The following is a 57,671-nucleotide window of genomic DNA, read 5'->3' on the forward strand; positions in this document are numbered from 1 at the left end:
AGTGTGATCATTCCCAGGGAACCGATATGAAATATGATGGTCAGACACACTGGTTTTACTGCAGAGTATGCGGGAAAATTACAGAATACGGAAATCATAGCTTTTCCTCTTTGCTGATTAAGGAGCCCGACTGCATCACGAATGGAATCCACAGATATTCCTGCCGATGTGGATATGAGTATGATGCGCCGGATGTGGCAGCTCTGGGTCATGCATGGAAAAATGGTCTGGATTATAATGAGACGTATCATGTCCGTTTTTGCAGCAGATGTCGGGCTGAGAGAGAAAAGGCAGACCACAGCCTTTTGTGGCAGGAAAATGGTTCTCAGTGCTGGCAGGGATGCAGCGGCTGCGGATATACCCGGAACAGATATAACATTTCTCTTATGTACAATATTGGGGCAATGGCTGCATCGGACTGGTGGAGCCAGAGCAATCAGATTAAAGTGGAAAGCAGGAGTGTATCCATCCGGCCGGGTACAATGCTGCTGGTTTCAGTAGATTACAGGGTGGACAGCAGTCCGTTTCGGTTTAATGTTGATTTCTATCCCGATGAAGCCGGATGTGAAATTCATTTGTCGGGAGAAACTTACAGACAGCACATAAACTGGTGGACCGGAGCTATGCCCGGATATGCAACGCAGTTCAGATTATTTGATAACCTGAATACCTCCTGTAATCCTTCAAACAGGGCGATTTTGGAAAACTGCAGGATTTATAAAGTGAATACGGCAGCAGGAGTATGGATGCCGGCAAAGAAGGGACTGTATCGTATCCCGGAAGGGATGACAGCAACTCCGTCTCAGGCAGGAAAGAAAACGCCGTCTCAGGCCGGTAGAAAAACACCGTCTCAGGCAGCTAAAAAGACTCCTTCTCAAATCAAAAGAAAATCCCCGTCACAGCTTTGCCGCTTCTAACATTCACATTTTCAGCAAAAATCGATTCTTCTCATATTCAATGATCCCATCTCTCTGCATTTTAGAAAGCTCATTGCACATGGTACTGCGGTCCACACCCAGATAGTCTGCCAGCTGCTGGCGGTTATAGGGAATTATGAAGGAACTGCTTCCAAACTGTTTGGCACATTCTGAAAAATAGGACATCAGACGCCCGCGGATGGATTTTGAGGTAGTGTGCTTCATTCTTCGGGAAAGCTGAAGGCTTTTGTCAGCGCATACAGTCAGCAGGTTTCTGGCCAGCCTTGCATGAAAGGGGCAGGTATTGGAGCAGGAGGTCAAGACCCGCCCCACATTCATAAACAGCACGGTTGCGGGCTCGGCGGCAGATACAGTGATCAGCAGAGGTTGTCCCGGAATACAGGCATATACTTCGGCAAATACGCAGCCGGGTGCTGCATTGCCCAGAATACTTGTATTTCCCCAGATATCACCGTAGGAGATAAGGACCATACCGGAGAGTACAACACCGATATTTTCCGTGATCATTCCCTCGGAGAGAATGATTTCTCCCTTTTTATAACTGCGTGTCACAGTATTCAGACAGCTTAAAAGAGATGTGATTTCGTGTTCCTCCAGTCCACGGAACAGCTGTGTATTGGATAAGTTCATTTTTTCTCCTTTTGTTGTAATAACAACAGATTTTCATGTTTGATTATATCATAATAAGTACCGAAGAAGATGATTTAAAGCTGTTTTTTGATTAAATGCGTAATGGATACTGGAACTTTAGGATAAGAGCCGTCTTTTGCGGCTCTTTTGTGTTTGTGTGTCACGGGCGTGCCTTAACTGTAAGCAAATGTTGTGAAAAATTTGACAGTTATAATACATACTCCATCTGACAGTCATATGGCTCCTCTTCGACATGCTTCCGGCTGTATATCCTTGCATCCACACATCCAAGAGCGTCCTTCCAATTCCCATTCTCCGCATATCCTCCGATACAAATCTTTTTAAAGCATTCTGATAAAAAGCACCGCAGACAAAGCCATTGGAGCAGAGCAGGGATTTTAAATGGGAGATAATTTGCCGATAGTCATCTTCTGACCAGTCATCTGTAAAGGGATCATCCCGGATGATCCAGCTTCCATGCTCTCTGCGCCAGCATTTTACAACGGTCTGATGGCGGATGAAGTGATCAAAAAAGCTTCGGTTCATGTCCTTGGTGTGCAAAATTTTATAAGATATCATAGTTTTGTTCCTTGCTGAATGTTTGTTGCCAAGCTTGCTGCATGTATTCTCATGATACCGCATCCAGGTTTGTATTTCAAGTTTCAGAAACTCCGCCCGTTTTCCAGATTGTGGACAGTAGTTTTTATGACGCCTGTTGTTTTTGGAAAAAAGGAAGGTAGCTGCGGGGATAATTGCATTGTTTTTTGGGGAGAAGTACCGAATACCCTTCCGATTTTCGGAGGTACAATTACCATAGGGGGTGTGCTGCTGTATTCCTGTGTGGAGAAGAGGCGATGAAAAATAAGATTGAAGTTGTAATATAACAGTGCCGGATATTTCTTGCATACGAGAATAGTTTGTATTAGAATAGACTACATCAGTTATAAAACGGAGGAAGTATTTATGGTGCGTTCCCCATCGCTGGTGGATATGACCAGCGGCTCTATTATAAAAAAGGCTCTTATTTTTGCCATTCCTATTTGTGTGGGAAATATCTTGCAGCAGCTTTACAGTACAGTAGATACGCTGGTTATTGGGAATTACTGTGATGCAGCAGCTTTGGCGGCGGTGGCTACAAGTTCTCAGCCGTTGGAAATTCTGCTTTGCATCTTTCTGGGAATCGGATCGGGGATTTCGATTCTGGTTTCCCAGGCCATGGGAAGAAATGACGGAAAGCGGATGGGGAGGCTTACCTCCACGGCAGTATGGTTTTTGTATCTCTGTGCGGTTCCTCTTTCTGTGGTGGGGGTGCTGGCAGGTCCCTGGCTTTTAAAGCTGATGAAGGTGCCGGCAGACGCCATGGAGGGAGCGGTTGAGTATCTCAGGATCACTACGTTGGGCTGTCTGGGAAATATGGGATACAATTTAAACGCCGGGGTATTAAGAGGGCTTGGGAACAGCAGTGCAACCCTGCTTCTTTTGATGATTACCTGCCTGGTAAATATTGTGCTGGATCTGGTTTTTGTGGCTGTATTCGGAATGGGAGTGGCAGGGGCAGCTCTGGCGACAGCCATCGCAATGATAATGTCCTGGCTGTTCAGTATACTGTATATCAGGAAGCATTACAAAGAGCTGGCTATGACGTTTCTGCCCCATAGCTATGACAGGGCAATGGTCAGACAGATTCTGAGCGTGGGGCTTCCTCTCGGATTAAACTCAGCTTTATATTCGGTCGGCCATCTGGTGATGCAGACGTTGTTTAATACCCAGGGTTCTGCTTTTGTGGCAGGTTGTTCTGTTGCGGGAAAGGTGAATGCTATTGCTAATATTGCGATAACTTCCTTTTCCTCTGCGGCAACCATTTTTGCAGGTCAGAATCTTGGGGCAGAGGATTACAGAAGGCTTCGCAGAGGAGCTTTAATAATTCCGGTATTTTCAGGAGCTATTACCCTGGCTGCCGGTCTTTTGCTTACAGCCGGCTGCCGTCCGGTGCTCCGTTTTTTTACAAGGGATGAACAGGTTCTTGAGATGGCAGTTCACTATATTCGCGTGGTTCTGCCATTTACCTGGTGCTATGCGGTATTTAATGGGATTATCTGCTTTGTGAATGGAATTGGAGAGATCCGTTATCCTACCATTGTGAATCTGCTGATGCTGTGGGCAGTCCGGATTCCCGCAGCCTGTCTGATCGGATGGCTGGGATATGGAAGAAACGTAATGGCAGGAATCCCCATAAGCTTTGTAGCGGGTCTTCTGGCCATGCTTCTGTATTTCCGAACAGATAAATGGAAAGAATTGTGCAGGAAGGCAGAGAAGCAGGAAAAAAATAAAAGAAGGTAACAAAATACGCTCTGACAGAAGAGGAAATGTCTGTCGGGGCGTATTTTTATATAAAAGATTGAAAAATATTACTATATAGGTAACAAATAATAAAATATAATACGATATTCACAATAATTAGAAACTATTTACATATCATTATGAATAAAGTATGATGGATTCATCAAAAAAATCTCACAAATCGAAAAAAAGGAGAAGCGATTATGAAAACATTTAATGTATGTATTGTAGGCGGCGGAAGTACATATACATTGGGATTTTTAAAGTCCTTTGTACGCCTGAGAGAAGAATTTCCACTGAAAAAACTGGTATTGTTTGATATAGATGCGGAGCGTCAGGAGCCGATTGGTAAATATGGCGAAATTTTATTTAAAGAACGTTTTCCGGAACTGGAATTTTCCTATACCACAGATGTGAAGGAAGCATATGAAGGAATGGATTTTATCTTTATGCAGATGCGCGCTGGCGGCTTAAAGATGCGCGCCAAGGATGAGCATATTCCTCTCAGTATGGGACTCATTGGTCAGGAAACCTGCGGAGCCGGCGGAATGGCATATGGACTTCGTTCCTGTGTAGATATGATTAAAGCAGTTCACGATATCCGTACCTATGCGCCCAATGCATGGATTTTAAATTACTCCAATCCGGCAGCAATCGTTGCAGAGGCTCTTCGCAGAGAATTCCCCGATGACAAGAGAATTTTAAATATCTGTGACCAGCCGGAAAATGTAGTCCGTTCCGTAAGCCGCCTGTTAGGATGTAAATGGGAAGATCTGGATCCGGTATATTTTGGCCTGAATCATTATGGCTGGTTTACTCATGTATATGATGCACATACAGGCGAAGATCTTTTGCCAAAGGTTCGTGAAATGGTGAAGGAGAAAGGATTTTTGCCCCAGGATGCGGAGCAGAGAGATCAGTCCTGGCTGGATACCTATGGAATGGTTCAGACGATCATGGCAGATTTCCCGGAGTTTCTTCCAAATACATACGATCAGTATTACCTGTATCCCGATTATAAAGTAAGCCATCTGGATCCCAACTTTACCCGTGCAGATGAGGTTATGGCAGGAAGAGAAAAAAGGGTGTTTACCGAATGTGCAGAGGTAATTAAAGAAGGAAAATTGGGAGATAAATTCCATGCAATATCAGATGCTCATGCAGAGATGATGATAAAGGTGGCAGAGGCGATTGCGTACAATAAAAATGACCGCCATATCCTGATCGTGGAAAATAACGGCGCGATTGCAAATATGCAGGATGATGCAATGGTTGAGGTGGTCTGTGAGCTTGGTATTAACGGACCGAGACCTATGCGCGTGGGTAATATTCCGCAGTTTAATTTAGGACTTCTGGTTAATCAGGTTTCCTGCGAAAAGCTGATCGTAGATGCATATTTTGAAAATTCTTATCAGAAGGCACTGGAGGCATTTACTCTGAACCGTCTGATCAATGATGCAAAGAAAGCAAGAAAAGTTCTGGATGCGCTGATTGAAGCGAATAAGGGGATGTGGCCGGAATTGCGGTAATCATACATAATCAGAGAATATATGTAAAATCGGGGGTTTACAATGAATAAGAATAAAGTTATGGACTTTTTTTCAGCTCTTGGACGGAGCTTACTGATGCCGATTGCAGCTTTAGCTGCCTGCGGCATCGTCCTGGGACTGAGTTCTGCACTGATGAAAGCACAGGTTGTAGAGGCGCTGCCATTTTTACAGCTTCCGGTTCTTCAGTTTGTAATTTTAACTTTGAATAAGGTAGCAGGCGTTGTTTTTACCTTGATCCCGGTGCTGTTTTCTATTTCCATTGCCTTTGGTCTTGCAAAGGAAGAAAAGGAAATAGCGGCATTTGCAGGCTTTATTGGCTACTATACCTTTTTGGTGGCATCTTCCTGTATGATAGGATCCGGGTTCATGGATTTCAGCGCGTTGAAGATTTCCGCGATTCTTGGTGTGGAAACACTGGACATGGGAGCGGTAGCAGGTATTATTTCCGGTTTGGTTACTGCAAAGATTCATAACAAATATCATAAAGTACAGTTTCCCGTAGCAATTTCCTTTTATGGAGGAAAACGATTCGTAGCGATTGCCGTAATTATGGCAATGGCAGCAGCCGGTCTGATCGCTCCTCTGATATGGAAGCCGATTTCTGCAGCCATTGACGGGCTGGGCGGCCTTATTTCCGCAACCGGTCTGGCAGGCGTATTTACCTATGGTTTTTTGGAACGCCTTCTGATTCCGACAGGACTTCACCATGTGCTGAACGGTCTTTTCAGAACCACATCTCTTGGGGGTGTTTATGAGGGCGTAGAAGGCTGTCTGAATATTTTCCTGCAGTTTATTGATAAGGTTGATATCAATGAACTGGCTCCGTTTACGGTATTCCTTGGACAGGGTAAAATGCCGATGATGATGTTTGGACTTTCCGGCGCGGCTCTCGCCATTTACCGTACTTCTCCGGAAGAAAAGAAGGGAAAGGTAAAAGCCCTGATGATCGCAGGCGTGGCAGCCAGCGTTGTTTCCGGTATTACTGAGCCTCTGGAATTTTCATTTATGTTTATTGCACCTGCATTGTTTGTATTTCATGCTGTTATGGGCGGTCTTTCGTTCATGCTGATGGCAGCGCTTCATGTGATTATCGGAAATACTGGAGGCGGATTGATCGACTACCTGATCTGGGGTGTGTTCCAGCCCGGATCCAACTGGTACTGGGTACTTGTAGTAGGACCCGTATTCTTTGTTGTCTACTATCGGGTGTTTAAATGGTATCTGACAAAAAAGAAGCTTTCAATCGATGTGGCAGATGAAGAGGAAACAGACGGGGAGCAGGGTGTTTCCATGGATGAGCAGCAGAAAGCAAAAGCGGTAAAGATTATTGAAGGACTTGGCGGCTTTGGCAACATCGGTGTGGTAAATAACTGTCTGACAAGACTTCGTGTGGATATCAAGGATATGGCTCTTGTTGATGAGGATATTCTCAAGAAGACAGGGGCAATGGGATTTGTACGATCGAGTGATACGCATATTCAGGTTATTTACGGCCCGAAGGTAGAGCGGATCGCATCCGATGTGAGGGAAGTATTAAAATATTGATCAATAAAAAGAGAACTTCTGATTTGAAAACTTGGATCAGGAGTTCTCTTTTATTGTACCCTGTGCTGCCAGTTCAATAATCAGCTGGATCAGGGTGATGATGCCGAGACGGGAGTTGATATCTACATGATGACATTCTTCATTCTGATCATTGCTGCACATCCAGATGGTGCTTAAAGAAAGTAGAGGACTGTTTTTTTCACTGGTAAGGAGAATAGTGGTAATTCCTCTTTTTTTGGCACATTCAAAAATCGGAAGATAGCGCTGAGAATCTCCGTGGGCGGAAATCATAAATAAAACAGAATCCGAGGTGATCTCATGGATCAGTCCAGCCAGAAGGCGGTGCCATTCGATAAGAATCGATGGGTGATCCAATGTATTTAAAACGACCTGAAGATATTTTGCCGGGACAGAGCTTAAATTGGAACCATAGATATATACGGGATTGTCGCCGGTAAGATAGTCGGCAATGCGTTTTAATTTGTCTGCATCGACAGCTTCCATATTATCTCTAAACAGAGCCAGGGAATGGGAAATCAGATCATTAGGAGAAAAAACGGGTTCCTTCATCTGTTTTAACTCATGACGGAGCTGGTATTTAAATTCATTATATCCATTTAAGCCCAGTTTTTGACAAAAACGAACGATGGTAGCGTTTGAGGTATAAAGAGCAGAACTCAGGTCATTTAAATGAGTGTGGACAGAGAGGGGAAGGTTTTTTTCAAAATAATCCAGTATGCTCTTTTCTGTTTCCGTAAGCTGCATACGGTGCGCTTTTTCAAATAATGGAATCATGGGTATCTCCTAAACGTTTGTATTCCAGATAGCTGCGGATAATCATGTGTATCACATAAAAGACCGGAAGGCGGGATGTGAATTCCGCACCCTGGTTTTCACGTTGGTTTGTAAAAAAACGGAAATTGATGGTTCCCAGATCAGCAAGGGCATTGCTGGTATAGGGAGAAATGGTCAAAATAGGGATATGATTCATACTGCCTATTTTTCCCATTCGAATGGTTGGTTCAAAGTTTCCAGTAGTACTGATCAGGATCAGAAGACACTTATTTTTCTGGTTTTGCAGGATGTGGGCGGACATTTTGGAGGATTCCAGCAAATATACATTTTGCCTACCGATGGAAAGCAGCAGTTTTTCAAAGTAATTGCTGAGGATAGACGTAAGTCCGCCGGGGGCCCATACATAGATCGGGCAGTCACTGTCAAGATAATGAAAGGTTCTGGAAAGTTGTTCTTCTGAGATCAGGCCGGCAGTGCCGTCAATGTTAAAGCACATGGAATCCATCAGCTTTTGAATATCAAAGTCGGGCTTTTTTTCGGGAGAGGACGGAAGGTCATGGATCGTATTTTGATGGCGCAGCTGATACTTAAATTCTGCAAATCCGGAATATCCCAATTTCCGGCAAAAACGTAAGATCGTAGCGGAAGAGTAGGATACCTGGGCAGAAAACTCCCGAATATTCATATCCACGATGGCATCACCGTGTTCGTATACATATTTTAAAATATTCAATTCATTATTGCTTAAAGAATTGATCGTAGAATCACTTAGATGAAGGCTGACCATATATTCTCCCTGATTATGTAAAAATAAACTGAAATAATCATATATCAATCGATGTAAAAATGCAAGATACACCTATAGCTTAATCTCAACCCTGTAATCATCATCGATCAATCTAAAGTTTACATGATGCGCCTGAGCCAGCCTTAGAACCTGGGCGTTTTCCAGATTGTGTCCAGATTTATTATTTGCGGGGGGATTGCCTTTCCGGAGCTTGTAAAACGATACAGGAACGGGCGGGTCATGCTGGACAGGCAGAAAAATCCTACTCGCGATGTGGGGACACAGTATATCCGCTGGTTTGATGAATACGCAGGCAGCTTCTTTAAGGTATCTGCCAGGGATGAGCGTCCCTATATCTGCGGGGAACGCTGCTGGCAGCTTCGGTGTGAATACCTCCATCAAAATAAAGGATTTTTAAATGATGAAAATGAGGATACAGTTCATTTTCACCTAGGTGTAAACTGTGGCACATCTCTCTGTGAACTGGACAGAACAAGAGGCCAGGCAGACAGGAGCGACATTCGGATTGATATCGAGCAGTTTTGTCTGAGGATGTATCAGGCGGCAAAAAGCTACTATGACCAGGTTCATAAGGAAAAAAATTTCAGCCTTTACAATACGCCGGTTCTCGATTTTATCCAGATCCGTCAGAAGGTACGAACGGATGACCTGCTTATTATCATGCATGGAAACAAAGCTTATGCCAATGGACTTAAGGCTGTTTTAGAAGCGTTTCCCGGTCATATCCTTTGTTTTTCCACCTGGGAAGAGAAAAGAAAAAAACTGGGAAATCGGAAGCCATCTATCTGGATCCTGTCAGAGAAATTGGCAGAGGAGGCAGATCCAACCGGGAATAGCCAGGATGCATCCAGGGTGATTCTTCTGACCGGAAAAGAATGGCTGCCGAAGGAGAAGGCCGGCCTGACGGTTCTTACTATGCCATTGAAGCCGGAGGCTTTACGCAGAGCGGTAAAAGAACATTTGCAGTAGAGGAGATAAGATGCAGAATATGATCATAACTGTTTTGGCAGGAATTATTTTGGCAGCAGCCATCCGTCTGCGTAAAAAAACAGAGAGCTTGGGCGGTTAAAGGAGCAGATTCATCAGGTGAAGGAGGAGACGAAAGCGCTGCAGGCTCAGGTACAGACCCTCCGGATAAGGATTTCCGATCAGGAATCTGCGGAGGACGAGCTGTGGGATTGTGCAAATACCATTCATCTGTATGCAGCACTTTCTAAAGAGGAAGCGAGGCAGCCGTCTTTCAGGGAAAAGCAGGAAGAGATTTTACAGGCAGATGTTTAAAATGTCTGCGGCTTCCTGAAGCGTGGATGTTTCCTTAAGAACTCTTTGCAGCGGTCTGAGCGGCACTGCTGCAGCTGCTCAGTGCATTTTTTATAAGTCGGGTTTGAAATAATCATTCTGGCCTGCGGCGCTCTTACGATTGTTCCGGACATCCCGGGAATAAAACAGGATAATGTATATCTGGTAAATGATATTCTCAGCCATTGTTCTTGCCTTTGGTTCCAGACCGGATACAGCCCTTTGGGAAACTCTGACAGAGAAAGAAGGGGGATATCGTATTGGAGACGGCCTTAAAGCAGGAGATGCAAAAAGCAATCTATGAAGTAACCAGATTGGCATTGGAGCTGTAGAAAATGTTATTGACATATGCCGTAAACAGAGTTATACTCCAAAATATAAATGGCATATGCCATAAACGAGCCGAAAGAGGTGAGTACGATGCCAAGGCCCAAAAAGTGCCGAAAGGTGTGCCAGATGCCGCAGATAAGGGAATTTCATCCTTTGGGCAGAGCCTGCGGTGATCCGGCAGTGATCCTGACTGTGGATGAATATGAGGCAATCCGCCTTATCGACAGACAGGGGTTTTCCCAGGAGGAATGCAGTGCCTATATGCAGGTTGCCAGAACTACGGTTCAGCTTATCTATAATTCCGCCCGGAAAAAGATAGCAGAGGCACTGGTAGAGGGACGGGTTCTGCGCATTGAGGGCGGGGACTATCAGCTTTGCAGCGGAGAAGAAGAGTACTGCGGCTGCGGAGGCTGTAAAAAACACCGTCTGGGCTGTGCACAAAAGCTGACGAAGGAGGAAAAAAGGATGAAAATCGCAGTTCCGTTGGATGAAAACAGACAGGATGTGTGTATTGTTCTGGCCCGCGCACCCTATTTCCTGTTCCGTGAAAACGGCAGGGATACAATCGTGGAAAATCCGGCAGCCAAAGCATCGGGAGGCGCAGGGATTCAGGCAGCGCAGTTTCTGGTGGACAGCCGTATCGATACTCTGCTTACAGTCCGCTGCGGAGAGAATGCGGCAGAGGTCTTTAAGGCCGCAGGTATAAAAATTTATAAATCCGCAAATAAAGCCGCTGCGGATGATCTGGCTGCATTGGAGGAGGGAAGGCTTGAGGAGCTGACTCACTTCCACGGCGGCTACCATGGTGTACAATGAAAATCGCCTGCTTGAGCGGCAAGGGCGGTGCGGGGAAAACTCTGGCTGCAGTGAATCTTGCAACAGCAGCTGGAAATGCAGTATATATTGACTGTGATGTGGAAGAGCCCAACGGACATTTATTTCTGAAGCCCGATCGGACAGAGGAGGTAACAGTAAGCGCTCTTTTGCCGGAGTTCGATCCTGGCCGCTGCACCGGCTGTAAAAAATGCGTGGAATTCTGCCGCTTCCATGCCCTGATGTATATCAGGGAAAAACCCATGGTATTTTCCGAGGTCTGCCACAGCTGCGGCGGCTGCAGTCTGGTTTGCCCGGAAAATGCTGTTACAGAAAGAGAAAAGCCGGTTGGAAGGCTGCAAATCGGGATGGCGGGAGATGTGAAAACAGTGACCGGTATTTTAAATCCCGGAGAGGCGTCAGGCATCCCTGTTATTCGGGAAGCGCTTAAACAGGCAGAGGGGCTGACGATTATAGACGGCCCTCCCGGAAGCGCCTGCAGTGTGATGGAAAGTGTGATGGATGCGGACTTCTGTATTCTTGTGGCAGAGCCTACAGCTTTTGGCTTTCACAACTTTCAGATGGTTTATGAGCTTGTGACTCTGTTGGGGAGAAAATGCGGCGTTATTATCAATAAAGAAGAGACTCCCTATGAACCACTGGAGGATTTTTGCAGGGAGCATGATCTTAAAATACTGTGCCGTATCCCCTATTCTCCCAGGATCGGAGCCATGGCGGCAGCAGGAGAACTCGTTTCCCGAAAAGACCCTGAGCTTGGCATACTGTTTGCAGATGTGCTGAAGCAGATTGGAGGTGTCTTATGAAACGTCTTTTGATCCTCAGCGGAAAGGGAGGCACTGGAAAGACTACCACCGCAGCGGCTTTTATTCATTTTTCTCAGACAAGGGCAATGGCAGACTGCGATGTGGATGCGCCTAACCTTCATCTGGTAGCGGCTCCTCCGGTTTCTCCGGAAATTGCCGAATTTCTGGGAGGGGAGAAGGCTGTGGTTGATCCTGATAAATGTGTTGGCTGCGGGATCTGTGCGTCCCACTGCCGGTTTAATGCTCTTGAAAAGGAAGAGGGAAGATATCGGGTAAATGAATATGCCTGCGAGGGCTGCGGTGTGTGCGCTTATGTATGTCCCCAAAAGGCAGTGTATCTTGCGGAGGATGTGGCAGGCAGAAAGGAACTGTATCTGGGCGAGAGGATATTTTCTACGGCTGTTTTGAAAATGGGCCGGGGAAATTCCGGAAAGCTGGTAACAGATGTGAAGATGGCCATGCTGAAGCATGCTCCGGAAACGGAACTGGCCATTATTGACGGATCTCCCGGCATTGGATGCCCGGTGATTGCGTCTGTCAGCGGAATGGATCTGGTGCTTATAGTGGCAGAACCCAGCCAGTCGGGAATCAGCGATTTGAAACGGCTGGTAAAAACCGCCAGAACCTTTCAGGCAAGTTTGGCAGTCTGTGTCAATAAATGGGATGTAAGTCCGGAACATGCGCGGGATATAAAGGAGTTCTGCAAAGAAGAGGATATTCCGTTTGCAGGCGTGATTCCCTATGATAAAAACGTATCATTGGCAGTGAATGCAGGAAAAAGCATTGCAGATATAGACTGCCCTGCCAGAGATGGGTTAAAAAATATATTTGAAACTGTAAACCAGATCTTAAAGAAAGATGAAAAAGGAGTAAGATGATTATGAAAATTGCAGTAGCAGCTATGGGCAGCGAGGTTGCCGGACATTTTGGACATTGTGAGAACTTTATCTTTTTTGATGCAGAGGACGGTAAGATTGTGGCTGAAAATTCCGTCCCCAATCCGGGCCACCGTCCCGGCTTTCTGCCGAATTTCCTGGCTGATAACGGAGCCCAGGTAATTATCTCCGGCGGAATGGGCGGAGGAGCTGTAGATATCTTTAATGAGCGCGGTGTAGAGGTGATTGTAGGTGTTCAGGGTGACGCCAGAACTGCAGTAGAAACCTATCTTCGGGGCGAGCTGATTTCTACCGGATCGATCTGCCACAATCATGAGCATGCAGATGAGTGCGGCGAGCATCACTAAAGATTGAAAAATGATTCTCCGCCTATTGACATTTTTATACAAATATTGCAAACTATAATAAGTAGTTTCTAAAACTATATTATAGGGCGGAGGAATTAGATGTGGTACAGATTATAACGGATTCTTCTGTGATGTATACAGAAGATGAGGCAAAAGCAATGGGGTTTGAGGCAATTCCCCTGTGCATACATATAGGAGATCTGGAAGGCCGGGATCTTCAGATTGATATGGAGGAATTTTACCGGCGTATTCAGGAAGGGCAGGTTCCCAGATCCTCTCAGCCTCCCATCGGGGAGGTGCTGGATGCATATGCCAGATATCCGCAGGATGAGATTGTCCATATTTCCATAGCGGAAGGCCTTTCCGGCACCTATCACGGAGCATGCAGTGCCAGAGAAATGACAGAAAACCCTGAGCGGATTACGGTGTTCAACAGCAGAACTCTGTGCGGGCCTCATCGATATATGACAGAACAGGCGCAGAAGATGAAGGAAGAGGGAAGAAGTGCTTCTGAGATTCTGGAATGGTTAAAGGAGGCTGCCCAAAAGACAGAGTCCTTTTTGATCCCGCAGGACTTTTCCTTTTTAAAGAGAGGCGGAAGGCTGACTCCCGTTGCAGCGGCCCTTGGTTCTGTTTTGAAATTAAAGCCGGTTATGAAGCTGACGGAGGATGGAACCAGAATTGACAATTTTTTTGTAAAGCGTACCATGTCTGCCGCTGTAAAAGGAATTATGGAGTACATGAAACAGAAGGACATCGGGCAGAACCATATTTTATATATTGTCCATGCTGCGGCGAAAAAAGAGGCGGAGAATATCCGTACTATGTTTGAAACCGCATTTGCAGGTCTGGAAATTCATATACTGGAGCTGAGTCCGGTGTTCGTGGCTCAGGGAGGGCCGAAGTGTGTGGCAATTCAATATATTCACCGTTAAATTTTGAATGTATTTGTACCGGTATATAAAAACTCCTGGCTGATTACCCTGTACGGGATCAGTCAGGAGTTTTTAGTTTACAGATCCAGCTTTAAATCGCCGTCCTTAATCCAGCCCATTTTCCGAAGTGCTTCTCCGAAAATAAAGGTCAATACAGCGGGGAGGAGGAAGCAGACGAAAAGGATTCCCAGCCACATACTGGTTCCGCCTCCCATGGCAGTGTAGATTCCGATGGGGCCTACCAGGCCGCAGGTTCCCATTCCTGAACCGGCAGGTATATTTTCCAGATGGAATACCATAGTGGCGATGGGGCCTGTGATCATGGATGCAAGTGTGGGGGGAATCCAGATCCGGGGATTTAAAACAATATTTCCCATTTGAAGCATGCTGGTTCCCAGCCCCTGAGCCATCAGGCCGCCGATTTTATTTTCCCGGTAACTCATAACGGCGAAGCCGATCATCTGTGCGCAGCAGCCTGCGGTAGCGGCGCCCCCGGCCAGACCATCCAGAGAAAGGGCAATACAGATGGCTGCGCTGCTGATGGGAAGGGTTAACGCGACGCCGATGAGGGCAGAAACGAGGATTCCCATGATAAAGGGCTGCATTTCTGTAGCAGTTTTTACAAGATTGCCGAACCAGCTCATAAAGCCTGCCACCCCCGGTCCTACGAACTGTGCTACCAGCACGCCGGAGATGATAGTAACTCCCGGAGTGACCAGAATATCCAGACGGGTTTCTTTGGACACGATTTTTCCCAGCTCTGCGGCTGCGATAGTAGCTACCAGAGCGCCTACAGGCCCTCCCAGGGCGTTTCCGGCAATACCTACGGTTGCGGCGGAAAAGAGGACAAGCTGGGGAGCTTTTAAGGCATGGGCAATGGCAATACCCAGAGCCGCGCCGGTAGCGCTTTTGGCATAGTCTGCGATTACATTAAAAATTTCAATGTGGAACTGCTGTCCAAGAGTTCCGAAAATGGTGCCGATCAGAAGGGAAGCAAAAAGGCCGAAGGCCATGGCTCCCAAGGCATCAATCAGATAGGTCTGGACGGTGATGCTGACATTTTTCCGTTTAAGGAAATCCTTGATACTGGCTGCTGACATAATAGATTCTCCCTTTTTTCTGCTGCCGGAGCCAAAATCACAGGGAAATCCTGCAGATGTCGGTTCCAGGCAAGGTTTGCTAGGGATTTTATCACATATTTACGAAATTGCAAGGATTTTGAAGAATTTCACAAGAGATTGTTAAGAAAATAACAAAAAAATACCTCCCTGAATGACAGGCAAAACAGCTCTGTGAATCAGGGAGGTATTTATATAAGAATTACTCTGCCTTTGTTGTTTCTGCTTCCTTTATTTCTGTAAGGGTTTCGGCAGAAGCTTCTTTTGTCTCAGAATCTGCCTGGGGAAGTACGTCTACGCGGTTTACCTCCATATAAATTCCGGGCATGGAACGGGTCATGGCTTCTGTGTGGCTTACTACACATACGTCGCCTTCCTGAAGCTTCTCAATGTCGTCCACACTGTCTTTGCTGATCATAAACTGATTTCCGTCAGCCTGCTCAAAGAGCACATTTTCTTCTTCGATGGCCTGTACGGTACCGATGGAATCCTGATAGGTATCATCTGCAGTGCGGATGGAATATACCTGAGGAAGCTGTCCGGGAAGGGACATGGTCATAACCATGGAATGGCTGATCACATAGGTTTCTCCGTCCTTTAATTCTTCCGGTAAAACAGTGAAGTCGCTGATATTGCAGATAAAATCTCCGTGGGTATCATTGTGGAAGACCAGCCTGCCGTCTTCTGCAAATTCACTGTCTTTTACATAAACAGCTTCTGTGCGGACTACGTCCTCGGCCAGAGCCTCTGTTTCTGATCCGCCGGTTTCCGGCGCTGCAGTAGTTTCTTCAGTCTCATCAGGTTTGGCTTCTGTAGAAGGAGCCTGTGTTTCTGTCTGAGGAGCAGATGTAGAGGCTGTCTGGGAACTGCCGCATCCGTTTAATAACATGGTTGCTGTGATAGCTGCCATAGCTGCTGTGGTGATAAATCTCTTTTTCATAATTAAAATCTCCTTTTGAGTTTGTTTTCTTTTTACATGTATGATTATAGCGGATAGATATTACAAAAACGATCACTTTCTTTTGACTATTTTATAATAATTTCTGACTTTTTTGTTAAGGAGGAGGGGAAATATTAAAAAATGATAGGGAAATCTGGTTTACAACCCCTTCCAATGTGATAAAATAAGGAATGATTTTGCAATGGAAGGAGCCTTGGGCTTATGATAAAAAAGAGAGATGAAATACCGGCGGAAGCCACCTGGAAGCTGGAGGATATGGTAGAGAATAGGGAAGCGTGGGAGAAGCTGTATGAAGAAGCGGTCCGGGAAACAGACCGCTATCAGGAGTTTAAGGGAACACTGGGACGGTCGGCGGATCGGCTTTTTGAGGGGCTTTCATTTGATGATTCTATTTCACAGAAAATAGAACGGCTGTATGTATATGCCAGAATGCGTTCCGATGAGGACACGGCGGGACAGCAGGCCCAGGATATGTTTTCCAGAGCCCAGAACCTGTCTTTTCGGGCAGGAGAGCTGTCGTCCTATATGGTGCCGGAGATTCTTTCAATCCCGGATGAACAGCTGGAAGCGTTTCAGAGGGAGAAAAAGGAGCTTGGGCTGTATGGCAGGCTGTTAAGCCAGCTGCTTAAGAGAAAGACCCATACGCTTTCCGATGAGCTGGAGGCGCTTCTGGCTGCTTCTCAGGAGGCCACGCAGGGGGGAGCACAGGTATTCCGTATGTTTAATAATGCAGATGTGCGCTTTCCATCCATTACCGGGGAGGATGGGAGAGAGCTTCCTGTAACCCATGGAACCTATATTTCCCTGATGGAGCATCCAGACCGCAGGATACGCAGGGAGGCATTTCAAAGTTTGTATAGTGTATACAGACAATATTCAAACACCCTGGCAGCTGCTTTTGGCGCAAATGTGAAGCAGGCTGTATTTTATGCCAAAGCACGAAAGTATACCTCCAGCCGGGAATATTATCTGAGTTCGAATGAGGTGCCTGAAGGGGTGTATGACCGTCTGGTGTCATCGGTGAGGAAGAGTCTTCCTCTTATGCACCGCTACATGTCCCTGAGAAAGAGGCTTCTTGGGGTGGATGAGCTTCATATGTATGACGTTTATGTTCCTCTTACATCGCAGGGGAATACACATTATACCTTTGAAGAGGCAAAGAAAATAGTGAAGGAGGGACTGGCTCCACTGGGGGAGGAATATCTGTCCCTGCTTGAGACAGGCTTTGAGGGCCGCTGGATTGATGTATATGAAAATGAAGGAAAGAGAAGCGGAGCTTATTCCTGGGGGATTTACGGCTGCCATCCCTATGTGCTGTTAAATTTCCACGGCACTTTAAATGATGTATTTACACTGGCTCACGAGATGGGGCACGCCATTCATACCTGGTATTCCAATGAAAACCAGCCCTATGTCTATGCAGGCTATAAGATTTTTGTGGCAGAGGTAGCGTCTACCTGCAATGAGGCCCTTCTGATCCGCTATCTGCTGAAGCAGTGTAAAGAAAAGAAGGAACGGGCGTATTTGTTAAACCATTTTCTGGAAAGCTTCCGGGCAACTCTGTTCCGTCAGACCATGTTTGCGGAATTTGAAAAGACAGTTCATGAGCTGGGAGCAGCGGGAGAGAGCTTGACTTCTGAAAAGCTGTGCGGAATTTACCAGAAATTAAATGAGGATTATTTTGGGCCGGATATGGTTTCTGATTCGGAAATTGGTTATGAATGGGAAAGGATTCCCCATTTTTATACACCTTTTTATGTATATCAGTACGCAACCGGTTTTTCGGCTGCCGTTGCCATCAGCCGCCGGATCATGGAAGGGGAGCCGGGGATTTTAGAGGGCTATAAGCGGTTTTTAAGCGGAGGCTGCAGTATGGAGCCGGTGGAGCTTTTAAAGCTATGCGGCGTGGATATGTCTGAGAGCAGGCCGGTGGATCAGGCAATGGAGTTCTTTGAAGAGCTTCTGGATGAATTTGAGGTATGCATGAAATGACAATGGACCGGACGGAAGGTGATTTGAAGTATGGGTAAATTTGGAAACAGGAGGAATGTATTATGTTGGGAACCATTGCAAATACTGGCGCAATTCTCACGGGCTGCGTAGTGGGAAGCACCTTAAAGAAGGGAATCGGAGAAAAGTATAAAACTGTGATGATGGATTCCATGGGGCTGGCAGCCACAGCCCTTGGAATCAATTCCATTGCAGAAGCCATGCCTGAATCACAGTATCATGTTCTGTTTATTGTAAGTCTGGCCCTGGGCGGCCTGATCGGTACAGGGCTTGATCTGGAGGCTGTCTTTGACCGGGCTGTGGGAAGGATTTCCGGCAGCTCTGAGCTGTCTAAGGGACTGTCCACAGCGATCCTGCTGTTCTGTGCAGGCACGCTTTCGATTCTGGGACCCATGCAGAGCGCCCTTCTGGGAGATAATACCTTCCTTTATACCAATGCTGTTCTGGACGGAATTACTTCTACGGTACTCAGCTCTGCCTTTGGCTTCGGTATCGCCATTGCGGCAGCGGTGCTTTTTTGCTGGCAGGGGAGTATCTATCTGCTGGCAAGTGTGATTGAACCCTTTATTACAGACGCTCTGATGACGGAAATCAGTCTGGTAGGCGGAATTTTAATTTTAAGCAGCGGTCTGGGCATACTGGGAATCAAGCAGATCCGTACATTGAATCTGCTCCCGGCCCTTTTGGTGCCGCCTGTGGTGATTGCCCCTCTGATAGCAGTGGGGATGGGATGAGGAGTACATATGCCGATTGGAGGATAATAAAATATGAACTGGAACTTTTACTTTTCCGGTATTTTATATGCAAAGATACGGGAAGAAACGGAAGCTCTGACGGTCCGGATTTTGGATATTGAAACAGGAAATCTGGGCGAAGAAAGACCTTTCGGAGAAAAGGAAAATGTATTTTTACAGAAGCTGTGCAGCCGCAGCATCGCAGGCTTTTTTGAAAAGAAAGCAGCCTGTGAGGAGAAAATTGCACAGGAGCCGGAAGTCTTTACCTTGGACGGGGAACGGTTTACAAACCGTCGGAGAGAGTCCTATATTCAGAGAGATAAGAAATTTCCAATGGACTTATTTTATGAAAATGGAAAAATCTGGGCAGTTTTAATGAGTGGACGCGATTATACCGGCATTCTGGTAAAAGAGGGTATGGAAGAGAATACGGTTCTGAAAATCTGGGATGAGGTATATCCTGACAGGCAGTGTTTTGGTGTCCGGTTTCTGGGAACAGAGTTTGTAAAGACCAGGGACGGGGAAATGCTGGCTTCGGATGTATATCTTCCCTCAGAGGGACAGCGTTTTCCCACGGTTCTGATCCGTACCCCTTATGGTAAATCAAGAGGGTTGGAAGGATATTACCGCTTTGTCCAGAGAGGCTATGCAGTGGTGATTCAGGATGTAAGAGGACGGGAGGACAGTACAGGGAAATGGATGCCCCAGTATTATGAAATTGAAGATGGAGATGATGCCTTAAACTGGATTGCTGCCCAGTCCTGGAGCGACGGGAGTGTGGGAATGACCGGAGGCTCCTATCTGGGATATGTTCAGTGGGCTGCTGCTGCCAGCGGAAATCCTCATCTGAAGGCTATGCTTTCCAGTGTGTGCGCCGGAAGCGCCTTTGTAGACCTTCCAAGAAGGGGCGGCTGCTTTGACTCAGGCATGCTGGCATGGTGTTTTTCTGTGTCAGAACAGAGGATGCGTCCGGATCTTATGGAACAGGAGAACTGGGATGAGATTCTGGATATCCGTCCCATTGAGGATATTCCGAAAAAGGCTCTGGGGCGGGAGTTGCCCTTTCTGACAGAATGGCTGAGGCATAAGGATATGGACGAATTCTGGAAAAAGGGAAACTGGCATCTCAACTATAAGGGCGGACCGGTTCCTGCGCTGATCATGTCCGGATGGTTTGATGATAACGGAATGGGAACCTCAGAGGCCCTGGAGCTGGTAAAGGACTGGCCTGAGGGAACCTGGAAGGCAGTGCTCGGTCCCTGGAAGCACAGCGGCAATGCAGACTATGATCTCCACGGTATTCATATGGGGCCGGATGCCCTGCGCTATGATATGGATATCCTCTGTATGAAGTGGCTGGAGCATTTTTTAAAGGGAATAGAGAATGGCATTGAGAGGACGCCTGCGCTGGAATATTATACTCTGGGTGATAATACCTGGAAAAACGGGCAGTGCTGGCCGCCGGCCAATACAGAAGAAGCAATCCTTTACCTGAACGGAGCAGAGGACGATTCAGCTGCCGGAAATGGAGCCGCCTGCGGTCAGGGAAGCCTGAGCTTTAGGGCTCCTGAAACAGGTGGAAGGGATTCCTATTTTTATGATCCCGGAAATCCGTCCGTACATATTATAGATATGTCTGAAAATGAACTGGAGGTTCCGGAGGACTATACGGTGATCGAACGGCGGGAGGATATGCTTTCCTATACCACAGAGCCCTTTAAGGAGCCCTTTACGATTACGGGCGAACTGGCGGTGAAGCTGTATGTTTCCTGTGACTGTCCTGATACAGATTTTATGGTCCGAATTACAGATGTAGATGAAACAGGGCGGTCCATTAAGCTGGCGGATGGTGTTTTATGTGCAAAATACAGAAATGGCTTTGAACAGGCTGAGTATCTTAAGCCGGATCAGATTTATCCTGTTACTATCCGCACCACCAAAATATCCAATACGTTTCTTCCAGGCCACAGCCTTCGGCTGACGGTTACATCCAGCGGTAAAAACTTCATTTTCCCCAACAGCAACACAGAAGATGGCTTTGACAGCACTCGTATGGAAAAAGCCCATGTCACGGTACACCGGGGAGCACAGACGCCGTCCGCAGCGGTGATGATGAGAGAGAAGGACTGAGGGAAAGGACAGGGCGTTTCGGGGAAAATGGGTACTGTTCAGACGGTGAAAACTATGATAGAATTATAACATATCACAAGATAAGAGGAGGATATTATGATCCGTCAGTTAATTGAAAAAATACAAAAAACCAAGGCGCCGATCTGCGTAGGCTTAGATCCCATGCTTTCCTACGTTCCGGAGCATATCCAGGCGGCTGCTTTTGAGCAGTACGGCGAGACATTAGAGGGAGCGGCAGAGGCAATCTGGCAGTTTAATAAGGAAATTGTAGATCATACCTTTGATCTGATCCCGGCTGTTAAGCCTCAGATTGCCATGTATGAGCAGTTTGGTATTGAGGGCTTAAAGGTATATAAGAGAACTGTAGACTACTGTAAGGAAAAGGGGCTGGTTGTAATCGGCGATGCAAAGAGAGGCGACATCGGCTCTACCTCCGCAGCCTATGCCACCGGTCATATCGGAAGCGTACAGGTAGGCTCTAAAACCTACAGCGGCTTTGACACAGATTTCCTTACGGTAAACCCATATCTGGGCACAGACGGTGTAAAACCATTTGTAGACGTATGCAACAGCCATGACAGAGGCCTTTTCGTTCTGGTAAAGACCTCCAATCCTTCCAGCGGCGAGTTTCAGGACCGCTTGATCGACGGACGTCCGCTTTACGAGTGGGTGGCAGAGAAGGTAGTAGAGTGGGGCAATGCTTCCATGGACGGAGATTACAGCAATGTAGGCGCAGTAGTAGGAGCAACCTATCCGGAGATGAGCCGTATTTTAAGAAATCTCATGCCTCATACCTATTTCCTGGTACCGGGCTACGGCGCTCAGGGAGGTACTGCTGAAGACTTAAAGCACTGCTTTAATAAAGACGGTTTAGGAGCCGTTGTAAATTCCTCCAGAGGTATTATTGCGGCCTACAAGCAGGAAAAATATAAAAAGTTCGGTACAGAGCATTTTGCAGAGGCATCCAGACAGGCTGTGATGGATATGGTGGCAGATATTAACAGCGTACTGTAAGATGAATTACGGCATCAGGACGGAAATGGAAATAGGAGAATGTTCATGGCAAAGTTAAAGATGACAGCCTCTGTGGTTTCACAGGCACAGCTGGCTGAAGGTATTTATGATTTAAGACTGAAGGCCCCGGAGATTGCGTCACAGGCAGCGGCAGGACAGTTTGTATCCGTCTATTCCAAAGACGGCTCCCGTCTGCTTCCAAGACCCATCAGCCTCTGCGGAATCGACAAAGAGGCCGGACAGCTGCGTCTGGTATACAGAGTAGCAGGGGCAGGCACAGAAGAGTTTTCTGCATTGAAGGCAGGGGATACGGTCGATATCCTGGGGCCTCTGGGAAATGGCTTTTCTCTTCTGGAAGGGAAAAAAGCCTTCCTGATCGGCGGCGGTATCGGTATTCCTCCTATGCTGCAGCTGGCAAAGGAGCTGTGTGCGCTGAATGGTTCTGAAATGGTTCAGTCTGTGATCGGCTATCGCGACAGCCAGCTGTTTTTGAAGGATGAATTTGAAGCTTACGGTCCGGTTTATACTGCTACAGAGGATGGAAGCCGGGGAACAAAGGGGAATGTGCTGGATGCAATCCGCGAAAATGGACTTACTGCAGATGTGATTTATGCCTGCGGTCCGACCCCTATGCTTCGCGCCTTAAAGGCATATGCGGCAGAGAACAACATTCAGTGCTGGATTTCTCTGGAGGAGAAGATGGCCTGCGGTGTGGGCGCCTGTCTTGCCTGTGTCTGCCAGTCTAAGGAAAAGGACGAGCATTCTCAGGTGCACAATAAGCGTATCTGCAAGGACGGCCCTGTATTCCTGGCAGATGAGATTGAACTGTAAAGGAGGACGGCCCTGTGAATATGAGTGTAAATATCGCCGGAGTGGAATTTAAAAATCCGGTGATGGAAGCCTCCGGAACCTTTGGCTCCGGTATGGAATACAGTGAATTTGTAGATTTAAACCGTCTGGGCGCTGTTGTTACAAAAGGCGTGGCAAATGTACCCTGGCCCGGAAATCCCACTCCCAGAATCGCGGAGACCTACGGCGGTATGATCAATGCCATTGGTCTGCAGAATCCGGGAATTGACGTATTTGCAAAGCGTGATATTCCATTTTTGAAGAAATACGATACAAAAATTATTGTGAATGTCTGCGGTCGTTCCACAGAGGACTACATTGAGGTAGTAGAGCGTCTGGGAGAAGAGCCGGTGGATATGCTGGAGATCAACATTTCCTGTCCCAATGTAAAAGAGGGGGGAATTGCTTTCGGTCAGGATCCAAAGGCGGTTGAGGCGATTACAAAGGCAGTAAAGGCTCATGCAAAGCAGCCGATTATTATGAAGCTCAGTCCCAATGTGACAGATATTACCGTGATGGCAAAGGCTGCTGAGGCAGGCGGTGCAGATGCGATTTCCCTGATCAATACCATAACGGGAATGAAGATTGACGTGGAGCGCCGTACCTTTGCCGTAGCCAACAAAACAGGCGGACTTTCCGGCCCTGCTATCAAGCCGGTGGCAGTGCGCATGGTGTATCAGGCAGCTAATGCGGTTAAGCTCCCTATTATTGGAATGGGCGGTATTGCCAATGCAGCGGATGCTCTGGAGTTTATTCTGGCAGGTGCTACGGCTGTAGCCATTGGAACAGCCAATTTCCACAATCCATATGCAACTGTGGAAACCGTAGACGGTATCCGGGCATATATGGAACGCCACGGAATAGATGATATAAAAGAACTGATCGGCGCTGTGAAATAAGCAGCCGAAGCAGGGATAGAAACGATGACGAAAGCCCGCGGGAGTCAGAATCCGGCGGGCTTTCACTGACAGACGCTTTTACAGGGGGGAAGCAGCACTCGAAAGGAGAAGGGCATGGACAATCAGAGATATAACGTACTTTTTATACAGACAGATCAATGGTCTCAGAATTTTATGGGGTATAGAGGGTGCAGTGAAATTATGACTCCCACCATTGACCAGCTGGCAAGAGACGGGGTGATTTATACAAACTGCTACAGCACCTGTCCGGTATGTATACCGGCCAGACGGAGTCTGATGACAGGTATGAGCCCCAGAAGCCATGGTGACAGGGTATACAGCGACCGGATGAAGATGCCGGAAGCGAAAACACTGGCCCAGGCATTTTCAGATGCCGGATATCAGACTGTGGCAGTGGGAAAGCTTCATGTGTATCCCCAGAGAAACCGTATTGGTTTTAATGAGGTGATTCTTCAGGAAGAGGGACGCTATGAATTTGGCGTTCTGGACGATTATCAGATATGGCTGGCGGAAAACGGAGCGGTAGGGCAGGAGTTTTCTCATGCTATGGGAAATAATACATATTATACGACTCCATGGCCCCTTGAAAGACGGATGCATCCTACCGTGTGGACTACGGCACAGATGGTGCGGCAGATTCAAAGGAGAGATCCTACACGTCCTTCCTTCTTTTATCTGTCCTATCAGTTTCCACATCCGCCGCTGGTTCCGCTGAAGGAATATCTGGATATGTATAAAGACGAGGATATTACTCTGCCGCCAGCAGGAGACTGGGTTGACGACAGCTTTATCATGAAGGAAATGACAGAATCCGGCAGGCATTACAGCGACAGAGAGATAAAGCTGGCAAAGAAAGCCTATTTTGCCCAGTGTACTCTGATTGATCATCAGATTCGTCTGGTACTGGGAGCGCTGAGGGAAAATGGAATACTGGATAATACACTGATTGTGTTTGCCAGCGACCATGGGGAAATGCTGTTCCAGCATAAGATGGCGGGGAAACGCAGTTTTTATGAAAATTCATCCCATATACCGCTGCTCTTTTCAGGAAAGCCTGTAGCTTCCCTGAGGGGAAAGAAGGATACGCGTCTGGCCTGTCTGGAGGATATTATGCCTACCCTTCTGGAATTCTGCAAAATTCCGGTGCCGGATACGTCAGAAGGGGAAAATCTGTTTGGTGAGAGAAAGCGTCAGGTTCTGTTTGGAGAAATAAGCGAGGGGCCAAGAGCTACGCGCATGATCCATGACGGACGCTTTAAACTCATTTATTATCCATGGGGAAACAGGATTCAGCTCTTTGATCTTGAACAGGATCCAATGGAAATGAAAGATCTGTCAGGGAGGTCTGAGGTAAGGCAGATACAGGAAGCACTGGAAAAGGAACTGATGCAGCAGCTGTACGGAGAAGATGTAAACTGGATTTCGGACGGAAAACTGACAGGCGTAGAGGCGCCGAAATACAGAGAAAAGGCAGATTATGGTTTTTCCAATCAGAGGGGGCTTCACTGGCCGGTGGTTATGCCTGTTTCAAAGGATTCGGCTGGAAGCTGACAGGAATGATAAAATAAAAATGATCCATACTAGTCATAAACAGGAGGAACCCAACATGAAATTCAGTGAAATGCCCTATGAACGGATTGATTTTGATGCCGCCAAAGAGGAGCTTTCCTCTATTATAAAGGCTTTTCAGGAAGCCGGTACGCCTCAGGAACAGATGGAGGTCCACAGACGCTACTATAAGCTGATGGGCCGCATCAAAACCCAGGCTACTCTGGCGGAAATCCGTCACAGTATTGATACCACAGATCCCTTTTATGAGGAAGAGAAAACGTATTATGACCAGGAAATGCCCGCATTTTCCAATCAGGAGGTGCAGTATAAGAAGCTCCTCTTTGCTTCTCCATACCGCAAGGAGCTGGAGCTGGTCATCGGCGGGCCTGCATTTAAAAATATTGAGCTTGCGGCAAAGTCTGTAAGCGAGGCAGTGATCCCTTTGATGCAGGAAGAAAATGCCCTTGTGACAGAGTACGAAAAACTGCTTGCCGGCGCAAAGATTGACTGGAAGGGAAAACTCCTTAATCTTTCCATGATGACGCCATATTTAAACCATGAGGATCGGGAAATCCGGAAAAAGGCGGCTGCAAAGGTGAATGCGTTTTATGAGGGGATTGCAGACCAGCTGGATGAACTGTATGATAAGCTGGTAAAAAACCGTACGGCGCAGGCAAAGAAGCTCGGCTTTGAGACCTATACAGATCTGGGCTACTGCCGTATGAACCGCAACAGCTACGGAAGAAAAGAGGTAGAGCAGTTCCGGGATCAGATTAAAAAGGACTGGGTGCCCTTTGCGGAAAAAATGTGGGAAAACCGCAGGAAGCGTCTGGGTCTTGACACCTTGTACCACATGGACGAGGGCTTAAGCTTCCCGGAGGGAAGCCCCAAACCAACAGGAACTCCGGAGGAGATATTAAAGAGCGGGCAGAAAATGTATGAGGAATTATCCCCTGAAACCAGAGAATTTTTCGATTTTATGATGGAAGGGGATCTGTTTGATGTATTTGCCCGTCCCCATAAGCAGGTGGGAGGGTATATGACCTATCTGCCGGATTATCAGGCTCCCTTTATTTTCGCCAACTTTAACGGAACCGCCGGGGATGTGGATGTAGTGACCCATGAGTGCGGCCATGCATTTCAGGGGTATATTTCAGGAAAAGATCCTATTATGGAGCATTCCGATATTACGATGGAAACGGCAGAAACCCATTCCATGTCTATGGAGTTTTTCACTAATCCGTGGATGGAGCAGTTCTTTGGCAGCAGGGCCGGTGATTTCTTAAAATCCCAGCTGGAGGATGCGGTAGTATTTATCCCCTATGGCAGCATGGTGGATGAATTCCAGCATATTGTATACGATCATCCGGAAATGACTACGGCAGAGCGAAAGGATATCTGGAAAAAATTGGAAAAGCAGTACAAACCCCACCTGACATATGAGGAGGAATCTTCATTTTATTCAGAAGGCGGCTTCTGGCAGCGCCAGCACCATATTTACAGCTTCCCATTTTATTACATTGATTATGTAATTGCTCAGACGAATGCCTTTCAGTATAAGATCTGGATGCAGAAGGACTACAGAGCAGCCTGGAAAAGCTATCTGGCGTTTTGCGAAGCCAGTGCTTCAGACTTTTTTACCTGTATGTTAAAGGATGCAGGTCTGGATTCCCCCTTTGAGCCGGGAATCATCCGGCGGATTGCGGCAGAGTTGGAAGAAATTTATAATCAGATGGAAACAGATTATTTATAAGCGGAGTGATTTTGGCAGAAGATTCTGTGGCTAGCGGAATCTTCTGCTTTGCTGTATGCTTTTGGCAGAGTGTTTGTTTTGCAGAAAAGGGAAGGAGAAAAGAAGATTTCACATGAAAGAACGCAGAGAGGTATTAGATTATGGAATGACCTTTCAGGATGTGTATATAGATACGCCGTTTCACGATCCGAACTGGGTACTTCTTAGATATAAAAAGAATCGTAAAGCCTTTGCCTGGACGTATGAGAGAAATGGGACTATGTGGGTGAATGTAAAGGTTGATCCTCAATGGAGAGAATTTTGGAGAAAGGCATACCCTTCCATACAGCCGGGATACCATCAAAATAAGGAGCACTGGAATTCAATTCCTTTGGACGGGAGGATTCCGGATGAAATCATAAAGAGGATGATAGGGGAAAGCTATGATCTGATCGGTGGGGGAAAGAAGCAGTAAAATGATTCGATTTATAGTTAGCTTAAACAAAGCGTGCTTGACAAATGATAAAAATTATCATAAACTAACTTCGCAAGAATACAGATGAACGTCGTTTCAGAGTATGAGAAAGGACAAAGAAAAATGACACTGAAGCATTTGGAAATAGGAAAGAGTGCTGTCATAAAGGCAGTTGGCGGGGAAGGCGCTCTGCGCCAGCATTTTTTGGATATGGGGGTGATACCGGGAGCAGAGGTAACGGCTGTGAAGCTGGCGCCCATGGGAGATCCCATGCAGCTGCAGATCCACGGTTATGAGCTGACTCTGCGCCTGGATGATGCGGATCAGATCGAGATTGAACCCATTGACATCCGTACCCGCAGCCATGAGGGGGCAAAAAATATTAACAACAGTGTTCATCCCGGCCTGGGAGAGGATGGAAAATATCATGTGAAGGGAGAGGGAAATCCCCTTCCTGAGGGTGAAATTCTTACATATGCCCTGGTAGGCAACCAGAACTGCGGTAAAACCACTCTGTTTAACCAGCTTACCGGAGCCAATCAGCATGTGGGGAATTTCCCCGGCGTTACGGTAGACCGCAAGGATGGCCCCATCAGGGGGTATGCCAATACGCGGATTACGGATCTTCCGGGTATTTATTCTATGTCTCCCTATACAAATGAGGAGATCGTATCCAGAAACTTTGTGTTGGAGGACAGGCCGAAGGCAATCATCAATATTGTAGACGCTACCAATATTGAACGCAACCTGTATCTTACCATGCAGCTTCTGGAAATGGATGTTCCCATGGTAATTGCCTTAAATATGATGGATGAGATCACAGGAAACGGAGGCACCATTGATGTAAACGGGATTGAAGCCATGCTGGGAGTTCCGGTAGTACCGATTTCTGCGGCAAAAAATCAGGGTGTGGATGAGCTGGTAAAGCATGCAATTCACATTGCCAGATATCAGGAACGTCCGGGGCGTCAGGATTTTTGTGATGAAAATGAATTTGGCGGAGCCGTGCACAGAGGCATCCATGCGGTCTGCCATCTCATTGAGGATCATGCAAAGAGCGCGGGAATCCCGCTGCGGTTTGCAGCCTCTAAGCTGATCGAAGGCGATACGCTGATTTTAAAGCAGTTAAAGCTGGATCAGAATGAAGAGGAAACCTTAGAGCACATCATTTTACAGATGGAAAAGGAACGGGGGCTTGACCGCAGCGCAGCCATGGCGGATATGCGTTTTTCCTTTATTGAACGGATCTGCGAAAAAACCGTGGTAAAGCCAAGAGAGAGCAGGGAGCATATCAGAAGCCGGAGAATTGATCAGGTTCTGACTGGAAAGTATACGGCGATCCCCTGTTTTATCGGAATTATGGCTGCGGTCTTTTACCTGACCTTTAATGTGATCGGAGCATGGCTTCAGGGGATTCTGGAAATAGGCATCACGGCTCTGACAGAGTGGGTGGACGGAGCTCTTACAGCAGCTCATGTAAATACGGTTCTTCACGGCCTTGTGATTGACGGTATCTTTTCCGGAGTAGGTTCTGTGCTTTCCTTCCTTCCGATTATTGTAACGCTGTTCTTTTTCCTGTCCATGATGGAAGACAGCGGATATATTGCAAGAGTTGCCTTCTTTATGGATAAGCTGCTGCGAAAGATCGGCCTTTCCGGCCGGAGCATCGTGCCTATGCTCATCGGTTTTGGCTGTACTGTTCCTGCAGTGATGGCGACCCGGACGCTTCCAAGCGAAAGGGACCGTAAGATGACCATTCTCTTAACACCCTTTATGAGCTGTACGGCAAAGCTTCCGATCTATGCCTTTTTTGTCAGCGCCTTTTTTCCGGGACATGGCGGCCTTATTATGACAGGCCTTTATATTCTGGGAATTCTGGTGGGTATTTTAGCGGCAGTCTTATTTAAGAGCACCCTATTTAAAGGGGAGGCGGTTCCTTTTGTAATGGAGCTTCCCAACTACCGTCTGCCGGGGGTTAAAAATGTAAGCCAGCTTTTATGGGAAAAGGCTAAGGATTTTCTGCAGAGGGCTTTTACCGTAATTCTGGTAGCTACGGTGGCTGTGTGGTTTTTGCAGAGCTTTGACTTCCAGTTTAATCTGGTAGAGGATTCATCGGGAAGTATCCTGGCTGTGATTTCCGGCTGGCTGGCTCCGCTGTTTGCGCCTCTGGGACTGGGGGACTGGCGGATCATTACCTCTCTTGTCAGCGGCTTTATGGCAAAAGAGAGCGTGGTATCTACTCTGGAAGTCCTCTTTGCAGGCGGGGTAGAGACAGCCCTTACCACATTGGCAGCAGCATCCCTTCTGGTGTTCTGCCTGCTCTATACGCCTTGTGTGGCAGCGATTGCCGCTGTGAAGCGTGAACTGGGCGGAAAATGGGCGGTTTTAGTTGTACTGTGGCAGTGCGGGATTGCGTGGATTGCGGCTATGATCGTTAAAATCATTGGAAATCTGATGGGAGTGATGTAAATGAATCCGTGGAATCTGGTAACTGGACTTCTGGTATTTGCTTCTCTTGCAGCTGCGTTGAGGAAGCTATGGAAGGATAAGAAAAATGGAACAGGCGGCTGCTCCGGGAGCTGTTCCGGCTGCAGCGGCTGCTGTGGACATTGAGAGAACGTATATGTGGGATCTGGGCTTGCCAGGTCCCATTTTTAGACAAAAGACAAGACGGGAGATGATACGACATGATGGGAAAAACACATATGATAGCCGGGATCGGGGCCGCTGTGCTGATCTCGCCCCCTGATACTATCGGCGGCTGCCTTCAGGCTCTTTTAGGAGGAGCTCTGGGTGGACTGATCTGCGATCTGGACGTACAGTCCAGCACTTACTGCCGGGATGCGCGGGTCGTGAGAAATACAGCCCTGCTTTTAGGGGCTGTGATCTTATTTTTAGACTGGAAATGGAGCACCGGAATCTGGGATCATATCGGTTCCCATCTGGGGAGCAGGCAGCTTCTTGGACTTGGGATTTTTCTGGTGATAACCATTGCAGGAAAGCTGTCCTCCCACAGAAGCTTTACCCATTCTTTTCTGGCACTGGGGTTTTTGATGGCTGCGTTTTACTTTCTGTATGCTCCGCTGATCCCCTATGTGGCAGCAGGCTTTCTTTCCCACATGTTTTTGGATCTGTTAAATAAAAAGCCGGTAGAAATTTTTTATCCATATAAAAAAGGTGTTTGCCTGCGGCTGTTTTCTGCGGATGGGCTGGCAAACAGGTTGATCTGCACCGTAAGCCTTGTTTTTGTTGTGGTTCAGATGTGGGATATTATGTGGAAGCTGGTTCTGGGCGCGGCAGGCCGTTTTTAAACTCTGGGCTTATCCATGGATGGTATGATTGTATGAGATTACGGATTTTAATGCGTTAGAAAATAAATTTCGTTTAATTTGATGTGTGACAATGATTCATACCTGTGCTACAATGTCATAACTGAAATCTGTAAGAATGGAAAGGAAATCTGCAATGGAACAGGATATGACAAAAGGAAGCCCTTTTCGGGTTCTGATCATGTTTACACTGCCTCTTGCAATTGGAAATATTTTCCAGCAGCTTTACAACATGGCAGATACCATCATTGTGGGGCGCTATGTGGGTGCGGATGCGCTTGCAGCAGTAGGATCAACGGGAACCGTGATGTTTTTATTAAACGGCTTTGCACAGGGCATTACAGCCGGATTTGCCGTGCTGACCTCCCAGCGCTACGGGGCAAAAAAGATGGACGGGGTAAGACAGAGCGTATCGAACGGTATCCTTCTTTCTCTGATCGGCGCCATTGGCTTTACGGCAGCCAGCCTTTTATTTATGCGTCCCTTGCTGCATCTGATGAATACGCCGGAAAACATTTTTGCGCAGGCTTATGAGTATATTTCCCTTATCAGCCTGGGAATGGTGGCCAATGTATTTTATAACCTGTTTTCTTCCTATCTGAGAGCTGTGGGAAACAGCCGTATGCCTCTTGTTTTTCTGGTGCTGTCGGCCTGTTTAAACGTAGTGCTGGATCTGATCCTGATCATCAACTTTAAAATGGGAGTAGCCGGAGCTGCCTGGGCGACTAACCTGTCTCAGGCAATTTCTGCTGTATTATGTGCAGCCTACATCTATAAAAAGGTGCCGGCCCTGATGCCGGAAAAGCGCCACTGGCGATTCCACAAGGGCGATACCCGTTATCAGCTGGCTACGGGGATTCCCATGGCGCTGCAGTTTGCCATTACCTCCTCGGGAACCATGGTGATGCAGTCAGCGATTAATCTGTTTGGCTCTGAGGCAGTGGCCGCCTACGCGGCAGCCGGAAAAATCCATGGCCTGCTGACCCAGGGAATGGTAGCTATGGGGCAGACGATGGCTGTATACAGCGGCCAGAATTACGGAAAAGGTGATGCAGGACGAATCCGCCAGGGTGTCCGTGCGGCTTTGATCATTGAGGTAATCTATTCGGTGGCATCTGCAGTGGTCGTATCGGCAGCTCTGGGGCCAAGTCTGGGTCTGTTCTTCTCAGGGGAGGTAGATCTGGCGGCTATGATGCCCTGGGCCAGAACGTATACAACCATCTGTACCCTGTTTTATGTGCCTTTATGTACTATTTTTATCTTCCGAAATACCATGCAGGGCTGCGGATACGGCTTTCTGCCTATGATGGGCGGAGTGGTAGAGCTGGCAGCCCGTCTGATCGTAGCAGTGATCGCTATGGATATTCACAGCTATTGGCTGGCCTGCGCCTGCGATCCTGCCGCCTGGGTGGGAGCCGGTCTGTTTACAGGCATTTCCTATCTGTATGTAATAAAGAAGATTGAGAAAAATCTGGGGAAGGGGACGGCAGTTCATAAATCATAAAAGTAAGATAACTTTAAGAATATCTGCACCTGCAAAAAACGGACGCGGCGGCTGTGATCACATGGCTGCTGCATCCGTTTTCCAGTTTGAGAGGGACATAGATATATTCACCTTGAACATAACGCCGCAGTTCTTTTGCCGGCGCGTTCGGAAGAATAAGCTGTGCATCACATTGCGAAATGTGCAAAATGACCTCCTGCTGTTTTTGAAGACATATAAAAAAGATAAAACTGATAAAAATAAATGTAAAACACAAGGAAATTCAAAAAAGGTTTCGACGAAAGCGATAAAAATTATGCATAAAATTTGTGCATTTATTACAAAGTTACGCAAAACGTATCGTAAAATAGTCGGATAGTTTCGGATGAAAGGTTATGTTATACTTTATATATGACGAGGGAAATGTTTACGAACGGAGTGAAAAGACAGCCGATGAAGTCAAAAAAAATCACAATCAAAGATGTTGCAAAAGAGGCAGGCGTTTCAGTTGCAACTGTATCCAGAGCGCTTAATGGCTTGGGTGGAATTGGGAAGGAAACCAGAGATCATGTATTGGAAATTTGCGAACGCATGGCCTATGTACCCAGTACACTCGCCAGCGGATTGACGATGCGTCATACAAGAACGCTGGGGATTGTGGTGCCGGATATTACCAGTCCGTTTCATGCACAGCTGATGGTGCTTCTTACCAGCGAGGCACAGCAGTATGGTTATCAGGTGCTTCTCTGCAATAGTTTTCGGGATTATGAAACAGAGATGGAATATTTCAAGCTTCTGATCAGTAATCAGGTGGAGGGGATCCTGTTTTATCCTGTGGGAGATATGAGCTCCAAAAATCTGTATCAGTATATGCGGTACGTTCCGATCGTTTCATTAAATGAAATGCCGGATAACAGCCCGATTCCCTATGTGTGCGGTGATGAGCGCAAGGGTGGAAGTCTGGCAGCCGAACGCCTGATTCGGGGAGGATGTAAAAAAATTCTCTGCATTGGTATCAAGGAAGACCGTCTGGTCCATCGTTACCGGGTGGAAGGGATTATGGATGAGGCTAGACAGTGGGGAGCAGAGATTGAGGTCTACGAGAGTGATAAAAACTATAAAAGCAGTTTTGATCGTGGATATGGACAGGCAAGTGAACTGATACGGGAAAGCCTCAGGCCGGGAGGAGAGCCGCTTCCGGATGGCATCATTGCGGCCAGTGATGCAACAGCCAACGGAGTAATCAAGGCATGTATGGAATATGGAATAGCGATTCCTGACCAGATGTCAGTGATAGGTTTTGATGATATCAACGGTGCGGTTCCTGCAGTGGAACTGACGTCAGTGTCGATTTCACACAAGCTTCATGTGAAGCGTGCAATTAATCTTTTGATCCGTATGAAACGGGAACGTACCCTGAAGGAGCAGGAACGGGGGATAAAACTTCGACCGGCTTTGGTAGAACGAAGTTCCTGTCAGGCGGTCAGAGGCAGTGGCATATATAAACAATAGTTTTTTGGGGAACTGCAGACATACATCACAAGGAGGTACGAGTATATGGTTGATCTGAAACAGAAACCATTCTATCTGTCAGATGAAGATATCCGTTGGGTAGAAGAAACGATTGCATCCATGACGGATGAAGAAAAAATTGGGCAGCTGTTTATTATGCTGGATCGAAAAAAAGATTTTGATGAGACGAAAGAGATTTTTGATCGTTTTCATATCGGAGGATGCCGTTACAGCAATGAGCCGGCAGAAAAGATTTATGAACAGAACCGTTTTTATCAGGAACACAGCAAAATTCCGGTTTTAATCGCGTGCAACTGCGACAACGGCGGTGACGGAGCCTGCGGCGGAGGAACGTATGTAGCCACGGCGGCGGCATGTGGAGCTACGGATGATGACAGTACTGCTTACAGCGTAGGATATGTGAGCGGAAGAGAAGCTGCAGCTGTGGGATGCAACTGGGATTTTGGCCCGGTTTGTGATCTTCTTTATAACTGGCGCAATACGATCGTAAATACCAGAGCATATGGCAAGGATCCTGAACTGGTAATAAAAAATGCAAAGGCATATGTGAGAGGTGTCAGGGAAAGCGGACTTGCTGTCTGCTGCAAACATTTCCCAGGCGATGGAATTGAGGAACTGGATCAGCATCTTGTTATGGGTGTAAATACAATGGAGTGTGATGAGTGGGATTCTACTTTCGGTCATGTTTATAAGGAAATGATCGACAGCGGAATTCAGAGCATTATGGCGGGTCATATTGCGCTGCCGGAATACTCCAGAAAGCTTCGTCCGGGTATAAAGGATGAGGATATTATGCCGGCAACACTGGCGCCGGAACTGATCACGGATCTTCTGAGAGGTAAGCTTGGATTTAATGGACTTGTTCTTACGGATGCCTCCCATATGGCTGGAATGACAGCTGCTATGCCAAGAAGTCAGCAGGTGCCCGGAGCAATTGCAGCAGGCTGTGATATGTTCCTCTTCTTTAATGATATCGAAGAAGATTTTGGCTACATGATGGATGGTTATAGAAATGGAATCATCACAGAAGAGCGCCTTACAGATGCGCTGCGCCGTATTCTTGGATTAAAGGCTTCTTTAAAGCTTCACGAAAAGAAGAAGAAGGGTACGCTGATACCTGAAAAGGAGGGGCTTTCTGTTGTGGGATGTGCAGAACATCTTGCTATGGCAGCAGAAGCAGCTAAAAAGAGTATCACCCTTGTAAAAGATACTCAGCACAATCTTCCTGTTACACCAAAAACTCATAAGAGAGCATATGCTTTTGTAATCAGCAGTCCACCTATCTCACGTAAAAACCAGCATGATCCTGTAAAGCAGCTGGTAAAGGAGGAGATGGAGAGGTTTGGTTATGAAACCACCATGCATGAAAGCTATTATGATCTAGTATTGGATGATGGCATTACAAAAGAAACTGAGCTGCGTTCCGTGATAATCGGAAAGGTAGAAGAGTTTAAAAAGAAATACGATGTGGTATTTGTATTTATCAATATGAAGGGATATGCTCAAGCCAATAATGTGCGTCTGGAGTGGTCCATCGGTCATTCTACGGAGATTCCGTGGTATGTAAAAGAACTTCCTACCATATTTATTTCTTTAAATTATACCAACCATTTGTTGGATGTGCCTATGGCTAAAACCTTTATTAATGCTTATGCCCCTACCAGAGAAGTAATTCGTCAGACCATTGAAAAGGCAGCTGGTGAGGCGGCGTTTGAAGGAACCTGCAATGATAACGTATTCTGCGGCCGCTGGGATACTAGGCTGTAGAGAGAAAGGGGGAATTAACCTATGAATACAAAAGGATCAAAGAAAGCGCGCAAGGACTTTTTTACAGGTATGGGATTTATTCTTCCCAGTCTTTTGGGATTTTTGATTTTTACCTTTATTCCTGTAGTAATCTCCCTGTGCCTGAGCTTTACAAGCTGGAACTTTATGGAAGGTATAGAGGGAATCAAATTTAATGGTCTTGCAAACTATATCCGTCTCTTCTCAGATGAGTGGTTCCTTAATTCCTACAAGAACAACATTATATTTACTGCAGTAACAGTGCCTGTTCTGATCGCACTGGGACTTGTAATGGCTACTATTATCAACAAGTACATTTATGGCGGCGGTGTAGTGCGTACCATGATCTTCATTCCTTATATCGCCAGTGTTGTTGCTGTATGTACGGTGTGGATGGTTCTTTTACAGCCTAGCTACGGACCAGTTAATGAATTTTTCCGTTCCATCGGAATCGCAAATCCTCCAGGCTGGCTGGCTGACTTCAAGTGGTCTCTTCCATCGATCATGATCATATATGTATGGCAGCAGGTTGGATACTATTCTATCGTATTCCTGGCAGGTTTAAAGGGACTTCCAGAGGATGTGTATGAAGCTGCAAAGGTAGATGGTGCGTCTTCGATCCGTCAGTTCTTTTCATTGACAGTGCCGCTGATTTCCCCTACAACCTTCTTCCTTACAATTATGGGTATCATCGGTTCCTTCAAGGTATTCGATCAGATCAGTGTACTGACCCAGGGCGGTCCTGGAAGCTCCAGCTCCGTTATGGCTTACTATGTATACCGCACTGCTTTCGATTACTTTGAAATGGGTTATGCCAATACCCTGGCATGGGCGCTTTTCGTACTGGTATTCATTGTTACACTGGTTTAGTGGAAGATGCAGGCAAAGTTTTCAAATGAGTAAGGAGGGGCATACAGGTGAAAAAACTCAATATTACAAAAGTAATCCTGACAGCTATTTTCTGGGCAGTGGGTATTTCCATGGTGCTGCCTCTGATCTGGATGATGTCTACTGCCTGTAAGGTAGAGGCGGATGTATTTAACTTCCCTATTCAGTGGATTCCTCCCCGTTGGAATCTGGTGGAAAATATGAAAGAAGTTTGGGGAGGTACCTATAACTTTGGACTGTATTACTTAAATACCATAAAGGTAACACTGGGAGCAACCTTTCTTCAGGTATTTGTTTCTGCTCTGGGCGCTTATGGCTTTTCTAAGGTAAAATTTAAGGGACGTGACAAAATCTTCCTGGCTTACCTTGCAACCATGATGATCCCGCCTCAGGTTACCATCGTTTCACAGTTCATTATCATGCGTGAGATCGGACTTTACAATTCTCATGCAGGTCTGATCCTTATGCTGGCGTTCAGTGTATACGGCGTGTTCCTGCTTCGTCAGGCAATGCTTGCTATTCCTGAATCCCTGTCTGAGTCAGCCATGATTGATGGTGCAGGTCATGTAACTATCTTTTTCAGGATTATTATGCCTATGATCAAGCCATCTCTGGCTACACTGGCAACCCTGAAATTCGTATGGACATGGAATGATTACCAGGCTCCCTTGGTATTCTTAAACAACCGTGCACTTTATACGATCCAGCTTGGTATGAAGCAGTTTGCTTCTGAATCAGGAAGTTATTATTCTCTGATCATGGCTGCGGCAGTTTCCGCAATTCTGCCATTGATCATTGTGTTCCTGTTCTGTCAGCGGTTTGTAGTAGACGGAATTGCTACAGGAGCAGTAAAGGGTTAACAAATGTATTATATATATAATTTAAGGAGGGTTTTTAAAATGAAAAAAAGCAAACGGTTTTTTGCAGCCATGATGGCAGCAGCCATGACAGCAGGAATGCTGACAGGATGCGGCGGCGGAGCTAAAAAGGAATCAGCAGCTCCTGCAGAGAGTGCTCAGGGCGGCAGCACAGAGGCTGCCAAGGAAGGTGAGCAGGTTAATCTGCGCTTTGTTTCCTGGCAGACAGCTAACAAGGAACTGGATAAGAAGGTAGCAGAGGCTTACACAAAAGAGCATCCTAATGTAACCATTACATATGACTACTATGGTGATATGACTGCAGCAGAGTACTACAAAAAGGTAGATATGATGGTAATGGGCGGCGAGGAAATGGATATCCTGATGGCATCTGCATTCCCGGAGCATGCTCAGAGAGCAGCATCCGGCGCATATCTGCCTCTGGAAGAGTTCTTTGAGAAGGAAGGTGTAAAACCTGAGGACGCATATGCTATCGTACAGAAGGTTGACGGAAAGATGTATGGAATTCCTGGAGATCTGAAGTCATGGTTTGTACTGATTAATAAGAACTATCTGGATGAGGCTGGTCTTCCTGTTCCGGAGCTTGACTGGACATGGGCAGATTATCGTGACTATGCCAACAAGATGACACAGGGTGAAGGCGCAAGTAAGCGCTATGGTTCCTATTTCCATTCCTGGGATCATTATAACTACATGGGAATGTGGTCCAACTATCCGGACAACCCAATGTTCAATGCTGATATGACGGCTGTAAACTTTGATCATCCAATGTTTAAAGAGTGGCTGCAGTTCCGTTACGATATGGAAAATGAAGATAAGTGCCAGGTTCCTTATGCAGACGTTAAGTCTATGAACATGAACTACCGTGATAAGTTCTTCAACGGACAGATCGCAATGCTGCCAATCGGAAGCTTCATGATTCCTGAGCTGGATGACCAGGATAAGTATCCTCACGAGTTTGTAACTACCTTTGCACCAATTCCTGCATGGGAAGATGCAGAGCCAGGAACTACCTATACAGAGTCCCATTTCTACAGCATCAGCAAGACATCCAAGCATCCTCAGGAAGCTTATGACTACATCCGTTTCTATACCACAGAGGGTATGCGTATCCGTGGCATCAGTGTTTCTGCAGAAAAGGGAATCGATAAGATGGAATTCGTTAATATGCAGATCGAAGATCCTAAGTATGTAGATGTAGAAGCATTAAAGAACGTAATTAACAATCCGGCTTGGAAGGATAATCTGTATGCAAATGTTCCTTCTTACAATAAGGAGTTAGCAGCTATGATGACAGATGAAAGTGCTAAATTCTTATTAGGAACAGAAAGCCTTGATAACGTAATTGATTCCATGATGAAAAATGGTACTCAGATGATGAAGGATAAGGCAGGCAAGTAATTAAGCAGAATGAATCGGGGGAGGGGTGGTATGCCCCTTCCCCTTTGCTATTCTAATGAAAGAGAGGAATATTTATGCTGTATCCGAAAATGACAGAAAGCAGAATGGTTTTTGATTTAAATGGAGTATGGGATTTTTGTCTTATGAATGGGGAGGCAAAGGGGGAAATTATGCCTATGCCGGTACCTTCTTCTTATAATGATATCTACACTGGCCGCGATTTTGCAGATCATGTAGGAAATCTGTATTACAGAAGAACGTTCACAGTAAGTTCCCGGATGCTGGAAAAACGTCTGTTTCTTCGGTTTGGAAGTGTAACTCATAAGGCAGAGGTATGGCTGAATGGAACTTGTCTTGGAAAACACTCTGGCGGTTTTCTTCCATTTTCCTTTGAAATTACGGAGGCGGCCAGAGCAGGGGAAAACGAACTGGAAGTAATTGTAAATAATATAGTAGATGAAACAACGCTGCCGGCAGGCCGTATGGTGCATCAGAAGTTTCCGGGGCTGCCGGAAGAGATTCATAACCTTCCTAATTTTGATTTTTACAATTATTCCGGAATTATGCGTCCTGTCTGCCTTTATACTGCTCCTGAATCATACATTGAAGATATCAGTATTTACGGAAAAATGGACGGAAGCTTTTACTGGGATGTAAAGGCAAATGGAGAGGGAACAGTATCTGTACGTCTTTTGGATGCTGCGGGAAATGAAGTTGCAGCGGGCGAGGGCTTTAAAGGAACAGGACGGATTGATCAGGTACAGCTGTGGGAACCCGGACATCCGGTTTTATACAGTCTGGAGGTTACTCTTACAGGAAGTGACGGAGAAAAGGATACATACACTGAAGTGTTCGGATTCAGGGAGGTATCGATTCGTGACTGCCGGATTCATTTAAACGGTAAGCCGGTATATTTAAAGGGATTTGGAAAACATGAAGATTCACCTGTTCACGGACGCGGCTTTGATATGGCATACAATGTAAAGGATATTGGTTTGTTAAAATGGATCGGTGCCAACTCTTTCCGTACCAGTCATTATCCATATTGTGAAGAGATGCTTCAGCTTTGTGACAGAGAAGGAATTTTAGTCATTGATGAGGCTCCTGCGGTAGGACTGAACGCCGGCTTCACGGCTACAGGACTTCTGGGAGGCAATCCCAACGGAACATGGAAGCTTTTTAAGACGGCTGAGCATCACCGTCAGGTTCTGCGTGATATGGTTCAGAGAGATAAAAATCATCCCTGTGTTATTATCTGGAGTGTTGCAAATGAGCCTGCCAGCCAGGAGGACGGAGCAAAGGAATATTTCGAACCATTGTTAAATCTTGTTCGGGAATTGGATGAACAGAAACGTCCGGCTACACTGGTTACATATGAAGGTTCTAACCCTGTCAGCTGCAAGGTGGCTGAAATCTGTGATCTTTTGATCATCAACCGCTATCGCGGCTGGTATGATACGGAGGGAAATCTCAGAGGAGCAGCAGCTCTTTTAAAGGATGAGCTTGAGGGCTTTCATAAGCGGTGTCCCGATAAACCTATTATGCTGGGAGAATACGGAGCAGATACCATTGCCGGTTTCCATGATATAAATGCCCGTATATTCAGCGAAGAGTATCAGGTTGATTTCCTGCGGGCATATGGTGAGGTTTTTGACAGTCTTCCATATATAACAGGTGAACATGTATGGAACTTTGCAGATTTTGCAACAGCAGAGAATATCAAACGCGTTGGGGGTAATAAAAAGGGAGTGTTTACGCGCGACCGTAGTCCTAAAATGGCAGCCCATTTCCTGAAGGAAAGATGGGAAGGAATATCATAAGGACAGTTGGGATAAGAACTGTCAAATAGAGGTGAGTATGTCAAACATAATAGAAAAATATGTGAAAAAAAAAGAATATCTGGTTTGTGTGGATTCTGACGGCTGTGCTATGGATACAATGGATGTGAAACATTTTCGCTGCTTTGGTCCATGTATGATCCGGGAGTGGAAGCTTGAGCAGTGGAAAGAGGAAACAGAGAAGCGTTGGAATGACGTTAATCTGTATACGATGACCAGAGGAATTAACCGCTTTAAGGCGCTGGAGGCGGTACTGCGCTGGGTGGACGGGCATGTATGTAAAATTGAGGGGCTGGAGGATCTGGCAAAGTGGACAGACACTGCAAAGGAACTTTCACCGGCTAATCTGATGGCAGCCATTGAGGCAGGAGGCGGAGATATCTTAAAAAAGGCCTTTGACTGGTCGGCTGCTGTAAACCGGGAGATTGATGCCCTGCCGGAAAGTGAAAAACTGCCCTTTGAGGGAGTAAAAGAAACGCTGGCTATGATTCATGAAAAAGCAGATATTGTTGTTGTCTCTTCCGCTAATGCACAGGCTGTGGCAGAGGAGTGGCAGACCCATGGGCTGGCTGGACATACTGACCTGATGCTTTCTCAGGATGCAGGAAGCAAACAGTTTTGTATCAATGAACTGTTAAAAAAGGGCTATCAGACAGATCACGTTCTGATGGTAGGGGATGCGCCGGGAGACCGTTCGGCAGCCAGAAATAACGGAGTCCTCTATTACCCGATCCTGGTTAAAAAAGAGACGTATTCATGGAAACGCCTTCAGGAAGAAGGAATGAAACGGTTCCTGACAGGTACTTTTAAGGGAGAATATGAACGGCAGCTGGAGCAGGAATTTGAGGATAACCTGACACCGAAAACCGAGCAGTAAGAAAGGAAGCCGTAACAGGATGAATATTCTTGTAATAGATGTTGGAACCTCCAGTATGAGGGGAATCCTGTTTACACAGGATGGAGAAACATTAACACAAAGGCAGCAGCTCTATCAGGTTACTTACGGGGAAAAGGGCTGGGTCTGGCAGGATGCTTCTGACTGGGAAAATGCCTTATATGGTATTCTCAGGGAAATCACTGCGGAGACAGAGGAAAAGGGATGGAGGGTGGATGCCATTGCAATTACATCCCAGCGTTCATCTGTTATTCCGGTAGACCGGGAATTTAAGCCTTTGTGTCCGGCTATTATGTGGCAGGATAAAAGAACAGGCGATATCTGCGACAGTCTCAGAGATAAAAACGACAAGGTATTTTCGCTTTGCGGATCCAGGGTGAATCCGGTATTTTCTGCCAGCAAGATGACCTGGATCCGCCGGGAACTGCCAGAGGTATACAGCAAAACAAGGACATTTATGGTAATTCCGGATTATCTCATATTCTGTATGACAGGTGAAGTATGTACAGATTATACGTATGGAAGTCGGTCTCTGCTTATGAATATACGGAAGCGTCAATGGGATCCGGAACTTCTGGAACTGTTTGAAGTAGACGAGGAAAAGCTGTGCCGCCTCATAGAGCCGGGAAGTATCTGTGGTTATACATCCGGAACATTCCGGGAACGCACCGGATGCCCAGAAGGGGTTCCTGTGATCACTGCAGGTGGAGACCAGCAGTGCGGGGCTATCGGACAGGGAGTAGTAAAAGAAGGAATTTTATCAGTTACAGCAGGAACAGGAGGATTTCTTGTTGCAGCATTAAATGAGGTACCATCCAATCTTGAGCAGGATGTAATCTGCAACGTATCATCTGTAAAGGGTCAGTATATTCTGGAATCCAGTGTTTTGACATGCTGTTCTGCATTTGACTGGTTTAAAAGAGAATTTTACGGAAACTGCAGCTATGACGAGCTGAACCGGGATATAGCATCTGTTCCGCCGGGATCCCATGGCTGTCTGTGTCTTCCATATTTCCAGGGACGTTCTACTCCGGACTGGAACAGTCAGGCCAGAGGTGTATTTTCAAACATAACCCTGGGAACTACACGTGCTGATATGCTTCGAGGCCTTCTGGAAGGAATCTGCTATGAAATCGGCAATGGAATTGAAGCCATGAAAAAATATGTGGAACTGTCGGAAATCTGTGTCAACGGAGGACTTACAAACAGCGAACCATTTAATCAGATCCAGAGCGATGTATATGGAACACCAATCGTGCGCCGTGGAAAATCAGATGCAACGGCAAGAGGTGCATTTATGGTAGCGGCAGCAGAAATGGGCGTATACAGATCTGTGGAAGAGGCATTCAGGATGCTTAAGAAAAACAGTGAAGAACGGATATATGTTCCGTCAGAAGCATATACCGGGCTGTACAGGGAAGCCAGAGAGCAGATGAATCAGATGTACAGACAGATTTACAGCAGATAAAACGGATGACACACCCAATATAAAAAGGAGACGATGCGCAATGAGTAAAGTGAATGAAATCACAAGAGAAAGCTGGATTATGAGCACTTTCCCTGAGTGGGGAACCTGGCTGGTAGAGGATATTGAAAATGAGGTTGTCGAGCCCGGAAATGTAGCTATGTGGTGGCTGGGCTGTACCGGAATCTGGTTTAAAACACCGGGAGGAGCTAATATCACAATTGATTTATGGTGCGGAAACGGTAAGAGAACCCATGGAGACGGTAAGATGAAGCCGGGACATCAGATGGCCAATATGTGCGGCGGCCGTGCTATGCAGCCAAATTTAAGAAACGTTCCTTTTGTAATTGATCCATTTGCATTCAAGCAGGTTGATGCAGTTTTAGCAACACACTATCATCAGGATCATATGTCGGCAGAATGGGCTGCTCATGTGATTCAGAGCGGTATGACAACGACAGATGAAAACGGAAAAGAAATTCCGGTTCCGTTTATTGGCCCTCAGAAATCAGTTGATACCTGGATTGGCTGGGGCGTACCTGCAGAACGGTGTCAGGTAGTACATCCGGGAGATGTAATCAAGATTAAGGATATTGAAATTGTATGTCTGGATTCCTTTGATCGTACCTGTATTGTAACAACTGATAAGACTGGACCGGACAGAGAAGAACTGACAGGAGTATGTCCTACTGATATGGATGAGAAGGCAGTTAACTATCTGGTAAAAACTCCCGGAGGAAATATATATCATTCAGGTGATTCACATTTCTCCATTTATTTTGCAAAGCATGGAAAGGATCATGATATTGATGTGGCTTTTGGATCCTTTGGTGAAAATCCAGTGGGCATGCAGGATAAGATGACTTCAACAGATATTCTGCGTATGGCAGAGAATCTTAAGTGTAAGGTAGTAGTTCCTATTCACTGGGATGTCTGGACAAACTTCCAGGCTGACTGTGAGGAGATCCGTCTTCTTTACGATTTTAAGAAAGACAGAAATGAGTATAAATTCCACCCGTTCTTCTGGCAGGTAGGCGGAAAATATGTATATCCGCAGGATAAGGATAAAATGTATTATCACCATCGCCGTGGCTTTGAGGATTGCTTTGAAGCACCTCAGAATATCCCGTTCCGCTCTTGTCTGTAAGACTTCTTCATTGACACAGCAAACATAATCTGATATAGTAATTCACTGTACGAAGCGAGAGGATGAAAAGCCGAGCGTGGCTGGCAACCTCTCGTTTTGTTGCGATATACACTGATAAATGAAAGAGGAAAACAGCAGTTTATGGATATTGTAAAATTTGAAGAGTTACAGTTAGACGAGCGGATTATCCGCGCCATTACGGAGATGGGCTTTGAGGAGGCTTCTCCCATCCAGGCTCAGGCGATCCCGGTTGTGTTAGAGGGCAGAGATATGATCGGCCAGGCTCAGACGGGTACGGGAAAGACGGCAGCTTTTGGCCTCCCCCTTCTTCAGAAGGTTGATCCAAAGGTGAAGAAACTTCAGGCAATTGTGCTTTTGCCTACCAGAGAGCTTGCAATCCAGGTGGCAGAGGAGCTGCGCCGTTTTGCCAAGTTTATGCACGGCGTTAAGGTTCTGCCTATTTATGGAGGACAGGACATTGTGCGCCAGATCCGGGCTTTAAAAGACGGTACCCAGATCGTAGTGGGAACACCGGGCCGCGTGATGGACCATATGCGCCGCAAAACCGTGAAAACAGACCATGTGCATACCGTTGTACTGGATGAGGCGGACGAGATGTTAAATATGGGCTTTTTAGAGGATATGGAGACAATCTTAAGCCAGCTTCCCGAAGAGCGTCAGACGCTGATGTTTTCAGCAACCATGCCCCAGGCGATTGCAGAAATTGCCAGAAAATTCCAGACGGATCCTGTTACCGTGCGTGTGATCAAAAAGGAACTGACCGTTCCCAAGGTGACCCAGTATTATTATGAAGTAAAGCCGAAAAATAAGGTAGAGGTTATGTGCCGTCTTCTGGATCTTTACGATCCGAAGCTTTCTGTGGTATTCTGTAATACCAAGCGCCAGGTGGATGAGCTGGTTCAGGCCCTTCAGGGAAGAGGATACTTTGCAGAGGGCCTTCATGGAGATTTAAAACAGGTGCAGAGAGACCGTGTCATGGAGAGCTTCCGCAAGGGACGCACCGATATTCTGGTGGCAACCGATGTGGCGGCCAGAGGTATTGACGTAGGAAATGTAGAGGCAGTATTTAATTACGATATCCCTCAGGATGACGAGTATTACGTACACCGCATCGGCCGTACAGGAAGAGCGGGAAGAGAAGGAAAGGCCTTCAGTCTGGTTGTGGGCAGAGAGGTTTACAAGCTCAGAGATATCCAGCGCTACTGCAAGACAAAGATCATCCCTCAGGCGATCCCGTCTTTAAATGATATTACGGAAATCAAGGCGGAGAAGATTTTAGATCAGGTTCAGGAGACTTTAAATGACAGCGATCTGGCAAAAGTGGTAAATATCCTGGAGAAAAAGCTCATTGAGGAGGACTATACGTCCCTGGATGTGGCAGCAGCCCTTCTTAAAATGGCCATGGGCGATGATAATGAGGATATCATTGACAATTATCTTCCCGCCAGATCCTTAGACGATCTGGACAGCTTCGGCAGAGGGCGTGGAAGAGAACGCAGCCGGGGTAGCAGAGGAAACCGCAAAGGCGCTACCGACCGCGCTGCGGTAGATTATGTAATCAATGGCGCCGGGGAGCATATGGCCCGTCTGTTTATCAATATTGGAAAGGCCCAGAGGGTAACTCCGGGAGATATCCTGGGAGCCGTGGCAGGCGAATCCGGCATTCCCGGCCGTCTGGTGGGAAGCATTGATATGTATGACGGCTACACCTTTGTGGATGTTCCGGCAGAATATGCGGAGAATGTTTTAAAGGCCATGAGCCATGCAAAGATTCGGGGCAAAAATATCCATGTGGAAAAGGCAAATTCCAGACGGTAACAGAACGTAAAGAGAGAAGGAATCAGCAGTGAAGGCAAAAAAGGCAGAAGAGACAGTAAAGACAAATGTGATGCGTCTTTTAGAGGCAGCAGGCATTTCATTTGAAACGGGAACCTATGAGGTAGATGAAAATGATCTTTCCGGCAGCCATGCAGCCGATCTCATGGGTGTGGACCATGATACGATGTATAAAACACTGGTGTTAAAAGGCGAGAAAAAAGGATATCTGGTGTGCTGCCTGCCTGTAGATGAGGAGCTGGATCTTAAAAAAGCGGCAAAGGCAGCCGGAGAGAAGAAGGTGGAAATGATCCATGTAAAGGATATGCTTTCTGTGACCGGTTATATCCGGGGCGGCTGTTCACCCATTGGCATGAAAAAGAAATTTCCTACTTATATAGAGGAAACAGCCCAGCTTTACGATAAAATTACAGTCAGCGCCGGTCAGAGGGGTGTTCAGGTTACATTATCTCCGGAAACTTTAAGGGGATATACGGACGCTGTTTTTGCGCCTCTGATCTGAAAACTTTGAAAAATCAGCTTGAAAAACACAGCGCTTTGGGGTATAATAATGCCATGATAAATGAGACAGATTTGTGATTCCTGGGGTGTTCGATTTCTTACCAATTTTGAACCTACATTTGACAAAAGGGATTCCAATATTTTTAAGCGGATGTCACGCCTCCGTACGAGTGGAAGGCAGAAGCTTAAGTGAGGTTGCCCACCTAGCATTGCTAGGCGTCAATATGTAAGAGCCGGCACCTTGGGGTCACAGATGATAAAAGCAGCGGGGGTATTCTCGCTGCTTTATTTTATATCAGGAGAATAATGGGATGAATGGTAAAAATAAGATGATTGCCTGGATTGCCGGTATCATTGGCGTCATTATCCTGCTGATTGTGGTGATCGTACGGATAGAACCGGAAAAGGAAGGCATCACACGGGCAGAGGTTTCCAAAGCCCTGGCTTTGGCGCTTGCAGACCGGAAAGAGTGTGAGGCCGAAGCAAAACAGCGGGAAAAATCCTGGTTTTCGGAGCAGGAACAGGATAACTGGTTTGTGAAATATATGGATCTGCTCTATGAGAGAGGATATTTAAACCCGGAGCTGACCCCGGCAGATCTGGAAAGCGCTCAAAAGGAGTTTACCTATCAGGAGGCAGCTTATACAGCGGCAAAGTTTTCAGGCCGTTTAAAGCGGCAGGTGGGTTTAAAGGATAAAAACAGACAGAAGCCATTTCCGGCAGATCAGTGGTGGGAGCTTTACAGAGAGATTTTAAAAGAGGCAGACCCGGATGAAAATGTAAAAGAAATCACTGCCATTTTATATGGAACTCCATCTAATATACAGGGAGCGCCAAGCTGGACTGCATACACCACAGAGGGGGAGTATGGCTTTCAGGGACTGGCCCTGGATGCCTGGCTGGACCATGAGATCCGGTTTATGGTTCGGGGAAATGAGATTGCCGCTGTGACGGCGGTAAAAAACGGCAGTGTGGTCTACCGCAATATATGGCTTTCTGAGGTAAAGGACGGCGTGTTTAAGGCTTATATGGGAGCGGCGTCCAGAGAGTTTAAGGCAGAAGGAAAGCTGGCGGAGGAAGCGAAAAAGACAGAAGGCCGTCTGGCTCCCAATCTGGCAGATCTCTATGTGGAGCATGGCCGTCTCAGCCGGGTAACGGTGAAAAAGGAACGGATTCACGGAAAAATCCTTTCGGTTACAGAAGATACGGTAGAGATTGAAGGATACGGGACCATTCCTCTGGATGAAAATTTTTACGTATATAAGCTGTTCGGGGAATTTAGTGTTCTGGGAGCCGCAGACATTCTGGTAGGTTATGATCTTCAGGAGTTTGTGGCAGCAGATGGAAAGCTTTGCGCAGCCCTTTTAGAGAGGCCTTTTGACGCCAGGACCATTCGAGTCCTTTTGATGGATACGGGCTTTAAAAATCTTTTCCATAAAAAGGCAGAGCTTGAGTTAAACTGTGACGCCAGACTGGTCTGCAAAAATGATGACGGAGACAGCAAGGAGAGTACCCTGAAAAAGGGGGAGGTGCTTACCCTCACGGCGGAGGATGAACGGCTGAAACACGGCCGTATGACCATTATCCCGGAAAAGGAAGAGGGAATTACGATCTGCTCCCTGGAGCGGGCACAGGGACAGCCCGTATACAGCGGTTCGCTGGAAATTAAAAAAGAAGAGGAAGGTCTGGTTTTGATCAATGAGCTGTATCTGGAGGATTATCTTAAAAAGGTAGTTCCCAGCGAAATGCCTGCTTCCTATGAAAAGGAAGCCTTAAAGACCCAGGCAGTCTGTGCCAGAACCTATGCTTACCGTCAGATTCAGGGAAATACATACGGAGCGTACGGTGCTCACGTAGATGACAGCACCAGTTTTCAGGTTTACAATAATACCCAGACCAATGAACGTACCGATCAGGCGGTGGATGAAACATATGGACAGCTGCTTACCTTTGATGGAGAACCCATTGACGCCTTTTACTATTCCACCTCCTGCGGTCATGGGGCGGATGGAAGCGTATGGGGGAATACAGGAGAGAATCTTCCTTATCTCAGATCCATGCAGATTAAAAATGGAGCCAGGGAGCTTACGATGGAGGATAACGATACCTTTGATGCGTATATCCGTTCCAGAAATATTACATCCTATGATGCAGAGTATCCAATGTTCCGCTGGCAGACGGAGATCACGGCAGAACAGATCGCAGCCAAAGCGCCTGAGGCAGGAACGATCCAGGATTTGACAGTGTCCGCAAGAGGATTAGGAGGCATTGCTTCTGAGCTCACTGTAAAGGGAGATCAGGATACGGTTCGGATCAAGGGACAGAGTGCCATTCGTACCTTTCTTGGAAATGAAGAAAATGCCATCCGCAGACAGGATGGTTCTAAGATGAACGCAGCGTCTCTGCCAAGTGCATTTATCTCTGTTGATAAAATAACAGAGGAGGACGGGAGCATATTTTTCCGCATCTATGGAGGAGGCTACGGACATGGAGTGGGGATGAGCCAGAACGGCGCTCAGTCTATGGCAAAATCAGGAAAAACTTATAAGGATATTCTGGACTTCTTTTATCACGGAGCAGAGCTTATGGAAAATTAAATAACAGAAAAAACAGCAGGCTGATCTGGGAGTATTTCTCAGATAAGCCTGCTGTTTTTGTGAGTGAGTGGTCTGATATGGGTTATGCTGCTACCAGAAAAACTTCTGTATTCTGAACGCCGTGATGCTTGGATTCGGAATGTGTATCGTAGAAAATATCAATGTGGTGGCCCCGGACTCCGCCACCTTTGTCTTCTGCGGTATATACGACGCCGTTGATCATGATTTTGGAGCCGTAGGGTACCACAGAAGGGTCGACTGCAATGGTATGCCCGGCAGTAGCCACGGCGCCTGTACTGGTATGACGGCCCCAGCCGCCGGAACAGCTTTTGCAGGGGCAGTAGCCAGTGGTCTTAAAGATTCCCAGAGAGCGGACAGAAGAGGAGGCTTTAGAATCGGCTTCTTCCTTTGCCGTATCCGAATTTCCATAGGTGTAGGTTCTTGTGTTGGAAAAAGTGCGTCCGTCTACCGTAGCCTCGATGATATAGGAGCCGTCGCTGAAGGAGGGCCAGTCCACATTCAGAGTAAAGCCATGATTTCCGTTGCCTTTATCGTCATCGAGCAGCTCCTGGCGGAATTCTCCGGCCTTTACGGATTGATTTAAGACTTCTTTTCCTGTTTCTTCATTTTTGATCGTAATATTTACATTCAGCGCCTCATCTGGCTCATCGCTGTCATAGGCCCAGCCGGTGATGGCGTGCTCAGTCACTTCTTCAAAGCGGCCCTTTGCAGGAGCTGCCAGAGCAGTGAAGGCAGAGGCAGCCATAAAGGAAACCATTATTGCCAGTCCGGTGAGTAAATGTCGTATCTTCATTATAAAATAACCTCCATGCGTTCATAATTGCAATCAATGCTTAACACAATAATAATAATATTTAACACTTTTGTAATATATGAGCAACAAATGCCATTTTAGCATAATTTTTTCGTATGTCAAGGAAAAAAATGGTAATTCATTGGAAAAGAGATAAAAAAGATCGGAAAACAAGATTGGAAATAAAAAAAGTAGTTGCAGTTTTTTAAAAAGTATAGTAATATAATAGAGATGCGTCTGTAGCTCAGTGGATAGAGCAGTGGCCTCCGGAGCCGCGTGCGTAGGTTCGATTCCTATCAGACGCATTTTTGATACCTTATTCTGCATTACACAGAGAAACCAGGGGGCGTGTCCTCCTGGTTTTTCTGTTGCAATTTGAATCCCTTTTTGCTAGAATAGAGCGGAGATACGGCCTTTATGGGGCCTGAAACGGAGGTCAGAGGATGAAGCGCAGGGTTAAATGGAAATCAAGCTATAAAGGGCCCGGAGATAATAAAAGCAGATATGTAAAGCTGGGAGCTGCTGCAGCTGCGGTTTTGGCAGTCCTGGCTGCAGGTTCTCTTATGATATCCCATTTTGCGGGGAAGGACGGCACACACCAGGATGGCGTAATTGAGATTCTGGGCGAGGATGTGAGTCACGGCACAGAGGAGCAGACCTCTGAGGCAGCAGAGGCGGATGAGCCTTCAGAAGCTTCATTGGCAGAAGAAAACGGCTCAGAAGCAGAGACAGTGACGGATTTTTCTGCGTATGATCTGGAAAAGGATGCCTATCCGCAGGTAAACGAAGTAGTAGGAGCCTATTTTCAGGCAAAGATCGATCAGGATCCGGCTGCGCTCTATCAGGTTTTTGGAAAGGCCGATGACGGAAACATGGACTATTATAAAAAGGCCTTGAAGGAAGAAGCCGTATATGTGCAGGATTATCAGGATGTGACCTGTTATACCAGAAAGGGGCTTACAGAGGATTCCTTTGTGGTTTATGTGACCTATGATGTGAAGTTTAACCGGGTTGATACCCTGGCTCCGGGCATCATGTGGTGCTACGTGGCAAAGGATGAGAGCGGAAGCTATAAAATCCGGGAAAATGTCATTGGCGAGGAAGCCGATTATGTGGCAGAGCAGAACCGGACTGAGGGGGTACGGCTCCTCAATCGGCAGGTAAAGGCAAAATTAAAAGAGGCCATAGAGTCCGATACGCTTTTAGCAGGCGTTTATAAGGGCTTAAGCAACGGCGCGATCGTCACAGGAGATGACAGCGCACAGGAAGGCTCTGACAGCCAGGTACAGATTTTGGAGGGAGGAATTTCCACGGACAGTCCGGAATCTCAGGAAGCAGCGGAAGAAGCCGGATCAGGAGAAGCTGAAGCAGAGGCAGATACACAGAGTTCAGGTGAAGAAACAGCACCGGAGCAGACGGTTCAGGAAAGCCAGAGCGAGTCCGAGGCTTCAGTCAGTATAGAATAAAACACAGGCGCATACTGCGCCGTTTGGAGGAAAAACGATCATGGATGTAAAGGATTTTTATTTTGATCTGCCTCAGGAGCTGATCGCTCAGGATCCCTTAGAGGACAGATCTTCATCAAGGCTTCTGGTGCTGGATAAGAACACAGGGGCGATTGAACACAGAGTATTTAAGGATATTGTAAATTATCTCCGTCCCGGAGACTGTCTGGTGGTCAATGACACCAAGGTTATTCCTGCCCGATTGTTTGGCGTAAAGAAGGATACGGGGGCAAAAATAGAACTTCTTCTGTTAAAAAGAAGGGAGAATGATATTTGGGAAACTCTGGTAAAACCGGGGAAGAAGGCAAAGCCGGGAACGGTCATTGACTTTGGAGACGGGCTTCTTACAGGAACGGTTTTGGAGACTGTAGATGACGGAAACCGCCTGATTCAGTTTTCCTATGAGGGCATTTTTGAGGAAATTTTAGACCAGCTGGGACAGATGCCCCTTCCGCCCTATATCACCCATCAGTTAAAGGATAAAAACCGCTATCAGACGGTATATGCAGTTCACGAGGGTTCTGCGGCGGCTCCCACAGCAGGACTCCATTTTACAAAGGAGCTGTTAAAGCAGATTGAGGATATGGGAGTTAAGATTGCTCATGTGACCCTTCATGTGGGCCTTGGCACCTTCCGTCCGGTTAAGGTGGAAAATGTCCTTGATCACCATATGCATTCTGAGTTTTATGTGGTAGAGGAATCAGAGGCTAAAAAGGTGAATGACACTAAAGCAGCGGGAGGAAGAGTGATCTGCGTGGGCACTACCAGCTGCCGTACCGTGGAATCTGCTTCTACCGAGGACGGCATTTTGCAGGCAAAAACAGGCTGGACCGATATTTTCATTTATCCGGGCTACCGTTTTAAAATCCTGGATGCCCTGATCACCAATTTCCATCTGCCGGAATCTACTTTGGTAATGCTGGTCAGCGCTCTGGCCGGAAGAGAGCATATCCTGAATGCTTATGAGGAGGCCATCCGGGAGCGGTATCGTTTCTTCTCCTTTGGGGATGCGATGTTTATTGTGAATGGTCAGGAGTAAGGAAAAAACGGCCGGGATGAAAGAAAGTTAAGCGAAAAAGCGTCAGGATACGTTTGACCGGACGCTTTTTCGCTTATTGCATTTGCGGGTTTTACGCTATACAGATCCCATGTACAGTACGGTTTTGTTCCCCACATGAACCGCTCCGTTGTGAAAATGCCCCGGCTGAATCCTTGAAAGCTGCTGCAATACCTGTGGAAAATCTGTTCGCCTGATCCATTTACAAGCATTTTTCGTTCAAAACCGGCTAATTGGATCTGCGCCTGTTTTCTCATATCCTTATTTGGCTCTGCCGCAGACGGCAAATACAGAAGCAAAGGCCTTTTGTTGCCTGAATGTGGAATTGATGATATACTGATGGAACATATGATAGTTGTGAAAGTTTTGATGAAAAGAGAGGGATGCCTGTGGAAGAACGTTTAAATAAATGGCTGAGCCGCATGGGCGTCTGTTCCAGACGGGAAGCAGATCGTCTGATTGAGGAAGGAAAGATCCTGGTGGACGGAAGACCGGCTGTAACAGGCCAGAAGGTGTCTGAGGGCCAGCGTGTGGTCTGCGGCGGCCGGATTGTGGGAAAAGCTGGGGAAAAGGAAAAAACTCCCAGACAGGTGCTTTTAGCGGTAAATAAGCCCAGAGGGATTGTATGCACTACCTCTGATAAAGACAGGGCACAAAACATTGTGGAATTTCTGGCATATCCGGAGCGGATTTATCCCATCGGCCGTCTGGATAAGGACTCTCAGGGCCTTTTACTGATGACCAATCAGGGGGATCTGGTAAATAAAATCATGCGCTGCGGCAATGGGCATGAAAAGGAGTATGAGGTAACCATAGACCGCCCGGTTACGGAGGAGTTTCTGAAAAAAATGGCGTCCGGCCTGTGGCTGGCTGAGCTGGAACGAAAGACACTGCCCTGTAAGGTAAGAAAAACAGGAGATAAAAGTTTTTCTATCATACTGACTCAGGGCTTAAACCGGCAGATCCGGAGAATGTGTGAGGCCTGCGGCTGCTATGTGCGCACTCTGAAACGGGTGCGGATTATGAATATTCATCTGGGGAACTTAAAGGAAGGCTCTTTCAGGGAAATAACAGGAGAGGAATACAGGACGCTTCTGGCGCAGCTTGAACAGTCAAAAAGTTTGTCCGAAAGAGATTTAAGACTTAAAAATAAATAATGCGAAACAGACAGGAGAAGTGAATGGAAACGAAAATCCAGAGAATGAAGGAATTGATTCCCGTCCTTAAGGAAGCCGGAAAGGCTTACTATCAGGAGAGCCGGGAGATTATGAGCAATTTTGAATATGACAGGCTCTATGATGAGCTGACATCACTGGAAGAGGAAACAGGGGTGATTTTGTCGGGAAGCCCTACCCAGCAGGTAGGCTATGAGGTTTTAAGCGAGCTTCCCAAGGAAACACATGAGGCACCTATGCTGTCGCTTGATAAGACAAAAAGCACAGAGGATTTACAGGAGTGGCTTGGCAGCCAGAAAGGCCTTCTTTCCTGGAAAATGGACGGGCTTACCATTGTACTGACCTATGAAAACGGAAGTTTAATCAAGGCAGTAACCAGAGGAAACGGAGAGATCGGGGAGGTGATCACAGCCAATGCAAGGGCATTTTCCAATATCCCTTTAAGTATTGCCTATAAGGGGCAGCTGGTGCTCAGGGGCGAAGCTGTGATCACATATTCGGATTTTGAAAAGATTAACAGCCAGATCGGGGATGCAGACGCCAAATACAAGAACCCCAGAAATCTGTGCAGCGGCTCCGTACGCCAGCTCAACAGTCAGATTACAGCAGAAAGAAATGTACATTTTGAGGCATTTGCACTGGTGCGCGCTGAGGGAGTTGACTTTAAAAATTCCAGAAAATGCCAGTTTGAATGGCTAAAGAGCCAGGGCTTTGAAGTGGTTCACTATGAGGAAGTGACAGCAGAAAATCTCCCTGAGAAGATCGAGTGGTTTGGGAAGGAGACAGAGCACAATGATATCCCTTCAGACGGCCTGGTTCTTCTCTATGATGATATTGCATACGGAGAGTCACTGGGACGCACGGCGAAATTTCCGCGCAATGCCATCGCATTTAAGTGGCAGGATGAGGTTCGGGAAACCACCCTTTCCTATATCGAGTGGAGCGCCTCCAGAACGGGTCTGATCAATCCGGTGGCTGTGTTTGAACCTGTGGAACTGGAGGGAACTACGGTGAGCAGGGCCAGCGTTCACAATATCAGCATTATGGAGAGCCTTGAGCTGGGAGAAGGGGATAGGATTACCGTCTATAAGGCCAATATGATCATTCCACAGATTGCGGATAATCTGACCCGCAGCGGCGTGAAGCATATTCCGGAGCATTGTCCGGTCTGCGGGGGTCCTACAAAGATCCGGCAGATCAATGATGTAAAGAGTCTGTATTGTACCAATCCGGACTGCCAGGCAAAGAAAATCAAAAGCTTTACCCTGTTTGTAAGCAGGGATGCATTAAATATTGACGGACTTTCAGAGGCAACTCTGGAAAAATTTATCAGCATGGGCTTTATCCACGAATATGCGGATATGTTCCATCTGGAGGCCCATAAAGATGCGATCGTAGAGATGGAGGGCTTTGGACAGAAGTCCTATGACAATTTGATTGCTTCCGTGAAGAAAGCTTCTCAAACGACCCTTCCCAGAGTGATCTACGGATTGGGAATCGCAGGAATCGGCCTGGCAAATGCAAAGATGCTCTGCCGTCATTTCCGATATGATTTTAAAGCCATGCGAAACAGCGGTCTGGAGGAGCTGACGGCTGTGGACGGGATCGGAGAGGTGCTGGCCCGGGCGTGGATGGATTATTTTGCAGATAAGAAAAATAATGATATGGTAGACCGGCTGTTAGAGGAGCTGTCCATAGAAGAGGAGCCGGTGCAGGAGGGAGAAAAGCCCTTTGAAGGGCTTACCTTTGTAATTACCGGATCGGTGGAGCATTTTGCCAACCGCAAGGAGCTCCAGGAGCTGATCGAAAGCAAGGGCGGCAAAGCATCCGGCTCCGTAACCTCCAAAACCGCATATCTCATCAATAATGACACCACATCTAATTCATCAAAAAATAAAAAGGCAAAAGAGCTGGGGATTCCGATTATTTCAGAAAAAGAATTCCTGAACATGCTCTAGGAGGGAGAGGGTTTATATGCCGATCAAAGTACAGAGGGATCTGCCCGCAAAGGCAATCCTGGAATCAGAAAATATATTTATTATGGATGAAGACAGAGCTATGAGGCAGGATATCCGGCCTTTGGAGATCTTGATTTTAAACCTGATGCCCTTAAAGGAAGAAACGGAAACCCAGCTTCTGAGGGCTCTTTCCAATACTCCCCTGCAGGTGGACTGCACCTTTCTCATGCTGTCCACCCACGTTTCAAAAAATACTTCGGCCAGTCATTTAAATAAATTTTATGTTACCTTTGAAAGCATCCGCAGGAAGAAATTTGACGGAATGATCATCACAGGTGCGCCGGTGGAGAATCTGGAATATGAGGAAGTGAATTACTGGGAGGAGCTGTCTGTTATCATGGAGTGGAGCAAGACTCATGTCACCTCCACCCTTCATATCTGCTGGGGGGCTCAGGCTGGGCTTTATTATCACTATGGGATTCCCAAATACAGCAGGGAGAGCAAGCTGTCAGGGATCTACAGCCATAGAGTTCTGGATCGGAAGGTTCCTCTTGTGAGAAGCTTAAATGACACCTTTTTAGCGCCGCACTCCCGGTATACGGAGGTCCGCAGAGAAGACATAAGGAAGCATCCGGAACTGATGATCCTGGCAGAGTCCGATGAGGCCGGCGTATTCCTGGTTATGAGCCGGGATGGCCGGCAGATTTTTGTCCAGGGCCATCCGGAATATGACCGCATGACGCTGAATAATGAATACCACAGGGATTTGAAGAAAGGGCTGGATCCTGCTCTTCCCTGTAATTACTATGAAAATAATGATCCCTTTTCCATTCCGGCGCTGACCTGGAGAAATACGTCCAATACGCTGTATACGAACTGGCTGAACTTTTATGTGTACCAGATTACGCCGTATTTGCTGGATTGTGAGGAGTAGGAAGATAAGTATAAAAAATGGCACTCGCTGCAATGGCGGGTGTCATTTTTTATCCTAACAAAATCTTAATCCTCCGCCATCTGACCCTTTTACCCTCTTAATCCCTCCCATGCTATGATACATACACAGGACAGGAAAACGTCTTCCTGATCCATGACCGGGAAGGAGGCAGGCATTATGAATACAGGAAGAGGAGCATTTGGCAGAATAGAGGCTGCCTTTGACCGCCGGGCCGAGAAATTTACATTTCGTCATCCCTATCTTACCATACTGATCATGTTTATCGCAGTGCCATTTGGGATGCTGGCAGCCGTATCGGCCCTGACTTTTTTAGCGGCTTTTCCGGCAGCGCTGCTGCTTGGACTGGTATAAAAGCATTTATGGAATCTTAACAGAGAGGGTCGGATGCTTAATGCCTATTTTATTATAACTGTGATAATCTCTTGAATACCGAAAGGAGGAAAGACAATGATGGATGTTTTGGTAATGGATGCTTTAATGATAGGTACTCTGCTGGCAGGCTTTGGACTGCTGAGACTTTTTCTCGGATGGTGCATCGACCAGACAGAGGGAACCGGAAAAAAGAACCAGTAAGCGGAATGGTTTGATCAAATGAGAATGCAGGTAATAAGGAGGAAATGGATATGGCGGGAATGATTTTTTTAGGACTTGTCCTGGCAGGACTTGCCGGATATCTGGTGTATGCTCTAGTATACCCAGAAAAACTCTAGGCGCGGTTTCCTTTCGGATACGCCAAATGAAAGACAGGAGGAAGAAAAGCGATGCTGCAGATTATGGTGGCGCTTGTGATCTATATGGTTCTGGTGATTCCCATGGGAACGTACCTGTATCACATAACCACAGGCCGGAAAACATTTGCGGATCCTGTATTTGACAGGATCGACAACGGAATTTACAGAATCTGTAAAATTGATAGACAGGGCATGAACTGGAAACAGTATGCCTTAAGTCTGCTGACAACCAATGCGGTAATGATCTTTGCGGGATATTTGATCCTGCGTCTTCAGGGAAGTTTGTTTTTAAATCCCAATGGGACAGGAGCCATGGAACCGACTCTTGCCTTTAA

Annotated in this window: 52 protein-coding genes, 1 tRNA gene and 1 other RNA gene (2 of these 54 only partly in view); 47 read left to right on the plus strand and 7 right to left on the minus strand. The window is 46.7% G+C overall.

Going from position 1 to position 57,671, the window contains the following annotated elements:
• Positions 1-917 carry the 3' portion of an InlB B-repeat-containing protein gene (locus ACZM6M_RS03075; RefSeq protein ID WP_337932217.1) on the plus strand. Its footprint begins 376 nt before the window's first position, so only the last 917 of its 1,293 coding nucleotides appear in the window; its start codon lies beyond the left edge, outside the window; the stop codon is at positions 915-917.
• Positions 918-920: 3 nt separating this feature from the next.
• On the opposite strand, the gene ACZM6M_RS03080 is transcribed toward ACZM6M_RS03075, so the two are convergent.
• Together ACZM6M_RS03080 and ACZM6M_RS03085 are read right to left on the minus strand one after the other, a co-directional pair.
• Positions 921-1,568, minus strand: a complete 648-nt coding sequence (locus ACZM6M_RS03080) for a Crp/Fnr family transcriptional regulator (protein ID WP_066549642.1) — start codon at positions 1,566-1,568, stop codon at positions 921-923.
• A 117-nt stretch (positions 1,569-1,685) separates the two neighbouring features.
• Positions 1,686-2,147 carry a hypothetical protein gene (locus tag ACZM6M_RS03085; protein ID WP_489489675.1) on the minus strand — a complete coding sequence of 154 codons (462 nt, stop codon included), beginning with the start codon at positions 2,145-2,147 and terminating at the stop codon, positions 1,686-1,688.
• 384 nt (positions 2,148-2,531) lie between these two features.
• Between ACZM6M_RS03085 and ACZM6M_RS03090 the strand changes: the two genes are divergently transcribed.
• From ACZM6M_RS03090 to ACZM6M_RS03100, 3 genes are all read left to right on the plus strand, one after another.
• Entirely contained in the window at positions 2,532-3,908 is a 1,377-nt protein-coding gene (locus tag ACZM6M_RS03090) for an MATE family efflux transporter (RefSeq protein WP_337932214.1), read from the plus strand.
• A 203-nt stretch (positions 3,909-4,111) separates the two neighbouring features.
• Positions 4,112-5,437 carry a 6-phospho-alpha-glucosidase gene (locus tag ACZM6M_RS03095; protein WP_066549632.1) on the plus strand — a complete coding sequence of 442 codons (1,326 nt, stop codon included), beginning with the start codon at positions 4,112-4,114 and terminating at the stop codon, positions 5,435-5,437.
• A 42-nt stretch (positions 5,438-5,479) separates the two neighbouring features.
• Positions 5,480-7,003 carry a PTS transporter subunit EIIC gene (locus ACZM6M_RS03100; RefSeq protein WP_337932212.1) on the plus strand — a complete coding sequence of 508 codons (1,524 nt, stop codon included), beginning with the start codon at positions 5,480-5,482 and terminating at the stop codon, positions 7,001-7,003.
• Between the two features lie 36 nt (positions 7,004-7,039).
• Here the strand turns inward: ACZM6M_RS03100 and ACZM6M_RS03105 are convergent, their stop codons facing one another.
• Together ACZM6M_RS03105 and ACZM6M_RS03110 are read right to left on the minus strand one after the other, a co-directional pair.
• Positions 7,040-7,798: a MurR/RpiR family transcriptional regulator gene (locus tag ACZM6M_RS03105; protein ID WP_337434009.1), complete on the minus strand. Its 759-nt coding sequence runs from the start codon at positions 7,796-7,798 to the stop codon at positions 7,040-7,042.
• The gene (locus tag ACZM6M_RS03110) at positions 7,782-8,585 is read right to left on the minus strand and encodes a MurR/RpiR family transcriptional regulator (RefSeq protein ID WP_489489678.1); all 804 of its coding nucleotides are present in this window, start codon (positions 8,583-8,585) and stop codon (positions 7,782-7,784) included. The genes ACZM6M_RS03105 and ACZM6M_RS03110 overlap by 17 nt, the downstream gene beginning before the upstream one ends.
• 168 nt (positions 8,586-8,753) lie before the next feature.
• Between ACZM6M_RS03110 and ACZM6M_RS03115 the strand changes: the two genes are divergently transcribed.
• The 7 genes from ACZM6M_RS03115 (at position 8,754) to ACZM6M_RS03145 (ending at position 14,050) form a co-directional block, all read left to right on the plus strand.
• Positions 8,754-9,575 carry a hypothetical protein gene (locus tag ACZM6M_RS03115; RefSeq protein WP_489489680.1) on the plus strand — a complete coding sequence of 274 codons (822 nt, stop codon included), beginning with the start codon at positions 8,754-8,756 and terminating at the stop codon, positions 9,573-9,575.
• Between the two features lie 117 nt (positions 9,576-9,692).
• Entirely contained in the window at positions 9,693-9,887 is a 195-nt protein-coding gene (locus tag ACZM6M_RS03120; protein WP_418496557.1) for a hypothetical protein, read from the plus strand.
• 438 nt (positions 9,888-10,325) lie between these two features.
• Complete coding sequence (locus ACZM6M_RS03125) at positions 10,326-11,051, plus strand: DUF134 domain-containing protein (protein ID WP_337434007.1); 726 nt, start codon at positions 10,326-10,328, stop codon at positions 11,049-11,051.
• Complete coding sequence (locus ACZM6M_RS03130; protein ID WP_337434006.1) at positions 11,048-11,872, plus strand: 4Fe-4S binding protein; 825 nt, start codon at positions 11,048-11,050, stop codon at positions 11,870-11,872. Before ACZM6M_RS03125 ends, ACZM6M_RS03130 begins: the two co-directional genes overlap by 4 nt.
• Entirely contained in the window at positions 11,869-12,750 is an 882-nt protein-coding gene (locus tag ACZM6M_RS03135) for a nucleotide-binding protein (RefSeq protein WP_484076576.1), read from the plus strand. The genes ACZM6M_RS03130 and ACZM6M_RS03135 overlap by 4 nt, the downstream gene beginning before the upstream one ends.
• A gap of 2 nt (positions 12,751-12,752) precedes the next feature.
• Positions 12,753-13,115, plus strand: a complete 363-nt coding sequence (locus tag ACZM6M_RS03140; protein WP_337434004.1) for a NifB/NifX family molybdenum-iron cluster-binding protein — start codon at positions 12,753-12,755, stop codon at positions 13,113-13,115.
• A gap of 101 nt (positions 13,116-13,216) precedes the next feature.
• Positions 13,217-14,050, plus strand: coding sequence for a DegV family protein (locus tag ACZM6M_RS03145; RefSeq protein WP_337434003.1), 834 nt, complete (start codon positions 13,217-13,219; stop codon positions 14,048-14,050).
• A gap of 77 nt (positions 14,051-14,127) precedes the next feature.
• Here ACZM6M_RS03145 and ACZM6M_RS03150 read toward each other — a convergent pair whose 3' ends face one another.
• The gene (locus ACZM6M_RS03150) at positions 14,128-15,150 is read right to left on the minus strand and encodes a PTS sugar transporter subunit IIC (RefSeq protein ID WP_337434002.1); all 1,023 of its coding nucleotides are present in this window, start codon (positions 15,148-15,150) and stop codon (positions 14,128-14,130) included.
• A gap of 220 nt (positions 15,151-15,370) precedes the next feature.
• Complete coding sequence (locus tag ACZM6M_RS03155) at positions 15,371-16,108, minus strand: hypothetical protein (protein ID WP_337434001.1); 738 nt, start codon at positions 16,106-16,108, stop codon at positions 15,371-15,373.
• 225 nt (positions 16,109-16,333) lie between these two features.
• Between ACZM6M_RS03155 and pepF the strand changes: the two genes are divergently transcribed.
• The 26 genes from pepF (at position 16,334) to ACZM6M_RS03285 (ending at position 49,141) form a co-directional block, all read left to right on the plus strand.
• Positions 16,334-18,121, plus strand: coding sequence for an oligoendopeptidase F (gene pepF / locus ACZM6M_RS03160; RefSeq protein WP_418496582.1), 1,788 nt, complete (start codon positions 16,334-16,336; stop codon positions 18,119-18,121).
• Positions 18,122-18,183: 62 nt separating this feature from the next.
• Positions 18,184-18,873: a DUF554 domain-containing protein gene (locus ACZM6M_RS03165; RefSeq protein WP_337932194.1), complete on the plus strand. Its 690-nt coding sequence runs from the start codon at positions 18,184-18,186 to the stop codon at positions 18,871-18,873.
• Between the two features lie 33 nt (positions 18,874-18,906).
• Positions 18,907-21,003: a CocE/NonD family hydrolase gene (locus ACZM6M_RS03170; RefSeq protein ID WP_337932192.1), complete on the plus strand. Its 2,097-nt coding sequence runs from the start codon at positions 18,907-18,909 to the stop codon at positions 21,001-21,003.
• 96 nt (positions 21,004-21,099) lie between these two features.
• A complete protein-coding gene (pyrF, locus tag ACZM6M_RS03175; RefSeq protein ID WP_337932190.1) occupies positions 21,100-22,017 on the plus strand; it encodes an orotidine-5'-phosphate decarboxylase in 918 nt (305 codons plus the stop codon).
• A 45-nt stretch (positions 22,018-22,062) separates the two neighbouring features.
• Positions 22,063-22,848: a dihydroorotate dehydrogenase electron transfer subunit gene (locus tag ACZM6M_RS03180; RefSeq protein WP_337932188.1), complete on the plus strand. Its 786-nt coding sequence runs from the start codon at positions 22,063-22,065 to the stop codon at positions 22,846-22,848.
• A gap of 14 nt (positions 22,849-22,862) precedes the next feature.
• Positions 22,863-23,765 (plus strand): dihydroorotate dehydrogenase, encoded by a 903-nt coding sequence (locus ACZM6M_RS03185; protein ID WP_418926422.1) that lies wholly within the window; start codon positions 22,863-22,865, stop codon positions 23,763-23,765.
• Positions 23,766-23,879: 114 nt separating this feature from the next.
• On the plus strand, positions 23,880-25,337 hold the full coding sequence (locus ACZM6M_RS03190; protein ID WP_066549572.1) for a sulfatase-like hydrolase/transferase: 1,458 nt from the start codon (positions 23,880-23,882) through the stop codon (positions 25,335-25,337).
• 55 nt (positions 25,338-25,392) lie between these two features.
• Positions 25,393-27,090 (plus strand): M3 family oligoendopeptidase, encoded by a 1,698-nt coding sequence (locus ACZM6M_RS03195; protein ID WP_489489686.1) that lies wholly within the window; start codon positions 25,393-25,395, stop codon positions 27,088-27,090.
• Positions 27,091-27,202: 112 nt separating this feature from the next.
• Complete coding sequence (locus ACZM6M_RS03200; protein WP_296037924.1) at positions 27,203-27,544, plus strand: MmcQ/YjbR family DNA-binding protein; 342 nt, start codon at positions 27,203-27,205, stop codon at positions 27,542-27,544.
• 123 nt (positions 27,545-27,667) lie between these two features.
• Positions 27,668-30,013, plus strand: coding sequence for a ferrous iron transport protein B (gene feoB / locus ACZM6M_RS03205; RefSeq protein ID WP_337932122.1), 2,346 nt, complete (start codon positions 27,668-27,670; stop codon positions 30,011-30,013).
• The gene (locus ACZM6M_RS03210; protein ID WP_296037919.1) at positions 30,014-30,157 is read left to right on the plus strand and encodes a FeoB-associated Cys-rich membrane protein; all 144 of its coding nucleotides are present in this window, start codon (positions 30,014-30,016) and stop codon (positions 30,155-30,157) included.
• Positions 30,158-30,231: 74 nt separating this feature from the next.
• Positions 30,232-30,855 carry a metal-dependent hydrolase gene (locus ACZM6M_RS03215; RefSeq protein ID WP_317438730.1) on the plus strand — a complete coding sequence of 208 codons (624 nt, stop codon included), beginning with the start codon at positions 30,232-30,234 and terminating at the stop codon, positions 30,853-30,855.
• A gap of 154 nt (positions 30,856-31,009) precedes the next feature.
• A complete protein-coding gene (locus ACZM6M_RS03220; protein WP_489489689.1) occupies positions 31,010-32,377 on the plus strand; it encodes an MATE family efflux transporter in 1,368 nt (455 codons plus the stop codon).
• A 432-nt stretch (positions 32,378-32,809) separates the two neighbouring features.
• Entirely contained in the window at positions 32,810-33,868 is a 1,059-nt protein-coding gene (locus ACZM6M_RS03225; RefSeq protein ID WP_167544887.1) for a LacI family DNA-binding transcriptional regulator, read from the plus strand.
• A 45-nt stretch (positions 33,869-33,913) separates the two neighbouring features.
• Complete coding sequence (locus tag ACZM6M_RS03230; RefSeq protein WP_066549549.1) at positions 33,914-35,656, plus strand: glycoside hydrolase family 3 protein; 1,743 nt, start codon at positions 33,914-33,916, stop codon at positions 35,654-35,656.
• A 21-nt stretch (positions 35,657-35,677) separates the two neighbouring features.
• Positions 35,678-36,544 (plus strand): carbohydrate ABC transporter permease, encoded by an 867-nt coding sequence (locus tag ACZM6M_RS03235; protein ID WP_489489692.1) that lies wholly within the window; start codon positions 35,678-35,680, stop codon positions 36,542-36,544.
• A 47-nt stretch (positions 36,545-36,591) separates the two neighbouring features.
• Entirely contained in the window at positions 36,592-37,422 is an 831-nt protein-coding gene (locus ACZM6M_RS03240; RefSeq protein ID WP_242963016.1) for a carbohydrate ABC transporter permease, read from the plus strand.
• A gap of 39 nt (positions 37,423-37,461) precedes the next feature.
• Positions 37,462-38,841 carry an ABC transporter substrate-binding protein gene (locus ACZM6M_RS03245; protein WP_066549543.1) on the plus strand — a complete coding sequence of 460 codons (1,380 nt, stop codon included), beginning with the start codon at positions 37,462-37,464 and terminating at the stop codon, positions 38,839-38,841.
• 74 nt (positions 38,842-38,915) lie between these two features.
• Positions 38,916-40,661: a beta-glucuronidase gene (gene uidA, locus ACZM6M_RS03250; RefSeq protein WP_340277171.1), complete on the plus strand. Its 1,746-nt coding sequence runs from the start codon at positions 38,916-38,918 to the stop codon at positions 40,659-40,661.
• Between the two features lie 37 nt (positions 40,662-40,698).
• Positions 40,699-41,556, plus strand: coding sequence for an HAD family hydrolase (locus tag ACZM6M_RS03255; RefSeq protein WP_340277169.1), 858 nt, complete (start codon positions 40,699-40,701; stop codon positions 41,554-41,556).
• Between the two features lie 19 nt (positions 41,557-41,575).
• Positions 41,576-43,042: an FGGY-family carbohydrate kinase gene (locus tag ACZM6M_RS03260; RefSeq protein WP_417301138.1), complete on the plus strand. Its 1,467-nt coding sequence runs from the start codon at positions 41,576-41,578 to the stop codon at positions 43,040-43,042.
• Positions 43,043-43,082: 40 nt separating this feature from the next.
• Complete coding sequence (ulaG, locus tag ACZM6M_RS03265; RefSeq protein ID WP_317438739.1) at positions 43,083-44,186, plus strand: L-ascorbate 6-phosphate lactonase; 1,104 nt, start codon at positions 43,083-43,085, stop codon at positions 44,184-44,186.
• Between the two features lie 141 nt (positions 44,187-44,327).
• Positions 44,328-46,025, plus strand: a complete 1,698-nt coding sequence (locus tag ACZM6M_RS03270) for a DEAD/DEAH box helicase (protein ID WP_296037889.1) — start codon at positions 44,328-44,330, stop codon at positions 46,023-46,025.
• Between the two features lie 70 nt (positions 46,026-46,095).
• Positions 46,096-46,545 carry a Cys-tRNA(Pro) deacylase gene (gene ybaK / locus ACZM6M_RS03275; RefSeq protein WP_066550943.1) on the plus strand — a complete coding sequence of 150 codons (450 nt, stop codon included), beginning with the start codon at positions 46,096-46,098 and terminating at the stop codon, positions 46,543-46,545.
• Between the two features lie 74 nt (positions 46,546-46,619).
• Positions 46,620-46,796, plus strand: a non-coding RNA gene (gene ssrS / locus ACZM6M_RS03280) — 6S RNA.
• Between the two features lie 59 nt (positions 46,797-46,855).
• Positions 46,856-49,141: a SpoIID/LytB domain-containing protein gene (locus ACZM6M_RS03285; RefSeq protein WP_337932103.1), complete on the plus strand. Its 2,286-nt coding sequence runs from the start codon at positions 46,856-46,858 to the stop codon at positions 49,139-49,141.
• An 82-nt stretch (positions 49,142-49,223) separates the two neighbouring features.
• Here the strand turns inward: ACZM6M_RS03285 and ACZM6M_RS03290 are convergent, their stop codons facing one another.
• Positions 49,224-49,955: a 3D domain-containing protein gene (locus ACZM6M_RS03290; RefSeq protein WP_337932101.1), complete on the minus strand. Its 732-nt coding sequence runs from the start codon at positions 49,953-49,955 to the stop codon at positions 49,224-49,226.
• 233 nt (positions 49,956-50,188) lie between these two features.
• On the opposite strand from ACZM6M_RS03290, the gene ACZM6M_RS03295 reads away from it, so the two are divergent.
• The 10 genes from ACZM6M_RS03295 to kdpA all read left to right on the plus strand — a co-directional run.
• Positions 50,189-50,260 (plus strand) — tRNA-Arg (locus ACZM6M_RS03295).
• Between the two features lie 138 nt (positions 50,261-50,398).
• Positions 50,399-51,421, plus strand: a complete 1,023-nt coding sequence (locus ACZM6M_RS03300) for a hypothetical protein (RefSeq protein WP_418762070.1) — start codon at positions 50,399-50,401, stop codon at positions 51,419-51,421.
• A gap of 40 nt (positions 51,422-51,461) precedes the next feature.
• Positions 51,462-52,499, plus strand: coding sequence for a tRNA preQ1(34) S-adenosylmethionine ribosyltransferase-isomerase QueA (gene queA / locus ACZM6M_RS03305; RefSeq protein ID WP_337433982.1), 1,038 nt, complete (start codon positions 51,462-51,464; stop codon positions 52,497-52,499).
• Positions 52,500-52,900: 401 nt separating this feature from the next.
• Complete coding sequence (locus ACZM6M_RS03310) at positions 52,901-53,674, plus strand: pseudouridine synthase (protein WP_418762069.1); 774 nt, start codon at positions 52,901-52,903, stop codon at positions 53,672-53,674.
• A 23-nt stretch (positions 53,675-53,697) separates the two neighbouring features.
• On the plus strand, positions 53,698-55,650 hold the full coding sequence (gene ligA / locus ACZM6M_RS03315) for an NAD-dependent DNA ligase LigA (protein WP_066549524.1): 1,953 nt from the start codon (positions 53,698-53,700) through the stop codon (positions 55,648-55,650).
• Between the two features lie 16 nt (positions 55,651-55,666).
• A complete protein-coding gene (metA, locus tag ACZM6M_RS03320) occupies positions 55,667-56,584 on the plus strand; it encodes a homoserine O-acetyltransferase MetA (RefSeq protein WP_066549522.1) in 918 nt (305 codons plus the stop codon).
• Positions 56,585-56,761: 177 nt separating this feature from the next.
• Entirely contained in the window at positions 56,762-56,956 is a 195-nt protein-coding gene (locus ACZM6M_RS03325) for a hypothetical protein (RefSeq protein ID WP_066549520.1), read from the plus strand.
• 96 nt (positions 56,957-57,052) lie between these two features.
• Positions 57,053-57,178: a hypothetical protein gene (locus ACZM6M_RS03330; RefSeq protein WP_278284591.1), complete on the plus strand. Its 126-nt coding sequence runs from the start codon at positions 57,053-57,055 to the stop codon at positions 57,176-57,178.
• Between the two features lie 59 nt (positions 57,179-57,237).
• Positions 57,238-57,315, plus strand: a complete 78-nt coding sequence (gene kdpF / locus ACZM6M_RS03335) for a K(+)-transporting ATPase subunit F (protein ID WP_418763306.1) — start codon at positions 57,238-57,240, stop codon at positions 57,313-57,315.
• Positions 57,316-57,366: 51 nt separating this feature from the next.
• Positions 57,367-57,671, plus strand: partial view of a potassium-transporting ATPase subunit KdpA gene (gene kdpA, locus ACZM6M_RS03340; RefSeq protein WP_489489698.1) — the 5' end (the start) only. 1,423 nt of this gene lie beyond the right edge of the window; the window shows 305 of its 1,728 coding nt (coding positions 1-305); it begins with the start codon at positions 57,367-57,369; its stop codon lies off the right edge, out of view.

Source organism: Enterocloster sp., assembly GCF_057861365.1.

What these genes read in the sequence shown, in the direction of transcription:
- ACZM6M_RS03200 (WP_296037924.1), top strand. Translation starts at nt 27,203, where the DNA reads ATGAAAGAACGCAGAGAGGTATTAGATTATGGAATGACCTTTCAGGAT.
- ACZM6M_RS03080 (WP_066549642.1), bottom strand. Translation starts at nt 1,568, where the DNA reads ATGAACTTATCCAATACACAGCTGTTCCGTGGACTGGAGGAACACGAA.
- ACZM6M_RS03220 (WP_489489689.1), top strand. Translation starts at nt 31,010, where the DNA reads ATGGAACAGGATATGACAAAAGGAAGCCCTTTTCGGGTTCTGATCATG.
- ACZM6M_RS03110 (WP_489489678.1), bottom strand. Translation starts at nt 8,585, where the DNA reads ATGGTCAGCCTTCATCTAAGTGATTCTACGATCAATTCTTTAAGCAAT.
- ACZM6M_RS03105 (WP_337434009.1), bottom strand. Translation starts at nt 7,798, where the DNA reads ATGATTCCATTATTTGAAAAAGCGCACCGTATGCAGCTTACGGAAACA.
- metA (WP_066549522.1), top strand. Translation starts at nt 55,667, where the DNA reads ATGCCGATCAAAGTACAGAGGGATCTGCCCGCAAAGGCAATCCTGGAA.
- ulaG (WP_317438739.1), top strand. Translation starts at nt 43,083, where the DNA reads ATGAGTAAAGTGAATGAAATCACAAGAGAAAGCTGGATTATGAGCACT.
- ACZM6M_RS03245 (WP_066549543.1), top strand. Translation starts at nt 37,462, where the DNA reads ATGAAAAAAAGCAAACGGTTTTTTGCAGCCATGATGGCAGCAGCCATG.
- ACZM6M_RS03100 (WP_337932212.1), top strand. Translation starts at nt 5,480, where the DNA reads ATGAATAAGAATAAAGTTATGGACTTTTTTTCAGCTCTTGGACGGAGC.
- ACZM6M_RS03170 (WP_337932192.1), top strand. Translation starts at nt 18,907, where the DNA reads ATGAACTGGAACTTTTACTTTTCCGGTATTTTATATGCAAAGATACGG.
- ACZM6M_RS03300 (WP_418762070.1), top strand. Translation starts at nt 50,399, where the DNA reads ATGAAGCGCAGGGTTAAATGGAAATCAAGCTATAAAGGGCCCGGAGAT.
- ACZM6M_RS03310 (WP_418762069.1), top strand. Translation starts at nt 52,901, where the DNA reads ATGCCTGTGGAAGAACGTTTAAATAAATGGCTGAGCCGCATGGGCGTC.
- ACZM6M_RS03130 (WP_337434006.1), top strand. Translation starts at nt 11,048, where the DNA reads ATGAAAATCGCCTGCTTGAGCGGCAAGGGCGGTGCGGGGAAAACTCTG.
- ACZM6M_RS03325 (WP_066549520.1), top strand. Translation starts at nt 56,762, where the DNA reads ATGAATACAGGAAGAGGAGCATTTGGCAGAATAGAGGCTGCCTTTGAC.
- ACZM6M_RS03195 (WP_489489686.1), top strand. Translation starts at nt 25,393, where the DNA reads ATGAAATTCAGTGAAATGCCCTATGAACGGATTGATTTTGATGCCGCC.
- ACZM6M_RS03225 (WP_167544887.1), top strand. Translation starts at nt 32,810, where the DNA reads ATGAAGTCAAAAAAAATCACAATCAAAGATGTTGCAAAAGAGGCAGGC.
- ACZM6M_RS03270 (WP_296037889.1), top strand. Translation starts at nt 44,328, where the DNA reads ATGGATATTGTAAAATTTGAAGAGTTACAGTTAGACGAGCGGATTATC.
- ligA (WP_066549524.1), top strand. Translation starts at nt 53,698, where the DNA reads ATGGAAACGAAAATCCAGAGAATGAAGGAATTGATTCCCGTCCTTAAG.
- ACZM6M_RS03165 (WP_337932194.1), top strand. Translation starts at nt 18,184, where the DNA reads ATGTTGGGAACCATTGCAAATACTGGCGCAATTCTCACGGGCTGCGTA.
- ACZM6M_RS03090 (WP_337932214.1), top strand. Translation starts at nt 2,532, where the DNA reads ATGGTGCGTTCCCCATCGCTGGTGGATATGACCAGCGGCTCTATTATA.
- ACZM6M_RS03290 (WP_337932101.1), bottom strand. Translation starts at nt 49,955, where the DNA reads ATGAAGATACGACATTTACTCACCGGACTGGCAATAATGGTTTCCTTT.
- ACZM6M_RS03330 (WP_278284591.1), top strand. Translation starts at nt 57,053, where the DNA reads ATGATGGATGTTTTGGTAATGGATGCTTTAATGATAGGTACTCTGCTG.
- ACZM6M_RS03095 (WP_066549632.1), top strand. Translation starts at nt 4,112, where the DNA reads ATGAAAACATTTAATGTATGTATTGTAGGCGGCGGAAGTACATATACA.
- ACZM6M_RS03230 (WP_066549549.1), top strand. Translation starts at nt 33,914, where the DNA reads ATGGTTGATCTGAAACAGAAACCATTCTATCTGTCAGATGAAGATATC.
- ACZM6M_RS03235 (WP_489489692.1), top strand. Translation starts at nt 35,678, where the DNA reads ATGAATACAAAAGGATCAAAGAAAGCGCGCAAGGACTTTTTTACAGGT.
- ACZM6M_RS03215 (WP_317438730.1), top strand. Translation starts at nt 30,232, where the DNA reads ATGATGGGAAAAACACATATGATAGCCGGGATCGGGGCCGCTGTGCTG.
- kdpF (WP_418763306.1), top strand. Translation starts at nt 57,238, where the DNA reads ATGATTTTTTTAGGACTTGTCCTGGCAGGACTTGCCGGATATCTGGTG.
- feoB (WP_337932122.1), top strand. Translation starts at nt 27,668, where the DNA reads ATGACACTGAAGCATTTGGAAATAGGAAAGAGTGCTGTCATAAAGGCA.
- ACZM6M_RS03255 (WP_340277169.1), top strand. Translation starts at nt 40,699, where the DNA reads ATGTCAAACATAATAGAAAAATATGTGAAAAAAAAAGAATATCTGGTT.
- queA (WP_337433982.1), top strand. Translation starts at nt 51,462, where the DNA reads ATGGATGTAAAGGATTTTTATTTTGATCTGCCTCAGGAGCTGATCGCT.
- ACZM6M_RS03155 (WP_337434001.1), bottom strand. Translation starts at nt 16,108, where the DNA reads ATGAAAAAGAGATTTATCACCACAGCAGCTATGGCAGCTATCACAGCA.
- ACZM6M_RS03210 (WP_296037919.1), top strand. Translation starts at nt 30,014, where the DNA reads ATGAATCCGTGGAATCTGGTAACTGGACTTCTGGTATTTGCTTCTCTT.
- uidA (WP_340277171.1), top strand. Translation starts at nt 38,916, where the DNA reads ATGCTGTATCCGAAAATGACAGAAAGCAGAATGGTTTTTGATTTAAAT.
- ACZM6M_RS03180 (WP_337932188.1), top strand. Translation starts at nt 22,063, where the DNA reads ATGGCAAAGTTAAAGATGACAGCCTCTGTGGTTTCACAGGCACAGCTG.
- ACZM6M_RS03125 (WP_337434007.1), top strand. Translation starts at nt 10,326, where the DNA reads ATGCCAAGGCCCAAAAAGTGCCGAAAGGTGTGCCAGATGCCGCAGATA.
- ACZM6M_RS03260 (WP_417301138.1), top strand. Translation starts at nt 41,576, where the DNA reads ATGAATATTCTTGTAATAGATGTTGGAACCTCCAGTATGAGGGGAATC.
- ACZM6M_RS03150 (WP_337434002.1), bottom strand. Translation starts at nt 15,150, where the DNA reads ATGTCAGCAGCCAGTATCAAGGATTTCCTTAAACGGAAAAATGTCAGC.
- ybaK (WP_066550943.1), top strand. Translation starts at nt 46,096, where the DNA reads ATGCGTCTTTTAGAGGCAGCAGGCATTTCATTTGAAACGGGAACCTAT.
- ACZM6M_RS03085 (WP_489489675.1), bottom strand. Translation starts at nt 2,147, where the DNA reads ATGATATCTTATAAAATTTTGCACACCAAGGACATGAACCGAAGCTTT.
- ACZM6M_RS03190 (WP_066549572.1), top strand. Translation starts at nt 23,880, where the DNA reads ATGGACAATCAGAGATATAACGTACTTTTTATACAGACAGATCAATGG.
- ACZM6M_RS03135 (WP_484076576.1), top strand. Translation starts at nt 11,869, where the DNA reads ATGAAACGTCTTTTGATCCTCAGCGGAAAGGGAGGCACTGGAAAGACT.
- pyrF (WP_337932190.1), top strand. Translation starts at nt 21,100, where the DNA reads ATGATCCGTCAGTTAATTGAAAAAATACAAAAAACCAAGGCGCCGATC.
- ACZM6M_RS03285 (WP_337932103.1), top strand. Translation starts at nt 46,856, where the DNA reads ATGAATGGTAAAAATAAGATGATTGCCTGGATTGCCGGTATCATTGGC.
- ACZM6M_RS03140 (WP_337434004.1), top strand. Translation starts at nt 12,753, where the DNA reads ATGAAAATTGCAGTAGCAGCTATGGGCAGCGAGGTTGCCGGACATTTT.